Consider the following 57,671-nt stretch of genomic DNA (forward strand, 5'->3'; position numbering starts at 1 on the left):
GGAGATATCAGTTCAGTCAATGATCAGATTCAAGAACTTCAGTATGAGCTAGTTCAATCTAAACTCGATGAGTTTGATAAAAGAATTGGGGATTTTGATGTTCGGATAGCTAAAGATGAATCAATGGCTAACCGATACACTTCTGACAGCAAGGAATTCCGCAAATACACCTCTGATCAGAAAAAAGCTGTAGCAGAGCAAGCTAAAATTCAACAACAAAAAGTTAACTGGATTCAAAATGAAATAAAAACAAATAAAGCATTGAATTCTGCTCAACGTGCTCAGCTTCGAGAAGAACTTAAACAAGCCAAGCTAGATTTAATTTCTGTTCAAGACCAGGTACGTGAGCTACAGAAACAACTTGTTCAATCTAAAGTTGATGAAACACTCAAGTCAATTGAAAAGTCATCTTCTAAAACCCAAGGGAAAATTAAAGATGTCGATAACAAAATTTCAATGACTGAAGAAGATGAAGACAAGGTTAAGTACTATAGCAAACAGATAAAGCTCATTCAGCAACAACAAAAGGAAGCCAAAAAATATATCAAACAGCTTGAAGAGCAAAAGAAAGCTGCGAAAGGTTTCCCTGACATTCAGGAACAGATCACTGAAGAAATCGAAAACTGGAAAGATAAACAGAAAGATTTCAATCTTGAGCTTTATAACACCAAAAAGTCTATCAAGGATATCTATAAATCCTTAGCTGATGAAGTTGTGTCAATCTATAAAGAAATGTACGAAAAGATGCGGGATATTGAGTTAAAAGCGCATCAGAAAGCAACACAAGACTTGATTGATGAGATTGACAAAGAAGACGAAGAAGCTAAGTATCAGAAGGAATTGAAGGAGAAAAACCAAGCAATACAGGAAACAAAAAATAAGATTAATAAGCTTTCCATGGACGACTCCTCTGAGGCTAAATCGCAAGTCAAAGACCTAGAGAAACAGCTTCAAGAACAACAGGAAGCTTTGGATGAGTATATTAAAGACCGTAGCAACACAAAACGTAAAGAAGCCCTTCAGGATCAGCTTGAAAAAGACGAGGAGTCAATCAACAACAAGTACGATGACCTGGTAAATGATGAACGAGCATTCAAAAAGCTTGAAGATAAGCTCATGGATGGTAAAATCACTGATATCGCTAAACAGCTTAATGAATTCACCAAGTTTATAAACGAGAATATGAAGTCTATTGGAAAAAGTATCTCCAATAATTTGATTGATAAGCTTAAGGACGCTGCCAATGCTTTAAATACAGTTACAACTGGAAATACAACAGGTAAAAAGGTGTCATCATTTGCTTCTGGTGGATATACAGGCACAGGGCTTGGAGCAGGAAAGCTTGCATTCTTACATGACAAGGAACTTATTTTAAACAAGACAGATACTGAAAACATGCTGAAAGCTGTAAAACAAGTTCGTCAAACGTCCACTGATAACTCAGTAAAGACTGCCTCTAAATGGGGTCAACCTGGTAAAATTTCTGATGTTTTAAGTAAGAGTATTGCTCTTGTAACACCTGCTATGAACGCCGCAGTTTCTAGTCAAACAAATCTAACAAAAGGCTTAATTCCAACTCTTAAGAACTTCTCGACCCCTACTGTACCCCCTTCTACACCTCAAGGGAATACATCAAACAATCAGAACTCATTCACAATTAATGTAACAGAAGCTAGTAATGCTAAAGAGACTGCAAGCTTAGTATACAAACAATTAGCAAATGGGCTTAAAAATACTGGACTAAATTTCAACATCACATGAGTCGGCTAAGATTGCCGGCTCTATTTATATTGGGGGTGAAAAATTGATTAGGCAGAGCCAATATTTCATGTTTGATAACGTAAAGTCGATCGACTACGGTGTGGAAAACGTTAATACAGAGTCTGGATTAGTTGAGGAATCTTTTTTAGGTTCACGATCAGTTAATGAAACTTATGTAAAAGGAAGATCAGAGCCGTACACTGAAGGCGTCAAAAGAGAATCAAAACAATTCCCTTTAAACTTTTATGTTGGTGAAAATTATGATGAGAAAAAAATAAGAGCAATTAAGCGCTGGCTAGATGTCGATGATTACAAACCGTTGGCATTCAGCGAAAATTTAGACATTGTATATTATGCAATGCCTGTGGATACAAGTGATTTAGTTCATAATGCGGCAAGACATGGATATGTTCGTTTAACAATGAAATGCAACTCCCCTTATGCATACAGTCGAAACACAAGTACCCATTCCTTTGATATATCATCAGAAATGAAAATCATTGAACTCCATAATAAAGGCGATGTTGCGATTTACCCCACTGTTGAAATTCTTAAAATTGGCGATGGCGATGTGAAAATCGAGAACCTAAGTGATTATACTGACCCCTTTATTTTCAGCAATCTAAAAGACAGAGAAATGGTTAAAGTGAATGGCGTCAAAGAAATTATTGAATCGTCTTTATATGGGAATGAAAGATATGATGATTTTAATGACAATTATATTAGATTGGATTACGGAAAAAACCGATTAAAAGTGACCGGAAAATGCAAAGTGAGATTCACTTTCAGATTTAAGTATCGATAAGAAGGTGAAAAATTGATAACTATTCGCAAGGACACAGAAATAAAAAACATACGCTTATCCCTTGCTAAGCCAGACAAGACTAAAATAGCCAACATTGATGAAGTTCTGAATCCAACTGTAACTTTAAATCATGGAAGCAGCGTGCACGAACTCTCCTTCTCTATTCCGCTTAAAGCAACCTATGATGGCATAATTAAAAGAAACCATGTTGTAGATTTACTCAAACCCTGGTATTTAATTAAAACTGAATTTTACGGACTTACTGTTTGGTTTATTATTACTAAAAGAACTAAGTCACACAGTAGCGATATGGATACAATACAAGTTGAATGTAGGTCACTTCAACATGAATTAAGCAGAATGAGCGTTCTTAAATATGAGGAGACGTCTAAAAACCTGCAGGAAGTAGTTACAGACTGCTTAAAACATACAAGCTGGACGATTGGATACATAGATACTCTCTTTAACATAAAACGAAGACAGTTTGATGTATCATCGACTAACAAGCTTGATTTCTTATATTCAATTTGCGAAAAGTTCGATACAATTCCAGTCTTTGATACAGTAAAAGAAACTGTAAGCTTCTATAAAGAATCTGACATTTCCAAATACAAAGGCCTTAAACTTAACCCCCGACTGTATATGATTAGCATGGACGATTCGGATGATGCAGATGAATTAATAACAAGACTATATGCTACTGGAAAAGATGGTATCGGTATTAATTCAGTGAACCCAACTGGACAATCCTACATTGATGACTTTTCTTATTTCCTCTTCCCCTTTCAACGTGACCAACAACGAAATGTTATTTCCCAAAGTGCCTATATGCCAGATGAACTTTGTCATGCAATTCTTGATTACAATGACCTTGTTAATAACGAAGGAAATGCGTTTAATAAACTCCTCACACAAAAGAACGAAGCTGAAATTAGTTTAACCGAATTGAATAATGAGCTTTACACCCTTGACCTTGAAGTCCAAAAGCTATTAGATCGAATTGAAGTTGCGAAGAAATCTGGAGATGACACAAGTCAACTGAAAGCTCAACTCGCCATAAAGCAGAAAGCAGTAGTAGAAAAGAAAAACCAAATTGCTACGATTGAATCAACAATTTCTCAAATATCTGCTTCAATTTCCAAGCTTAAAAAAAAGCTTTCTTTTGAGAACAATTTTAGTGAAAATCAGCAAAAACTGCTCTCACGTTTCATTTCAACAACTGAATGGTCAAATGACAGCATCTATGACGAGAATGAACTTTATGATGATGCTAATGAAGAACTTGAAAGTCGCAATACACCGCCAGTGAATGTAACACTAGATATAGTGAACTTTTTTAACTGTCTTAGTGAAAAACATAACTGGGATAGGCTCAGTTTAGGAGACATAGTACGAGTTCAACAGAATGATTTAAATACCGATATTAAAGCCATACTTTCAGCAATAACAATTGATTTTGAACAATCAAATATTAGTGTCACAGTTACAAATGGAAAAAGAGTTCAATCTGATTTTGAGAAAATCATAAAGACTGTTTACAGAACAAACAAAATAAGTACTGAACTAAATAAAAGAAAGATCGAATGGGACAAAGCAACTGAAAACTTCAATATTCGAAATGACAGAATTTCAGTGCCGCCGGCCTCCCCTGCTATTGCTTCTGATGGCACTGCAATTACCCATAAGGTAAATGATAACGGGTCAGTTGATATTACCATTCAGTGGGACTATGTTGATTCCGATGAGGACAAATACAACATCGATGGATTTGAGATTTACTTGCACGGTAGTGATGACAATGAAGAGTACACATTTGGCTCAGTGCAAGCTAGCGAGAACTTACAAAATGTTAAATATGACAGACGCACAGCCACTTTTACGGGATTACCTTCAAATATGTTCTACACTATTGGTGTTCAAGCTTATCGAAGAGTTGATGCGGATATAGACATAAATCAGATTCTTCTTTCGGATATAGTTAAATCGAATCATCCTTCTGAAAACCCCTACCTCCCTTCTCCTTCTGTTGAAGTTAAAGGAAGCCTTAGTGGAAAAGTTAATGGCCTCTATACAATCTCTACAGAAACAAAGCCTGAAATCCCTGAGGCAGGAACAATTTGGATTGATCCCAAAACAAATAAACAAGAGCTTTTTAACGGCGAACAATGGATTGTCTCTTCCTCTGGCTCGGCAGACTCCTTGAACGGATACATAGCATCAACAACTAACTTTCCAAATTCTATACCTGTTCGTAATGACTCAGGTGTAATTAATGCCTCTATTGATGGGAATGCAGAATCATTAGGTGGCAGATTAGCCTCAGAATATGCTCTAGTTGAAAGCATTCCAGTCACACCCAAGTTTGCTAAAGGAACTTATATTGGTGATGGGACTACGAGCAAACTAATCCCTCTCACCTTTTCTCCAGACATGGTCAAGATTACACCTATCTCTTCTGAGGATAGCCAGTTGGTTATTGAAAGCTCTTCTGGAGGCTATGCATATCAAATAACTTCTTCTGGACTCTCTTTAATAGGAGGAGATTTAAGTTATGGTGCCTTGGGAGACAAATTATTTGTAACTGGATCTGATGCTAATTGTAGAGGAAATAAATTAAACGTCAAATATATTTGGGAAGCATACCAACAAAATTAATGGAGGTGATTAATCTGACTGATTTTGCTGAGCTATATAACGATCCGATTTTAAGCAAAAAAAGAAAAGGAACAGTTGAAGATCCCTACTTAACATATAATGAATCACTTACGGTTTACAATGGTAGAGTTCTTCTAACTGAAGTTCCCAACCGTGAATTCCGGGTCGAAGTTATTGGCGATAACAAAGAATGGCGAGAAATTGAAGATGGTGAACTTGAAAACAACTATTTTAAAGTTGATTACCTAATGGGTGTTGTATTTTTCAAGGCTACAAATGAAGGAAAATCGCTTACATTCAAATATAGTGGCGAAGGAGCCTCCTTCTTCCCTGCCTCTCGAATTTGGATTAAACGCCAAGGAAACATGGTTGTCGAAACTCTTCAGGGGCTTATTGATGAAGCCGAAGATGCAATTATTCGAATGAATGAGCGAATTGCTGAATGTGAGCGTGTTACAAAACGCTGTATTGAAATTACAAACTGGTGTAGACAAGCTACCTCTGATTATGAGTATGTTGTTGAAAACACCAGAAAAATATATCTGCCAATGGTTTATACATATAGCGATTTATTGAACACCTACCCTACCCCTCAAATAGGATGGGTTGTCACGGTTAAAGAATCAGGAATTGAGTATCGATGGGATGGCTTTGACTGGATTAATATTAGTATTTCAGATCAGTTTGATGGCTATGATGTTGTTTGCAGTTATATTGAACCTTATAACATAAGAACAATATGGCTTAGAACAAATAATGCACCAGTGAAAAAACGAGTAAAGACTTCTGTAGAGACTCCTGATGGCAGCATGATTTGGATTCGCAGAAGTTAAAGGAGGTTACATATTGAGCGATAATTTAATTCCTGTAAATACTATGGGTTACTATGATGAAGAAGCCCAAAAATGGATACCTTTAGATGCAGTAGGTTTAAAATCAAATGACAATAGATACACTGCAGATGATATTCGCAGTAAATTTGATGAATTTAAAAAGAGCACAGACACATTACGAACAGAGCTTGAAAGCATTGGTGTTAGCATTGCCAAGTTCGGTGCTAAAGGTGATGGAGTAACAGATGATACAGATGCATTTCAAAAAGCTTTAGATATAGGCGGAAAGGTAATTATCCCATCTGGAACATATCTAGTTGGTCAGCTAAAGATAAACAGCAACACTCACTTCTTTGGTCTAGGAAAAACAACAATTAAGCACAACCTATCAACCGGTTGGTCTTCCCCATTTCCACGTGCGATGATTGCAAATTCTAACTTACCTGCATATAAAAAACCAAATGATGCTACCAGAGAATATAAAACTGGCTTAAATAAAAATATAATCTTAGAGAACATAACTTTTGATGGTCAGAATCATCCAATCTACGGTATACAGATGGTCGCTGCTGATTATGTGTCCATTATAAATTGTGATGTTATCAATACATCTGGAGGTTTAGATTTCCGAGCTGTTAGAGATTCATATGTCAACTTACATTTAGATAACGTTAAAGAAGACGGCATTTCAATTTCAGATCAGAATTTTAAGCCTTTAACTGGAGAAAGAGGTATTTCTACTCGGGTACTTTTCGAAAAATGTCTAGTTGAAAACTCATGTCTTGTTAATTCTGACACTCCACCGGATGCAAACGCATATGAATTCGATGATGGCATGTCTCACATCTACCTCTTAAATTGTGGAGCTATAAATAATCATGGATCAGGATTTGAAGTTCACGTTCATACTTCAGAATATGATGTTACAGATATCCACTTCATAAACTGCTTCGCAATCAATAATACCCCATCAGCCGGTGTGACACGAACAGTTGCTGGCTTCCACCTTGGTCAAACCCCTCTCGAAAGTAAATTAGGCCGTATTTATTTTGAAAATTGCACATCAATTGGAAGTCCAAATGCTTTTGCTGGAAGCCCCGGTTCTCAAGAAGGAACTAAAGATGAAATTTTTATACATGGTGGATATTGGGAAGCCGGAAACTTTTACGAAAAAGAAGTAAGAGATATGCGTAAAACCGCTATGTTATTGAAGAAACAATTTAATAACTTTGTCATTAAAAACGCTACGATTAAAGCTCCCAAAGACGGATTTGGCATCTATACATATTTAGAAGGTAAAGATTTAACTGTTACTGGGAACAGTTTTAAAGATACCTATATAGCTGCAAGGTTAGGTCATTATGAAGGAGACGTTGTTTTTAGTGATAATCGAGTAGAACCAGGTGAACATACAACAAGCCCTTACTCTGCTTTTGTTTACGTTAATACTAAAACGGCGATCATTAAAGATAACATCCTTAGAATGAATTCAAATGATTACTCTTCTTCAATAGTTAGAATAAACGGTGTAAAACGAAGCATCATTTCGGGCAATACAATTGAAAACACAGGTGCGCTCTATAATAATGCTATTCAGGTTGATGGTGTAGGAGAAACAATAGTTGAAAAGAACATAGCAACTAATTTTGAAACAGGCGTATTTATGTCTAACGAATCTGATTCAGTGATCATAGCAAATAACAGTTTCAAAACATGTACTCGAATCACAAACAGAACAGATGCAAGTTTTTTGATTCTTGGTCAAAATGCTGGTGCTACGATAAATAACCCAGGATGGATTAACGCCCAATTAGAAAATGGTTGGCAATCTTTTAGAACCCCTCGCTACACTAAAAACGGAAACATTGTCACTATTTCGGGAGCAGTTAAATCTGGATCTGCTGGTACCGCAATATTTACTCTACCCGAAGAATATAGACCTACATATGCAGTAACATACACACAATACAATAGTGGAACATCAACCAAAAGTGTTGTTATGACAATTAACAACACAGGTACGGTTGTACTCTCTACCTCAATACCAGGAGCTAATACTGATTATGTTTTATTAGATATAACTTATACCTTAGGGTAATAAATAGAAGGTAGTCCATGATGTGGACTACTTTACTTTTAATTCCATTGGGAATATAATGTTAAATGAATAATTTGGTAATATCATAGACTGTAATACTTATTATTTAATTGAAACTTTTGGAGGAATACATAATGGCATTGAAGAGTCTACTCTCTTTTAAAAATAAACTTGAAACCAATGTCAGCAACATTGAGTCAGAAATGACCATGTACAATGAAATGATTGAAGGCATAGATGAAATCGAAACTGAAGACGGCGCTCAACAAAAAATTGATGCACATAAAAACGAAGACGGATTACATGTTACAAGTTTAGACAGAGAAAAATGGAATTCAGCATATCAAACATCTACGGAAGCAAAAGATACAATTGATCAATTAAGTTTATCTAATGCTCAATCAAGGCTCACACTTTTAAGTGCATATGATGATATTGAAGCATATCATCCAAAGGTAGTTGGTTTTAAGGAAAGATGGAATGGCTACCTTTATTGGATGGCTTTCACTCCATATCCTAAAGGAGCTCAAGCAAAAGAGAATCCTCATATTTTAGTGAGTGACGACATGATTAATTGGTCTGAACCTAACGGATTTAAGAACCCTCTTGAACCGCAGCCTAATGGAAGTGCAGATAAACAATATAATTCAGATACTCATATGGTCTATAATGACCAATTAAATAGATTAGAGGTCTATTGGCGATTTGTAGATGAAGATGCCAAAACCGTGACGATTTTTAGAAAAGTCACAACAGATGGAAAGACATGGAGTGATAAAGAGGTTGCAATTACTGGAATTAGAAGTGATCGAGACTATATAAGTCCTGCAATTATCTTTGAGGATAATAAATACAAGATGTGGTGCGTTAGTAATGGATACAAAGTAATTTACTCTGAGAGTGCTACAGGAACAGAGTGGGATGAGTTTAAGGATATTTGTATACCAATGGATATACCAATGAATCTATGGCATCTTGATGTTATCCATACAGATGTTGGGTATGAGATGGTCGTTACGGCCTTTGTAACTGGCCAAGACAGAAATACAATGACTCTTTACCATTCAGTATCGGTTGACAATGTAACATGGTCTTTGGCAAAACCTATACTTAAGCCATCTAACAAGGAATTTGCATGGGATAATCAAGGTATTTATAGAGCTTGCCTAATGAAAATGAATGGCGTGTACTTCCTTTATTACTGTGGGTCAAGCAAAAAGTGGGATCGTGGTACAGGTTTAAGCTTTGGGACAGATGTTTATAAACTAAAAGGGTTAGACAAAAACGATGTCCACATCCTACAAAATGTCAGATCCATTAATATGATTTATAATGCTTTCCTAAGGAACTATGGATTACAAATAGCAGCACTTCAGCCGGACAATTCAATTTGGAAAGCATGTTTGCGTTTCAGTGGCGCAAATGAAGTGAAATTCGTTAATGATTTTAATGAAAACATTTTAATCAATTTAGCTGTTGATGCATTGAGAACATCTAATGGAATTAAGTTCATTGGAAAATCAGCTTATTACAATTCTAATGAATTTAAAGTGTATGAACCAGGTAAGGCTAGTATTGTTGGAATCGGTGCTGCTGATTTCTTAAGACCCAAGAGAGTAAATGATCCAACAAAGTCTGGAGGTCTAGAAATATCTTCAGTTGTCTTTGAGGATAACGGGGTTTGGGATGGAACTGAACGTGAAGGTGCAATTAGATATGACAGTACCCGGAAAAAACACGTGGGGTTCGATGGTATTGAATGGCATGATCTATATTAATTTTTAAGGCACCTTCTCTAGAGGGTGTCTTATTTAATTGAGGAGGTGTTACGTTCTAGATAAAATATAGATTTTATTCAAAATACATACTTGAAAAACAGAGATAGTAAGAGCATACGTGAGATAAAGAGAGATTGGGTTAAGTCCCCTTCTCTCTTTTTTGTGCTCAAATTTAATTATTAGGAGAGATGTTTTTATGACAATTCAAGCGAGACAAATGTTGGTGCCATCAGGTAAATATTCAATTAAATGTCCTTATGCAATGTCGGCAAAGTATATTACTTTTCACAATACAGCTAATGATGCATCGGCAAATAATGAAATTACATACATGAGAAACAATAATGCTGAAGTATCTTATCACTTTGCAGTGGATGATAAAGAGGTTGTTCAAGGTATTCCAGTGAATCGAAATGCATGGCATACGGGAGATGGATCAGGTGTCAATTCCGGAAACCGTACGTCTATCGGCGTAGAGGTTTGCTACTCTAAATCTGGTGGAGAACGATACAGAAAAGCAGAAGCACTGGCAATCAAATTCATTGCACAACTACTTAAAGAACGTGGCTGGGGAGTTGAGCGAGTTAAGAAACACCAAGAGTGGTCAGGAAAATATTGTCCTCATCGTGTTTTAGATGAAGGTCGTTGGGATGAAGTTAAAAATAAAATTGCTGCCGAACTAAAAGTTCTCGGTGGCAGATCAACTGCTCCAACAAAAACATCAATCAGACCAACTACATCCTCCCCTTCCTCTTCATCAGCAGCAAGTGGTTCACTAAAATCAAAAGTTGACGGTCTTCGCTTCTATTCAAAACCATCTTGGGAAGATAAAGATGTTGTCGGCACAGTAAATAAAGGCATTGGATTTCCTACAGTTGTTGAGAAAGTTAAAGTCGGATCTGCGTACCAATACAAAGTTAAGAACTCTAAAGGCGCTACATATTACATCACTGCTTCTGACAAATATGTTGATGTTACAGGATCAGTTAAAACCTCTTCTCCTGCCCCAAAAACAACATCAACTTCTTCAAGCTCCTCATCTATTAAATCCGTGGGAAAAATCAAAATTGTTGGTGTATCAAGCGCAGCAATCGTAATGGACAAACCTGATCGAAATAGTTCTAAAAATATTGGCACAGTCAAGCTTGGAAGTACTATTTTAATTTCTGGTTCAGTTAAAGGCAAAAACAATTCCAAAGGTTACTGGGAAGTTATTTATAACGGTAAACGTGGATACATCTCAGGACAGTTTGGTTCAAAAATCTAAATATATTCAATTATCTCGGAGGGTATTTGTTGATCTAATGTATCAGTGACTATCCTCTTAATTTTAGGAGGTGATGTAATGTCACCTTTCTATATTCATTAAAGGTTGGTGACAAATGGATAACTTTGAGCAAAGCACAATTTCAAGATTAAGTGCACTAGAAGAAAAAGCAAAACACACTAATAACAAGATTGACTCTCTTGAGGAAAGAACAAATGTTATCGGTCGTATTGCTACGCTAGTTGAGCAACAAGTCGAAATTAATAAAGACTCTCAAGCACAATCAAGAGAACAGTTCAGTACTCTTAACGAAATGAGTAACAGTTTAAAAAATCTAAGCAAATCGTATGAAAAACTGGACAATCGAGTTGAAATATTGGAACGCTCTGATTCTACTCGTAAAATTGATCCCTCACAATTCACAAAAGACCTTGTATTCAAGGTGTTGCCAAGTGTAATTGCCACTATTGTCGGTGCATGGTTGCTCATACATTTTGGCCTCAAATAAAATTAACAGGAGACGATTAAATGACTAAAATCAACTGGAAAGTAAGACTTAAAAAGAAAACATTCCTTGTTGCGATTTTCTCTGCAACACTGTTATTCACACAAGCAATTGCTTCTGCATTTGGATACGACTTGACTGTATTTGGTGACGAATTGATAGAGAAATTTAATGCACTTCTAACTTTTTTATCTGCAATGGGTATCATTGTTGACCCAACAACTCAAGGTATTTCTGATAGTGAACAAGCCATGGGTTATGATTCACCGAGATAAAACCCCCTACCCTTCTCTCGATTGAGGAGGGTATTTTTTTCGTTTTTTTTAAATAAAAAATTGCAGAAAACTTTACATCCTTTTACAATTTTTTCAATGACTATGTTATGATTGTTTTCGAGGGATTTTTGAAATTTCAGAAAGAGGGGTTTGTATGAGTAAGATCGCTTCAGAAGTTGTCGCTACTACACTGAATGACTGGTACATTGCTATAAAAAAGCAAAAGGTTGATGAGTCAATAAAATATTATTCAGAGATAAAGAAACTTTTTGATGAAATGGAAGAAGATCAAGAAGTTCTTGCGTATTATAGTCTATTAGAAGAAAGACATAAAATGTTGCTGCATTCCTCACGAGGAGAACCTTTGCAAAAACACACCTATTTTACTGAAGACAATCAAAACTTCATTAAAAAAACAAATGATAAATTAGAATACAACTTTTATTTATTTGAAGCAATGTATGAGGCATACAACAAAAACTATGATCGAGCAATTAACTTATATGGATTAGCTGAGAAAAAGCTTGCAGAAATTCCGGATGAAATTGAAGCTGCTGAATTTTATTCTAAAGTCTCTTACTTATACACTCTTGTTAAACAAAGCATTGTGGCACAACACTATATAAAAAATGCAATTTCGATATATAAGCGACACCCTGATTATAAATGCAAACTTGCTACATCAACAATGATTGCAGCTGCAAACTATGCTGATATGAAACGATTTGAGGAAGCAGAGAAATATTACTTAGAAGCAATTGATATTGCAGTAGAAACAAAAGATGAATTTTTGAAAGCTCAATTATTTCACAATCTTAGTATCGTTTATTCTGATTGGAACAAACCTGATAAATGCATTGAATCACTTGAAGAAGCAATAGGAAATGAATCTTGGGTAAATTCAATTTATTATTTAAACTCTTTATTCATGATGATTAAAGAACTCTTTAAAATTGACGAAAAAATGAAAGCCATTAATTTTTACAATAAAGCACAGGAAAGACTCATATTAATGGAGAATAAAGTATACGAAGCCAAAATCAGCGTCCTGTATAACCTTTATTGTGGGGAATTAAAAAATAATTTCATCAATTGTATTAGTAATATTGAGTTTTTAAAACAGCAAAATGAACTTGAAAGTGTAGATGAATTGTCCTACATAGCTGCAAAAAGGTTTGAATCAATAGGTGCTTTTGAAGAAGCAACAAGCTTTTTCAATGCGAAAATTTGGGCTGAACAGAAAATGAACCAGGTGGAGGGAATCTTATGAAAAAACTTGTGCTTTGCGTATCTATTTTAGCTGTAATTTTAAGTGGGGTAGCTTTAACGCAATTGAGTACAGATTCACCATCTAACATCCAGGTAGCCGAAAGGCCTGTCGGAGGTTAAAAAAAAGGTTGATTAATTAGCCCTACTCAAACATTTGAGTGGGCTTTTATGTTATGATTTATGTCCACCAGTAAGGTCGGCTCTGTGAAGCGCAGTACCAGCAGATGTATAAGAAACTGCTCTCAGAATCGCTCTCGATCCATATTTACTTCTAATCCCGTCCATTACAAATCCAAGCTTTCTTCTCTTTTCATTATCCACTTCAAATAAACTCAGCTGCTGATTAACATCTTCTTCAATATTTGATAACGTAACTGAGATACTTCTCACTGTTTTACCCGAGTAAAACTTATGAAAGAGCATTAAGCAGCATCTATAAATATCCATTGTGATATTTGTGGGAAGATCAATTGTTTTTGCTCGATGAAATCCACCACCAAGCTCATCTTTACTGTAGCCAATTCCCAGGCTGATTGTTCGACCAACTTTATTATGTGTACGTGCCCTTCTTGCAACTTCCTCACAAATCTCCAGAAGAACAGCCTTAATCTCTTCTCTCTTTGTATAATCCCTCAGCAAAATCTGACTCTTACCAAAACTAATCTGCCCCTGCATCAATGGAGCTCCAATTTCTGATAAATCGATTCCATGAGCATGATAATACAACTGGTTTCCCATTATTCCGAACTTCTTTTCAAGCAGCTCTAAAGGAAATTTAGCTAACTGACCTACAGTTGATATTCCCATCCGATTAAGATTTCTTTCCATTCTCCCTCCTATCCCCCACATTTTAGACAAAGGGTAAACCTTCCAGAGTTTATTTGGCACATCTTCATATCTCCAACGTGCAATACCTCTCTTTGTTTTCTTACTCTCCAGGTCAAGTGCAAGCTTACTGAGCAACATATTGTCTCCAATGCCTACTGTGCACATCAAACCAAACTCTCTCCACATGCTGCTTTGAATTGCCTTGGCCATTTCTTCAGGATCTTCTTTTCCTGCATCTAAAAAAGATTCATCAATTGAATAGGTATGTACACATTTTTCAGGAACAAACCTGTAAAACAGCTTTGTAATCTCAGTCGAAACTCTGATGAAAAGCTTCATTTGCGGATTTACAATGTGTATTCTTGGATCTTCAGGTATCTCAAAAAGTCTCGATCCTGTTTTGATTCCAAAATCTTTTTTAAGTGCAGGAGATGCAGCTAACACTACACTTCCCTGTCTCTCCGTATTTCCTACAACAGCAAGATAGCATGTTAAAGGATTAAGCCCCATTGTTACAGCCGATACCGAAGCATAAAAGGATTTCATGTCGACACAAGTTATATTCTTTCGTGGAAATTGTGAGTAATCAATCATTGTATGTAACTCCTATGATGTTATTCATGTTGACATAAACTGTATTGTCGTTCTGGTCTTTTACGTGAAGCTTTTGTTGTTCAAAATTAATGTAATGTACTCTGCCGGTAACATTTTCAACGAATCCATTGTTAAAGAGTTTGAATTTCAACTCTTTATTAAATTCCAATGCCTCAGAGACGAGAAGATCCATCTCTTCAATTTGTTGGTCATCTAAGGATGGCTTTTCAATTTTTGATACATCAATCAAATCTTGTTTAAGCTGTGTTAAATGTTCTGGAAGCATCATTGATGTCCATTTGATTGTTCCTCGGTCTCTAAGCATATCGACTCACTCCTTTATTAATCTAATATTAACAGAACAAACGTTCTTTATTCAAGAGAAACCAGAACAAAGGTTCGGTGTAAATGTTGGAAATAAAATTAAAGGTCAATAATGATATACGTAGTATTAATAAAGGAGGGATTCTTTTCCACAAAGGAGAGTGTATTGGTGAATGAAGAAGAGGCTAATCGGATTTTTGATCTTAGTTCCTGCTTTGATTATGTCGGGTATTACTTTAATCGAATCAAACAAAAAAGCACCTGAAGAAGTTTTAGAAAGTGCTTGGGATGAATTTGGTTTATTTAGTTTTCAAATTGGAATAACAGATCCGGCAATTACAATTGGCATGGATCAAACCAAAAGTGAGGCAAAGCTCCGTGAATATTTAGAACATAATCTGTCAAGAGAAGCAAAACAAAAATATAAGATTTATGTATTCAAAGATGATATTGATAAATTGGAGAAAGAACATCGAGAGTATTTGCAAGCAAATAACCCCAATAAGTAAAACGCCCAGCACTTTATTAAGCTGGGCATTGTTTTCATTATTTAAATTGAATTTTTATAAGCATTAATTGCTTCGTTTCGCAGCAGCATATTATTTTTGTTAACCATACCTAAGTTATAAGTTTTTTTGATAATATCTAATACCTGTGAATCTAATGCAGAGAGATTGCCTCCCGGATTAAATCTTGATTTCCAATAATCTAAAGACTTATTTAGGTCAAATGAGCTTTTTTTGTTCTCAGGTTTAACTACCTCATTTTTCTCAAGTTTTTCACAGAATTTACTAAAACCAATTGATGAAGGAGTTGGGTTATTCCCTCCGTATCCTTCTGTAGCCAAACTGCAAAATGCTAAGAACTTTGGATCTTTAGTTACATCATAATTAGAAGTGCTAATCACCTGGTTCACTCTCTTTCAAAATCAATTTTTCGGCTGTAAACAAAAGTAGTGCCTGAGCTTAATGCTTTAATCTGTATAGAGTTATCTTGAAGTGCGTCCATTGGAATCTCAAAATATTTATCCCAGCCTATAACTACCTTATTCTGACCAAGAATGGCATCGGATTTATACATCCTAGCTGTACCATCATATAACAGATTTTTTCCATCTTTACCCGTGATAACTGTTAACTTTGTATACCCCATAAAACGAGCCTTAACGTGAAGTTTATCACCTTTTAAAACACTTGGAGCTTTGGTTTGACTAAAAGTGATGTTATCCCAAGCAAAATCGTTCCCGTCTGATGTAATCCCTGTAATTTGCAGATAATAAAGTGGTGTTGCTTCTGCTGCTTTGGCTTTTGTTGGATCAGTGTAAGCAAAAGCTACTACTGCTAGAAAAGCAAGCAGCACATACGTAATTCTTTTCTTCATTTCCTAAATCCTCCTTGGTACAAGTTTACATGTTAAATATCGTCATTTGAAAGGAATTGTTTAATATTTGAAATAAAAAAGAACCTGCATTTTGCAAGTTCATTCATATTGTCAATTTATTGTGAGTTTTTAACGACAAGGACATTTATGTATAGTATAATATTTCCTGTACATTAAGATTGCTCACTCAAGGGAGTCTTGCTCATCCCCTAATGAAAGGGGGTGATGCTATGTCAACATTCCAGGCATTAATGTTAATGCTTGCATTCGGGTCGTTTATAATCGCCCTGTTGACGTATATAAATAAAAAATAGACCTCCCTTGAGCCTCAGAACCTAAAGGGATAGGTCTACCAAGAAACCACATCGAGCAAGCCCTTTGATGGGCAACTTTTTGTACAGAGCCGGGGTGTTGGTAGCACCCTGGTCTTTTTATTTTATGCATTTCTTATTAAACAAATGCATTTTTTATACTTTAAAAAGTATAATCCTCATCCTAATTATAACCATATAAAAATGGTATTTGCAATACTATTGCTTTATGGTTAAAACCATTATTTTATTGGAACCCAGTACTTTATCGATGCACAAGTGATATTATCCATGATTCAGTTCAAATTCTTCTCTTGTCATCCCAAAGCAAATACCATCATAATAGGCACCTTTAGTGAAAATGATCTTTCTTAGTTGTCCCTCTTTCATGAAACCTAATTTTTCATGTAATCGTATGGATGGATTATTAAAAGAATAAACAGTTGTATTTACTTTTTGATAAGCAAGTTCCAAAAAGAAAAAGCGAAGAACCATCAAGATCATTTCTTTGGCAAATCCTTTGCCCCTATATGGCTCGAATACAGCCAAATAATAACCGAAGGTACCATTTTTCCTATCACAGTCAAAGGTTTCAATCATACCTACTATATACGGAATTCATCTTTTTCTAATTGTTCTTCTACCCATTCTCTCATGTTATTAGCTGAACGAGGAAAATGTAGCGAGTCCATATTTCGCAGAATTTCATCATCTAACGAATCAAATATAACGATATCTTCAGGTTGAATTGCTCGCAGTGTAAGATTCTCCCCTGTCCAATAAGTAACTGCCATTTTAACTTTTCCTCCAGTTATCTCCATACGTTTTCTTAACTGCTTAGTAAGTCATCATCTAATTCAATATACAGAATTCCATCATCTTCTTTATCAGCTTCAATTGGTTCATCAACTAAACTGAAGACAAACTCCTCAAACGAATTGGCAATTAAGAAAAAGTCTTTGTCGGGATGACTTAATTCATGATCCCAAAACAATATCTTTCCATTATCGATATCCATGCATATTTCATTCCCGCCTGCAGAGCTTGCTATAGGAATAATATTTCTAGGAAAGCGATCAGAATATGTATCTATTGCTTTCTGAAGACTGTTATGATCGTTCGCTAAACCATAAAAACCTTCTAACAATTGTGTATCATCGCCCTTGCCCATCCAAGGATCTTTCTCTAAAGGTTTATAGCAAACGTCATACTCAATTTCATCTGTTGTTTTTGTACTTTCTAGATAACAGCCGCCATATTCCTTCAAAAAATCCTTATAATCAGAAGGTAATTGTTTTCCTATGTTCATTTCAATTTCTTTGAGTTGTTCATTTTTATTGATTCTGGGATCTGTTTTTGCATCAATTGAAAACTCTTTCAACATTTGTTTGATATTATTGAAGCTCATATTAATCCCCTCCGCATTGCACACTTTAGCAATGAACAATTGCAATACTTTTGTTTAATTGTCTAAACTAACTTTCAATGCATCAGCTAGCATGGCGTTAAAATCATTAAATTTGTTCATCAGCGTTCCAGAGGGTTTATCAAGCTCTAAGTATTCATTCTCAATTACATCTAAACAATACCAAGCTGTATCTGAGTCACCAAAAAACAGATATTTTTTCTGCTCATCATTTTCGTGCCACTGTTCATTTGTTTCAATAAAACCATAAACTTCTTCATCATTTTCTTCTCTCAGTAATTCTTGATCCAATCCATAGATTACCAAGCCATTAAAATCTAATCCGTTTACAGTTTGAAGGAATTTTTTATATTCTAAAGGAATCTCATTTACAGGGAACTTACCTAATACTGCTTCTTCAAAGTTCCTTATTTCTTGGTCTGTAACAGGAGAATTTAATTCATCTCCATACTTTGCTTCAGTTTTTCGAATTTCCTCTAATAAATTTACCCACATAATACTGCCCCCTTATTTCTCACTTGGATATATCTCACCATTTGGAATAGGCCAATTAATCTTCTTTGTTTCCCCCGGTGTCAAACCTTTTGTTAACGAATTTTGCTCGTTAGTTATTGCTTTATGATAAGGGTCATTTTTGATCAAAATCAAGTTATCCATGTCGTTTGTGCCACCGTCATCTAGAGGAAGCTTATGGTGAACTTGATATCCTTTTGGATTCAACCCATCCTTCATTCGGGCAATATCCTTATCTGTTAAGCCAGCTTTCTTAAGTTTATTAACTTTATTGGGATCATTTGATAGACCTTTTAAGAATTGTTTTTTTATAGAACTGTTGAACTTTCTTCTAAGTTTTGCTGTTTCTTCTGGACTTCTCTTTGTGTAGCTAATTTCCTTAACTTTAACACCTTTTAAAAGAACCTGTTCACCTTTTAGTGTTCCTACAAAATCATCGCTACCAGCCGATTTATAAAGCACACTGTTCTTCTCGTCTATCGCTTCTTTCAATACTGATGTGTTTTTCACATTGTGAGTATTCTTTATATCCTGAAGGATACCTGCATACGCCAATTGATTATTATTTAATGAAATAGAATTAATGAAGGTTTTTCCTTTATCAATTCCAGTCTTTACGCTATTAGTAATTGCTTTTTCTCCAGCCCCTAAGACTTTATCGACCTTGGCTGCTCCAGTTGTAGCTAACTTACTTGACCCTTTAAGAATAGAGCCTCCACCTTTTAATCCAACAAGGCTTCCAACAGCATAAGTTATATAGTGTGCTCTCGAATAAGCATCACCATTGACCATTTTATCATTCCAGGAATCAGATAAGTCTTTCCAAATAATTTTAGCATAAGTAGGTGTTTCAATTATGGTACCAGTTATTTTTAATAGCTTCTGCTCATCAGAAAGCTGTGAAAATTCCCAAGTACCAACTGCTAAGTCTTTGGCACCAACTACCGTATCCTTAACGACATCATATGCAGCTACACTTACTCCTTTAATAATATCCCAGGTGATTTCTCCTGCTCCCTCTAGCTGCTTTGCTTGTTCAATTTGCACTGCAAGCTGCACTTGAGCTGGCTCAAGATTCTCGTATCCTACTTTCTTAGCAATCTCTAAGTATTCATCAGGATCAGACACACCGTCATTAAGTTTTTTCTTTAATTCCTTAATTTCACGTTCTTTAGCTTCTTCTTTCTTCACACTTAAATAAGACTCAGAATGCTTCTCAATATCGCCTTTTTTCTTATGTATGTCACTTTCTCTATACGCTTTGGCATTGTAGTGAATTGGTGTAGCGTTCTTCCCTTTGCCAGTTGATTCTTGCAGTTTTTTAAAATCTTGCTGAATGAATTGTTCGTTTGGTTCTGTTTCAACGTATTCTGTTTTTAAATCCTCATCAAGTTTGTTTAGCTTATCGATTGTTTTTTCACGTTTGTCATCTGCAGAAGAAAGTTTGTCTTTGAAATCTTCTGTTGAGAATATTTCAAGTGGAAGGATGTCATTGATGTCATTCAGAATGTCTTTCATTGCTTTTTTCTGTTCAGACATAATGGATTTTGATTTTGTGTAGGCGTTAGCCAACTCATGTTCTAGAAAGGATTCTTCTATGTAAGCATCAGACATCTTAGCATCTTCAAGTTTTGCAGAAACACTGCTTAGAAAAGCAATCTTCATGTCAATTAAATCAATCCATTGATCTGTAACACCGACATGATCATGATAAAATGCTTTAATGTTGTTAGCACCCTTACCTGAAAACTCGCCGTCATCTAAATTAGCTACGGACTTAAACGCTTTTTTAAGCTTCACCATTTGCGACCTTAGTTCCTTGTACTCTTTAGTTCTTTTGTCTGCTTCTGAGAGCAATGAATCAGCTTCAAATACCTTCATTTTATTCTCCTTTCGAGCCTACTCTATGTAAATTTTACCACAATAATCTATTTGAATAACAGAAAAAGACAGCCGAAAATGACCGCCTTAAACATCGTGCTACCTTGTTCTATAATAATTTTCTGCGGTATAGTAGCGCCATTCCCAAAAAGTTGCCCCATTGGATTCTATATACCGATCTAGAAATATCTCAAAGTTTAAATTTAATGGTGTATACTCTCCTAATTGTAATATAAAAAGATAGTTGGGATCACCCTTATCCAATTTATCTTTGTCGATCATCAAATGACAACCTTCTAATAAATGACCAATTGGGATGCCATTGATACCTTCAAATAAATCCTCATATTTTAGTTCCTTTTCAATCTCTTCAAGGCTAAATAAATAAAGTCCCCCACCTATATTCTCCCCATCAAAAAGAATCTGAAAAATTTTCGCACCATTATGTAGTGTCATGAACTTCTGATAATCCTTTGGAAGGCTAAGTTGGTGTTTAGCATCAAAGCTTTGGAGGTCATTCAGGGTTGCTTTGTCCTCTGAAAATGTAACAAGGAACTCCATGATATATCCTTCAGAACAAAATAATTTAATGGCCTCTTTTTCATCTAACCGTTGACTGTCTTATGAACAAAGTTAGTCAAATAAATCACCCCATATATAAATGCTATTTATAATCACGGATACATGGCAAATGAAACTTTAATAATTTAAACATTAACAATTTTATTCATAATTGAAGCAGCATTAGTAGTGAACAAAATATATGTACATTTAGTTGTTTTAATCACTACCCTGTCGGTAGAGATAAAAGGAAATCCAATCCTTACTGCGCTTTTCTCTTCTCCCCAATAGTTTGGATCAAGCAATACCTCGTTAATTAATTTCTCTGATTGGAATTTCACTTTTGAATAAATTCGCAAATTCAGGGTGGTGTTTAATCTTTATGACAACTTTCCACTGATAAATTTTTAAAAATCATCACCAAGAATGTCCTTATCATTGATTTTCAAGCTTAGCCCTAGCGATCTTCATATATTCACTGATAAATGGCGATTCCATTCTTTGTAACCCTCCCATGTGTTGGGGAAGAACTAAACTTTTTGCAAATCTAGAGTCTGTTAACCACGGTAGAGCTATTTTTTTGGTAACTCTATTATTTGAGAAATTTATAATTTCGTGGTTATCATCTACTGAATTGAAAAATTTCACTTCTCTTTCTAGTTCATTAATTTTAGACGTATTCTTATTTTTATTATAAATTTTTCTAATATAATCCTCTTTTATTCTCTGATTAAAGAACGTGTTATCATAAGAGTTTAAATAAAACAATTCATTTAAATAATCTATTTCTCGGGCTCTTTTTAATGTCAGAACACCATTTTCTGCCTCTGGAATATCATATGCTTCACTATCGTAAAAGAGTAAACAATGCTGAGAAGATATTGGAAGGAATAACTGTAGCCCTCTAGTAACAAGGCCAAAACCCCTTCCATGATAATTCCTTCCAATATAAAATGAATTGTAACGAACTAATGGATTGTCTGATGTTATGAACTTTCTTGATGTTTTCTGTAATATCAAGATAGGTTCCAAATCATAAATTAGCGGGGTACTTTCTAAAGCAATACCTATAATATTATTAGCAGGTTGATTTATCTTGATTTCAAATTGGTCTAAATCTACTTCTTTAAAATCAGGATGTCCCTTAATCATTGTTTTGATCAGTTTATCAGCTGCATTTTCTGCTGAGTCAGCACTCCGTAAATTTCTTCCCTCACTAACTAATAAAAAAGTAAGTAGATGCTCATAATCTTCTATTTCATTAACAAAGTCTAGGATACTGTTTGTGTCTATAATTTTCTTTATAATTCTCGCGGCTTTTCTTTCAATCTCTTTATCTAAAAAATCCTCAACTACTTTGTCGTCACCGTAGAAATTGTTTCTTTGACACATATCTTTAATCGAAGCATTTTGGATGTATAATGAATTCATGATATTAAATGTGCTAATTGATTTGTCAGTTTCAGAAAAATTTCTCAAATAAAATTTCGGAACATAGTGCTGTCTACTTTTTTGTCCCATACTTGCTCCTCCCATATCCCTTTACTGGACAATTTTACTCCACCTATTATTTGAATTTTAATAACTTCTTTCATTGACTCTAATATGTGAAGGTACAAACACTTAATTAAGTTCCATTTGATTTTTCAACTGTAATCTCTAGCATAAGACCATTCCCTTCTGATAACGAACCTAGTAAAATTTTAACATGCGCCAACAAAACCTAAACAGAGATGTGATTATATTAAGGAAAAATTAAATTCACAATAATTGGATACAGGATTATAATTATTGATGGTTTACCGATATAAATAGAGAACAAACATTCTAAAAGGGGAAATGAAATTGAAGAAAGTATTATTAGGTTTTGCAGCATTCACTTTGAGCTTATCGTTGGCAGCCTGCAGCTCAAATGATTCTGAAAAAGTAAGCACAGAAAAAGAAACACCACAAGCGTCTTCGGATGTAGAAAAGAAAACAGAACAAAAGGAATCTACTAAAGAAAAAACTACTCACAAGCCTAAGGAAAAAGACAAAAAGGAATTAGTCGATGTGACATTAGATAGAGCAGTTGATGGAGATACGATTAAGGTTAATTACAACGGAAATGTAGACACAGTGCGCTACTTGCTCATAGACACACCTGAGACGAAGAAACCAAATTCATGTGTTCAACCGTATGGCGAAGATGCTTCTAAGCGAAATAAAGAATTGGTCAGCAATGGTAAACTGCAGCTTGAATTTGATAAAGGTGACGGGAGAGATAAGTATGGAAGACTATTAGCTTACGTTTATGTCGATGGCAAGTCTGTTCAGGAAACATTATTGAAAGAAGGATTAGCCAGAGTAGCCTATGTATATGAGCCAAATACGAAATACATAGACCAATTTAAGAAAGACGAGCAAGAAGCAAAAACAGAGAAGCTTTCTATTTGGAGTAAGAATGGATATGTGACTGACCGAGGGTTTAATGGCTGTGTGAAAGAAAAAACCACTGCAGTTAAAAAAGCAACAACATCTAAATCGGCAGCAACACAGCCTACAACTCCAAAAACATCAAGTGAAACTTCGACTACAACTGAAAACGAAGCTTCTTCAGAGTCAACTGGAGAAACAGAAACATTTAAAAATTGTACTGAGTTAAGAAAGAAATATCCGAATGGAGTACCTAGCTCGCACCCTGCTTACCAATCGAAAATGGATAGGGATCATGACAACTATGCTTGTGAACGTTAATTGAAAGCCCTTTGTGGCTTTCTTTTTTTAATATGTAATATAAAAAACCCCTCCTCTAAATAAAGGAGAGGAATAGATTTATAGAGAACCCCAGATAGATTTACCACCTGTATGTCCAGTTTTTTCATGTATAGTTCTATTTACTAATTGCAATCTGCCTGTATTTTCATGATGGTGCCATATATACCCTCGTGGAGTTTTCCCATTTTTAATGTCTTGAATCTGATACTTATTAAATTTTTTCGCATGCTCCCAAGTATTAATTGCCTTCTTCAAAGATGCGTTTGCATTTTTAAACTGAGTACTATTTGAAGATTTAATTAGACTCATAGGGAGATTGTAATTGTATTTAGATGCGAAAACAGGAAAACCTTTAGAATTAAATTTTACACCAGTCTTAGGGTGCTTCTTTCCTGCGAGCTTACCATTTCTGACTGCAATTTTCTTTGTTGTTGACTTTAACGTCTGCTTAACTAAGAGCTTACCTCCGACACGACTAACAACAGCAATTGCAGGTGGAATTAACCAAGCCCATTGAGCATGATAAGATTCATCCTCACCTACATCATCAGTTTCTGGTTCAGTGGCGCTTTCAGTCGGAGTTACAACATTCTCTTCAAATTCACTATCAGGAACACTTTCGTCTTCAATGATTTCTTCTTGCGCTGCGTCCTCTAATAAATTTTCATCTTCATAGACTGGAGCATCTACTAAATTATTATAATACGAATCTTCCGAAACATCAGAGTAATCTTCGTATGATTCCTCTTCGTAGTTAAAGTCATCCTCATACTCTTCATACTCGGAATCAACCGGATTTTCATCTGATCCTTGAACTGACTCTGTTCCAGATTGAACCGGCTGTTCAATTGACTGTGCTTCAGCAAAGTTCGGCAATACAAAAGTTAGCAGCAGGAGCAAACTCAAAACGACACTCAAAATCTTCTGATAGCTTTTCATTAATTTCCTCTTTTCTTTAGGATTTTTAACACATTTCCATTCTAGTACAAATGATGTTAAAAATAAACAAAAAGAGGAAAATTATACTCATTTTACAAGAAGTCTTTGAGTTGATCTAATATAATCTCAGTATCTTCATTTTCAGACTTTCCTAACTCATTAACAGCTTCTTGTACGACAGCTCTTAGATTATTTGATTGTATTTGAGGTGAATATGAAGAAACAATCGACATCAAAACGTCAGCCAATTCAAAAGCCATGTCACCTTGTGCTCCTATAGAATTATCTTTAATAATGTTCAGCAACCACTTTAGGTCTTCAACACTTTGGATTGGAAAAAGAGAAAGCCTATGAATCTCCATGGGGTTCTTATTAGCCAGGAGTTTTTCGACTTCTTCCTTCTGAATAGCATCTGGATCATTTGGATCAATACTTAGAATTTCATCAAAATCTAAATTTTCGTCTTCTTGAACTTCTTCGTATTCGTGTGTATAGAGTTTAGATAAGAATTCATCAAATGAATCTGCAATCTTAAAATCATTATTAAATTCAAGATCAAAGTAATGAACAGGTGGATTTTCATTAGTTAGACGATAATCTAACGCAACCCAATTATGTCCATCCCCCTGTATTAACAATAATCTTTGTGGTAGACCCCACTCTTTTATTAGATATTCACTTTCTAAAATCCCCAGATCCTTTCCTATTCCTCTAATATGATCAACTCCAATATGGTCGTCTGCCCACGATGTTTCCTGATCTGTTGGGTATGCATTAAAATTAATCAATCCACCATTTTGTTGGATAATCAATTTTTTATATTGTTCAGGTAAAGTTAGATTTAACTCTTGTTCAACATTCTTTATTTCATCTTCACTAATGTCTTTTAACCTAAAAGGATCATATTCACTGTTCTCCCAAAACTCACTCATAGTATTACCTCCTATGCGCTATGCAATGATTCTCCAAGACTATACGCTTTTAAATTCGGAAAGTTTTATCAAAGTTGTGATGGAAAATAAAACAGACGGTGATGTTCTTCACATGAGGCTTATCTTAGAAGAAAAGCCAGAGAGTATGTGAGGGAACTCTCTGGCCTATAGTGGCTGATATACCAACTATGATACATCTATAGGATACTTTATATTTGTGATGTATTCAAGATAAGATATATTTTATTGTTTAATGACCAGTTGAGTTACGCCTGATATCTCCTGCTGCTACTAGAACCAACATTTCTAAAGAGTAAGGAAGCAATCAAAGCTAAAACAAAATAAACAACTACAAACCCGCCCCAGAAGAAAAGCGCTTCATCGAATGGAAATCCAAATAGTCTAAAAATAACCCTGTGAACAATACCGGTAATAATAATCAGGATACTTGAAGATATTGCAAAAGTAATATGTTTCATCAAGAACAACTCCTTACGAAAGATTTATTACTCTATCAGAGCAGTTAGCTATTTCTGGATCATGCGTTACACATATGATTGTTTTCCCCATTTCTTTCAACTGATGGAAAAGAGAAAGAATAATGTTCTTGTTGTACTCATCAAGGTTTCCGGTCGGTTCATCGGCCAAAATGATATCGCAGGGTTTTAGAATAATCCTGGCTATTGCTACACGCTGTTGCTCACCACCGCTCAACTGGTATACCTTTTTCTTTAAAAAGCTTTTATCTAAGCCTACCATCTCTAGAGCTTCAGATAGCTTGTTTTTGTCAAAGTCTTTTGCGTATGCTGTGGAAAGCAATAAATTCGTTAATACAGTTTCATTATCCATAAGCACATAGTTTTGAAAGATATATCCTAAATTCTCTCTCCTTAACTTCATCACCTCTTTAGATTTAGGATTTTCATAGCCTAAAATCACAACTTTACCTTCATCTGGGTAATCTAAGAGGCTGATTATATTTAGAAGAGTGGTTTTGCCAGAACCGCTCTTGCCAACAATAGAAACGAATTCATTTTCCTCTATGTGAATTGAAAAGTTAGAAAGAACTGATTTTCCATCAAAACTTTTGGATATGCTTTTAAGTTCGATCATAATCTGTCTCCTTTTAAAATCTTATTCATGTTTTTCCTGTTCAAATAAAGGCTGAGGAAATACAGAATAATCATCTCAATTCCAATGAACAATACAATCAAGCCTATTAATTCATAGATTTTATAATAAATAATAAAGCAGATTCCGATCAGACAGTTAGATACAGTCGACAATATGATTAAGCTCTTATTTCTAGCCCAGTATGAATATCCAAATATCTCTTTAAGGTAAAGTCGATACGCATTTGCACTGTAGTATGACCATATATAAGAGATAAGGAAGGCTACTGACAATATGAGTGTTATAGTTAATCCAATTAGATTCTGGATGAACTGATTTTGAATTCGTGCTATTTGGTCGCTTAATTCTTGATAGACTGATATCGCAGAACCAATCAGCTCTCTTGTATCTGTTTTATCTAAGTAAGGGATGATGTGGTCATATGCCATACCTTTTGAGGTATCAGAAAAGAATAAACTTGAGGTTGCATATGCACCTATAACTGATGAATCAACATTATCAGTGAATACAGTTGCAATTGGATCAACAATATTGTTTTTATTGTTGCCGAGCGTACTGTTATAAGTGAAGTATTCTTGATTATTTTGTGTAAATATTATATTGATTTCCAACTGATCTTTTTCCAGTGTATTTAATGGATGCTGGATTTCTTTGTTATACATATTGTCTACTTCAACCTTATCAAAGAAAAATTGATCTTTGTAAGCTTTGAGGATTTTTTCTTTATACTTAGCGTATTTTTTTGGAACAAGTAAATTCAATGTGTTTTGATCGAGAGTTAATTGTTTTTCAGTAATCGTTTTTCCGTTAACTCCTTTAATGGTGTTTACTTTTAAATAATTAGGACTGATCGTTACGCTTCTTCCCGATGGTGAATAAATTTCATTTTCTTTGGTTGTATTCAATGTATAGAAATAAACTGGAGTTTTCCCATTCATTTTCAGTATTCCATAGTTTTGAGCATCCATTATAAACGCATCTTTATGTCTTTCTAATTCATGATAAAGCTTTCGTACCTTCTCGTTTTTTTCTCTATCAATTTTTAAATCACTGTAGTTCAAACCTGTATTAGCAAAACTGGTTTTATAAACTGTTTGTGTCTTATTCCAGTAAGATTGATTGTCTAGCCGTTGTTTTAAATCGAACAAATTAGAGAGGGATGAAGCAAAAATATTAAAAAGTAGGATTGTCACAATTAACTTAAAACCCAATGACAGCCATTGAAACTTTTTAAATGGTATGCCGCCTTTTATCGTGGCGCTTATATTGCTGTTGTTATATAAAATCAAAGTAACAATAATTGTGTATATCATCATTGAGAATGTCACAATCAGTGCATTTCGCATGTACATTTTAACGTACACTGATAACCAGTCGTTTAGGTTGAATATAAAAGCCAGAATTACAATAAGAAGGGCGCCGCAAATTATAATCATAACAAGTGGTTTTAAAAACATTTTTGGGAAAGTTAACAGCGATTTGGTTTTTGAATATCCCCATAGCTTCTGTAAGAGAAGTTGCTTGCGATTCTTAATTACGAAATAAAGTATGCCAATAAATAAGATTAACATGGAAAGCAAAGCTAACAAGAGTAATGCGGTGCTGAACACAGCAGAGTCATTTAAACTGATGTTTTCTTCCATACTAACATTGCCATAGTCTGAGAATAGCTTTTTAGCTTGTTCAATTACATCTTCATCCTCGGATGAAATATAAAATCTATTTCCTAACCCTACGTTGTTTATTTGGTTTAAATTGAAGTATCTAATTTTCCATGTTGATAAAGGGAAATCAATAGTACCAATCAAATTTTCATCTGATCCATTTGCTGTTTTATTGAAATTAGATATGAACCTATCTCCTATTTTGATTGAAGGTTCATTCTTAAGGTTTGAAGCGTAGATATTTAAGGTCTTCTCGTCTAAAAAATTGTATTGAGTAATATTCACGTTTTCTTTTTTTGAAAATTCAGCTATTTTCTTAATGAAATCATCATTTTTAAAGTGTGCTTTGTTGTAATTAATAATTAAAGTTTGTTTATTAGAGAATAAAGTATAAAAAACTTGCTTATTCAAAGTATAGTGATAGCTGGATATGTTCATTGAGAGTAAAAATAGAATGAACAATATATAAATCGTTTTCTTCATTGGATAGCCTCCATAAAAAAAATCCGGTGCCTTATATTCAAGTTTTGACGGCACCGGAAGATAGATTAGAGATCTCTTTGTTATTGTCTGTTTTATTTCGTATCCCAAAAAGCCCTATTTCCCCAAAGAGTTGTATACACTGAAGCGTAGGTATACCCTTCATCTTTTTTCTTCCATTTAGATGAAAAGTACCTTTCTCCGCCAGCCGCTGCACTTGATTTGTGAGTCTTTTTAGTATGATTGTAATTGGATTTAGTTTGCCCACCTTCGAAACCATGATACCAAGTACCGCCACCCGCTTTTTCTTTAGTCAATTTCATGACTTGTATTAAATCCCTTGTTTCATCCAAGTTAACTTCTCCGTGTGTAGCCTCATCTGAAGAACTAGCAAAAACGACAGAAGATGATACTAGTAAAGTAGCTCCCAACACCATTGAAGCAAAAACCTTCTTTTTCAATATAACCTCTCCTTTTTGTTTTCACAAGAAAATATACTGCATTCTTTCTTGTCAAGTATGAGTATTACACTTAAAAAATTATGTCACTTCGTGTTGAAAAGACCTTCAATACCAACATGACGAACCACGAAAAAAACTGATTATGTTACCATATCCCCCCTTCTCAAACACCCAATATAAGGAAGTATTGGGTTTATTTGATCATACAATGACTTTTAACCTTTTTCAAGTTCAAATTCCCATGAGATTAGTAAGCGAAGACATAAGGTGATGTAAGCGTGGAAAGTTGAGAGTTAAATAACTTTTTCGCTCAAATCAGGGATAGATATGCATCATATAGTTATAGAGGAAAAGAAAAAAACCACTCTTGATTAACAGAGTGACTTTATGAATGTGTTCTATATAAAACTCTTTAAAATGTGAATTTTATTTAGAATCACCCCCTAATAACTATGTATATAAACCTTAATTTCTTTCTAATAACAAAAATATAAATTTGTTGTACAGCAATAATGAGCAGTAGAAGGATTATTACCCATACATTAATGTTCAGGTTAAGCAAAAATGTTCCGATGGCTGGGAATAATTTAGGAAACATAGCAATTAATATATCTTTGATTTCACCAATAGTAGCGATGATTAGTGATAAAATTGCGATTTGTGTTTGATCCATTATTCTTTCCTCCTATAATTCTCATTAGAATTTTATTGAGAGTTAAGTGCAACCTTACTCACAAACATTATAGATAGTTAGTTGAGATATTTAACAACGCTGTGGAAGCCTTGTTTATCCCAGAATTACTCACCCCTCTCTAATAGCCTCAATAGATAATACCGTCGACTTTTGCTAATCGCACAATACAGCGAAAAAATTTTCCGTCATTATTAGTTGCGTATAGACTTTCCAAGACGGACAACCATTCATTTGAACTTCTACCTACACTTATAAAATGGGTATAGTAACGGTCATTGACATCGAATTTAAAAATAAATTTCTCCCATCATAATATAACTGCGTAGCGACCTCCGGAATGGCACAACCTTTTCATAAATAACTGCATATAAACTTTGAAAAACGGACACTTTTCGCTGGAATTTTTTCGTCCTCACTTATAGATGCGTAAATACTACGGAAAATGGACAAAAAAATCCCCCGTCTTTAAAGACGAGGTCGGAATCATGTTAAAATTCATTTTATTTTATTATAAACTCGTTATATTCGCCAACATGTATACCGTTCTAACAAGACTTTCCACTCCTCAACTCTTATATTGATTTTTAAAGGTTAAGTGTTTAATTCCCTGATCCTTAAAAACTTGACGAATATAAGGTGGAGAATAATCGTAAGCCCGACTAATTTCCTTCAAGCTCATTTTCTTATTGAAATGTAGATCATAAAGGAAAGCAAAGTCCTTAGATCGTCTACGCTTAGACAACTCCTGAAATGAAAGCTTGTCCACATTTTGAGCTTTAAATAAATCTAAAATAATCCAATCAGAAATATTTAGTTTCTTAGAAATCTCTCCTACAGTTTTAAGCTCTTCAAAATGCATTTTCTTGATCTCATTAAATCGCTCTAAATATCGCTGCCATACGTATTCATGCTGACGTTGAGGCTGGGGGATATCAAGTTGGGAAGTAACATAAAAGTTAAAACCTTGTTCTTGACGAGCGTGTCGATCGCTTCTTTCCCAAAGTCCTTTTCTCCGCCTCTCGCCAGCGAGTAGGCTTCGTCTATAAACAAAATGCCGCCTAATGACTTTTTGATCAAATCTCTCGTTTTTTGGGCGGTGTGCCCGATATATTCCCCTACCAGATCAGCCCGCTCCGCTTCTATCAGGTGGCCTTTTGACAGGACATTCATTTCAAAGAACAGCCTGCCGATCAGCCGCGCAACCGTTGTTTTTCCTGTTCCCGGATTTCCTTTAAACATCATGTGCAGCGCTTGCTTCCCCACCTTCAAGCCTTGCTCTGCGCGTTTTTGGTTCACAAAAATCCAGGCGTATATTTCCTTGATATTGCGTTTCATTTCCTCCATCCCAACTAGTGCGCTCATCTCTTTTTCGATTTCCTTTAAAATGCCGTGCTTCGCTTCGTTTTTTTGCAATGCAGCTTGATATTCCGCCTCTGCCTCAGCATTCGTCAGCACCTGCTTTTGTCCGTTAAGAATAATGTTGATCTGTCCGTTGTTTTTATATGTCACAGCGCGCTCCAACATTTTCACCTCTCTATTCTCTCTATATGATATTCAAGCGGATGCCCTTTGTGACAAACGCCTATCATGTGTCGAAACAATTGCTTTTATAGGGAATGCTAAGGAATCTTGGGCTTTCCCGAGAAATACTTTATTTCTTATTGTATTCACGGACATGGGGTGGACAAACCAAGAGATTTTATTTTTAACAATTTTGTAAGGCACACTGGAGATATAATGATATGCCTTTGGCCTATAACCCTTATAACTATCACGTCTCTATAATTCCTTGACAGACACTTCCTATACCGCTCATTTTTAACAGCTCAAACGAATCTGTCATCGGAAGCCCTCCTGAAGCGGTGTTCAGTGTCATTTGTATACTTCTTTTGCATAACATAACGCTTTCGCATTTGAACAGGAACCGAGCCAAAACACCTGTCCATCTATGGACTGTGGTTTATTTTCCTCCTCATTCAGCCTATAAATACCGAGAGATGTCTTCAGCGACACACCTTCCTTTTTTCCTGTCAGCAGATGTAAGGAGCTATGTGCATACGTTTTATGTTTCACATGCCTGGCGCAACACCGGAGATCAGGCGGCATCAGCGAGATCATAATACTTACAAACACATGACAGGTTCACAGGTTTCATTCAGATTGAATCTGCTGTCGCTTCATGTGGAATTGTGCGCTTTCCCGAGAAATAATTTCCGCATGCGAAAGGGTTATTTCCTCATTTTACATACGAATGATAATCGTACAAGCATCTGCCGTGTTTTTTCATATCCTGTAATGAGGTGATAGAGAATGGTTAAAATTTTTATTGACCCTGGCCATGGCGGCTCTGACTCAGGCGCAACAGGGAATGGCCTTCAAGAAAAAACGTTAACCCTGCAAATCGCTTTTGCTTTGCGTACGATATTGACTAATGAGTATGAAGGCGTTTCTTTGCTGTTGAGCCGGACAAGCGACCAGTATGTCAGCTTAAGCGATCGGACAAACGCTGCAAATAACTGGGGAGCAGATTTCTTTTTGTCCATTCACATTAATGCCGGGGGAGGCACAGGTTTTGAAAGCTATATTTACCCGGGCGTGGGAGCCCCGACGACGACGTACCAATCGGCGGTTCACTCTGAAGTGATACAAGCTGTCGACTTTGCAGACCGCGGCAAAAAAACAGCGAACTTCCACGTCCTAAGGGAGTCTGCAATGCCTGCCCTATTAACTGAGAATGGGTTTATTGATACCGTTGCAGATGCAAATAAGCTGAAAACGAGCAGTTTTATTCAAAGCTTGGCGAGAGGCCATGCAAACGGATTGGAGCAAGCCTTTCATCTTAAAAAGACATCCGGCTCAGGATTATATAAGGTTCAAATCGGCGCATTTAAAGTAAAAGCGAATGCAGACTCACTCGCTAATCGTGCCGAAGCTAAAGGTTTTGACACGATTGTCCTTTTAAAGGACGGATTCTATAAAGTACAGATTGGCGCATTTTCATCCAAAGCCAATGCAGATGACCTTGCTGCCAGAGCAAATAGTGCAGGCTTCGACGCGATTGTCATTCTAGAATCATAATCAAGACACAGACGAGCGTCTCAAAAAAACCCCGGCTCCTCATTACGAGAAACCGGGGTTTTTTATACTAGAATATCAACAACAAATTGGGACCATGTTTCCAGACGGTTATAGATCTCGTCCTGTTTTAATTCAGAGACTTTCATCCATTTTCCTGCAATTTGCTCCTTTTCTTTCACTTCCACTTGTGAGCCTGGCTTTAATTGAAGCGCAGAAAGAATACCGATATGCACTTTGCCGACACTGTTTTCATCATCATTAATCAATCCCAGTGTGACAATCGCCTGTTTATCCTCTTCGTTGATTTGCAGTTCTTCCTCAAGCTCGCGATCTGTGTTCAGCTTTAAGACTTCAGCAAATGAGGCTGCTCCTTCGATGGAGTTCATATGCCCTCCAAAGCCGAGAGAAAGCTTATTGTGCAGACGTGATTCTCCTCCGCCAGCCAGCCGCTCGTAAAGGAAAACTTCATCTTCTCGCTTAATGACGACATAAGGAATTGGCTGCTTATAATCCGGATTTTCTTCTGCGTCTCCCCTTCTCATTTCACGATAGCCTGTTTCGATCTGAGCCATGATTTCTGTTACTCTGCTATCTTCACTGTTCACACCCTGAAAGGTTAAGCGTTCCTTCTTAAACACGTCATCGCGCGGGGCGACCAAAATGATTTCGTCCATCTTTCCCATGATTGCTGCGTCCTCCTCATTCATTCAAGCCGAAAAGAGCAGATATTAGATCTGCTCAGGCTGTCGAGAAAATCTCGACAGCTTTTTCGAAAAATCAATTGTGCAATAATATAGATGTTTCATTCTGAATTGAACACTAAATATCGTGTATCGGTAGATTAAAAATTAAAAAATGAGGGCTTCTTTGACACCATGTCTTTTAAGCCCCCACTTTCTCTTTAATCTGAGTAGATATTAGATCTGCTCTTTTTCATCTCCAAAATAAAAGTCATCGTCTTTGAGCGGCTCAACTGTCGCTTTTTTATAGCCGTTCCCCTTCATAGAGAAGAAGTCATGCGATTTTGTTTTTGTATTTAATCCGTTTAAAACGATCGGATTAATATCTTCTTCTTCAAAGAATGGCTCAAATCCAAGGTTCATGAGCGCTTTATTGGCATTATAGCGGATAAATTTCTTCACATCGTGTGAAAGTCCGACTTGATCGTACAAGTCCTCTGTATACTCAAGCTCATTTTCATATAACTCATTCAGAAGGTTGATCGAAAATTCGCGTAGCTCTGCTTTTTTCTCTTCTGTCTGCTTATGATAGATTTCCTGAGCAAGGAGACCCACATAAACGCCGTGGATCGCTTCATCACGAAGAATCAGGTTGATGATTTCACCGCTTTGCATCAGTTTCCCTTGTCCATAGAAATATAACGGATAATAGAAACCGCTGTAGAAAAGGAAACTTTCGAGATAGACGGAAGCAACCATCGCTTTGAACAAAGAGATTTCATCATCTTTTTGAATGGCTTTGTAAAGGCCGACGATGACTTGCGCTTTTTTCTGCAAATATTTATTTTGCTTAACCCATTCGAATACTTCATTAATCGTTTCAGTCGGTGCCAGGGTCATGAAAATATTAGAGTACGACTTCGCATGGACAGCGTTCTCCATCATCGCCATAAAGTTCAGCACCGCTTTCCGCTGGTGGCCGTCTACGTGTTCAGCCACGATCGGCATCCCCGTATTCCCCTGCTCTGTATCAAGAAGAGTCAGTCCGGCCAGTACCTTCATATAAGTGTCCTGCTCGTTTTTTCCAAGGTACTTCCATGTGAGGAGATCGCCGTTTAAAGCAATCTCTTCCGGAAGCCAGAACTGTTTCACATTTTGGTTATAGAACATTTGGGTAAAATCATCTTCATGCTTTGACCAGTTTGCTGCGTCATAAATTTTTGTCACTATAAACTCTCCTTTAATCAAACAACACAAGAAAGGCAGCTGTCTTGCCCAGTATCTTTTGTTCTTGCATAGTAAATGGTTTTTATTCCTCTGTGATGTGCATACAGATCGATTCGGTTTAAATCACGAGTCGTCATTGTATCTTTTAAGAACAACGTGAAGCTGATTCCTTGATCAATGTGCTGCTGGATTGTCCCGATCATATCGACAACCTTGAACATATCCATATCGTAGGCTTCTTTATAGAAGAACCAGTTATTAGATGCAAGCCCAGGCATTGGGTAGTACGTTTTTGAGTTGCCGTATGTTCTTTCTTCAATCCGTTCCATAATCGGCATGACAGACGCCGTGCTTGATTGAACATATGAGATAGAGCCTGTCGGCGCAATGCATAATCTGTAGCTGTGATACATGCCGTGTTCAGCCACAAATGCTTTTAGCTTTTCCCAATCCTCTGTCGTCGGGATATGCATACCTTCAAACAGAGCAGCGATTTTTTCGTATTTCGGTGAGAAATCAGTTGAAACGTACTTGTCGAAGTATTCACCTGTCGCATAGGTTGATCCTTCATATTGATCAAACGTTTCGCCCTTCTCTTTTGCGATTTCCGCAGAACGCTGGATGGAGTAAAAGTTCACCATCATAAAGAACGTGTTTGCAAAGTCGCGCGCTTCCGGGCTTTCATACGCAATGCCGTTTTGCGCAAGATAGCCGTGAAGGTTCATAGCGCCGAGACCGATTGATTTCATCGCTTTGTTCGCCCGTCTTACAGCAGGCGCATTGCGAATATCAGTCGTTTCAGACACGTGTGTTAAAGAGTCTGTCGCAAGCTTAACTGTCTTCTCGATTGATTTGTGCTCCATGACATTGAGAATGTTAAGCGAACCAAGGTTGCAGGAAATATCCAAACCGATTTCATCTTCTTCGTCATAGTCTGTATATGAAGAAACCTGAGATGCCTGAAGCACTTCAGAGCAAAGGTTAGAGAATTTCACCTTGGAGATATGGTTATTCGCATGCACTTTATTCACGTTGTCTTGGAACATGATGTATGGATAGCCTGATTCCGAACGAAGCATCGCCAGTTTCTCAAGCAATTTCCGCGGGTTGATTTTTTCCTTTTTCACCCGAGGATTGTCGACAAATTGGTCGTACATTTCGTTCATGTCCAGCTCATCCATGTGCTGGCCGTACTCTTTATAAATCGTGTGCGGATAAAATACGTAAGCCGCTTTGTCTTCGCGCGCAAGCTCGACGAACTTATCCGGAATGACAACACCGATAGAGAGCGTTTTGACGCGCACATCTTCATCCGCTGAAATCTTTTTCGTATCAAGAAAATCATTGATATCGCGGTGGAAAATGTTCAAGTACGCCGCTCCTGATCCTTGTCTTTGTCCCATTTGGTCAGCGTAGCGGAACGCGTTATCAAGAAGCTTCATGACGCCTACAACGCCTTTTGTGGCATTTTCAACATCTTTAATGGCTTCACCTTTGGCGCGAAGCTTGGACAAGTTAAGAGAAACCCCTCCGCCGAGCTTAGAAAGTTGCATGGAGATATCGATCGCTCGTGAAATGTCGTTTAAAGAATCATTGACTTCAAGCAAGAAGCAGCTCACCAGTTCACCGCGGCGTTTTCTGCCGGCGTTCAAAAATGTAGGTGTGCTCGGCTGATATTCCTGATTGATCATCAGATTCACATATTCTTTTGCTTTCTCCGTGTCACCGTTTGCGAAGAACAGCGCAACAATTGAGATTCGGTCCTCATAACGCTCGAGGATTTTTTTCTTGTCATTCGTCTTCAAAGCATAGTCATTATAGAATTTAAACGCACTCATGAAGGAAGGAAAACGAAACTTCTTAGCGTAAGCTGTCTTAAACACGTCTTTAATGTCTTCAAAAGAATACAGGCTTAAGAATTCCTCTTCGTAGTATTGGTTTTCAATCAAATAATCCAGCTTCTCTTTTAAATCGTGAAAGAACACTGTGTTTTGATTGATATAATCTACAAAATAGCTATGTACAGCCTCTTTATCCTTATCAAACTGGAATTTTCCATCTTTTTGGATCATGATTTCGTTATTTAACTGGATCCATTTTGGCACTTGATTTTGTGACAACTCTTTCTACCTCCTGAGTAAACAATTCAACGTCTTTAGATGTGCCGCTGAGTTCAAATTTGTGCAAGATCGGCACCTGATATTGTCTTGAAATGGTATCGGCGCTTTTTGCAAAGTTATCGCCCCATACTTTATTGCCGCTCGCAGCGACTCCTAATAAAAGATGGGCGTATTTTTCGAGAAATGATTGTGTTGATGCCGGTACCTGACCGAAGTTTGTCGTGTAGGTGACCAAAACAAACGGAGTGTCCAAGTGGTCAATTTCGTCCACCTTGCGTATCTGCTGAAAGCCGATTTTATTCACAAACCGCTGAACATTCCCTGTTTTCGAATCAAATATGATTTGTACCACGTTTTATCACGACCTATCAAAAAATATGAATCTCTCATCACTAACACTATATATAGTATACTATCCTCTAACAAAAACACAACATATAGATTTGTTTTTATGAAAAATTCATATTTTGATCAAATCAGGCAAATAGGCAGGCTCATTAGGGCCCAAAAAAGAGAGCAGAACGAGAATGGTCTCTCGTCCTACTCGGGGTGTCGTTTTTAAGCCGATGTATATCATAACATGAAAAAAAACTGCTTAGTAGTCTAGATTTTTTTTTCTTAAGCTATCACAGCATTTTTCACTCTCTACTGTTTCTTCTATTTCAACATCCGCACCGATTTCTTCTAATACCGCCTTCAATGCGCTGATAATTGACGCTTCTCTAATTAATTCTTTTCCGTTCACAATGATGCTTGTTCCATACTCATAGCAAGAATCATCTTCGCAGATTTCTTCCCAATGATTCACGATCACTTTATGCTTCATTTTTTCACCCTCTGTTTGATCTGTCTGTATTTAGTTTAGCGGGAAGCATTCGCTTTGTAAATTCGGATGCTTGTGAAATTTATTCAAGCTCATAATCAGAGTATTCTTTCTTCAGCTTTACCTCATTGCGGGACTCATCATACTCATAAATTTTGATATAGCCGTCCTCCATAACACCAAAATGATTATGCTCAAGAGGAAACGTGGTCGGCTGAGGCGTTTCATAACCTGAATTGCCGCTGTCTGTTTCGATGATGGTATCTTGATTCCCGCACGCCCCGAACAGCAAAAATACAGCTATCCACACAAGCGCTATCCTGATTCGTCTCAGTTCTGTCTCACTTTCAAACAAGGTTGCCGTCACCCCCGGATTCTTTTTTAATACATAATATACCATTTCAATTCACATATGTTGATCTCATAAAAAAAGACCGTGCCTTGGCATGGTCTGCTTACAAATTGTCGAATCGAAATTGGATGATGTTAAAAAACGGCTGCCGGGATTTCCCGACAGCCTTCGCATGCATTAACATGTTGATTTTTGATCTATTCGAGTTCAAGCTGGACGTTTTTTTGCGGCGCAAACGTTGAGATCGCATGTTTATATATCAGCTGCTGCTTCCCTTCTGATTCCAGCAATACGGTAAAGTTATCAAAACCTTTTACCTGGCCCCGCAACTGAAAGCCATTCAGCAAAAAAACAGTGACATACGTATTTTCTTTCCGGATTTGATTCAAAAACTGATCCTGAATATTAATCGGTTTCATGTTTCGTCCTCCTTGATTCTCTATATCATACAGTTTCGATTAAAGTTCGAGTTTTCCTGCTATATGTGTGAAAATTTCCTTTTTTTTCAGCTCCATATCAACGGGCGGTGTCATATCGAACCAGGTAACCTGCATTTTGTTGCGAAACCATGTCAGCTGGCGTTTCGCATACCGCCTTGAGTTCTGCTTTAGTTGAGCGACGGCATCAGAAAGTGTCACAAAACCATCAAAATAGGCGTATAGCTCCTTATAACCTATCGCCTGAATCGATTGACAGTCTCTCACATTCCTGTCGTAGAGGCGCTTTACTTCCGGAAGAAGACCTGCCTCCATCATCATGTCGACCCGCTGATTAATTCTTGCATACAGCGTCTCTCTATCCATCGTCAGCCCGATTAACACTGCATTGTACAGGAGTTCTCGTTTTTGCCCCTTCAAATGCTGAGACATCGTTTTTCCAGACGTATGTAAAATTTCCAGGGCGCGAATAACCCTTCTTGTATTATTGGGATGAATCGCAGCTGCTGCTTCTGGATCTGCCGCAGCAAGTTTGGCGTGAAGAAAATCAGCGCCTTCCCGCTCAGCAGCCATTTGCAGGCTCTGCCGAAACTCAGGATCGTTCGCCTCTTCCGTAAATGTATAATCGTAAAGCACAGATTGTATGTAAAGCCCTGTACCGCCGACAATCATCGGAAGCTTTCCTCTTTTTGCAATCTCAGTGATTTTGTTTCTCACTACGTTTTGATAATCTGCGGTGGAGAAAGAATCTTGGGGATCTAAAATGTCAATCAGATGATGGGGCACTCCCTCCATCTCCTGTTCGGTGATTTTAGCTGTTCCAATATCCATCCCTTTATAAACCTGCATTGAATCTCCGCTGATAATTTCAGCGTTCAAGGATTTAGCCAGCTGAATACTTAAATTTGTTTTCCCCACTGCCGTCGGTCCGACTAAAATGACAACGGGCTGCTTTGTATTATTCAATATGTATCACTCTCTTTTATCAATCTCCCCCCATTATAGCATTCATCATGTATAACCACCTATCCATTTTGCCCTTTTTTTGCATCGGTAAACATCCTTCTACCAGCCGAGCGGCTCATTGCCGACGATTTCTCTCGTCCTTCCTTTCAGGACATGCCGATGCGTTTTCTTTTCGTCATCACCAGAAGCATATACAACGCCTCCGTACTGGATCTCAATCGGTTCGTTATAGGCCAGATACGTTGCTTCTTCGATTTTATGATAATGAGTGCCGTCAGTACGAGGAATCGCAGGACCCGAGATTCCGTAATACCGGTGAAAATGACCGTTTTCAAAAGATGTAATCCCTGAAAAATAGTGTGTATGCTGATCGGTATTCGATCCGTTTGCCGGCTGTGTAAACCCTTCAATAAGATGATAATGCCCCTGTTCCCTCGTCGTTTTGGCATGATAAGTGTGTACGTGAGGCGGCGCTTTTGACCAGTCAGATGGATACAGGCCCAATATGTTCACATCCCTTCCATTCCCTCAATTCGCCCAATCAAATCCCGATAGGCTGAATACACTGCATCATCTACACTTTATGACAGGAGGAAAGAAAACATGAATGAAGTAGATCATTATTTTACTGCTGCAGATACAAGGATCATTGGAAGACCTTTCGGATTCGGAAGACCATTTGGGTTTGGAAGACCTGGATTTGGCTATGGATTTGGTTTTGGCCGGCCATTTGGCTTTTTTGGGGGACCGTTTATCGGCGGCCTTGCAGGCGGGCTTATAGGAAGCGCTTTATTTAATCCTTATTTTTATGGCGGTTATCCCTATTATCCTCCATATCCTTATTACTATTAATGAAAAAAGAGGCCTCTTAAAAAGAGGTCTCTTGTCTGTGAGTAAAATGAATCTCTTGACTGGCCGTTAGGCATGCACTACTATTTTTCTAGCTGACGATTTTATAATCTCAAAACAAATTTGAAGTGAGGAGAATTCACAATGTTGTTAGGATACATATTCCTCACGATTGCTATATGCTCAGAATCACTTGGTGCGGCTATGCTGAAGGTGTCTGACGGCTTTAAAAAGTGGAAACCCAGCGTCATGGTCATAATTGGCTACTTCATCGCCTTTTACATGCTGTCACTCACCTTAAATCACATCCCCCTGAGCCTCTCATATGCGACTTGGAGCGGTGTGGGCACGGTGCTGACAGCTGTGATCGGAGTGAAATGGTTTAAGGAAGAACTGAATGTCAAAGGGCTTATCGGCATTCTTTTATTACTATCGGGAGTCGTGCTACTTAATTGGCAGTAAAGGAGTGATCATGATGAAAGGATTGATTTACTTGGCTCTTGCCATTGTATTTGAGGTTTTCGGGAGTACCATGCTGAAGCTTTCAGAAGGATTTACACAAGCCTTGCCCATTGCCGGAGTCGTTGCTGGATTTCTTTCTGCTTTTACCTTTCTAAGCTTTTCTTTAAAAACCGTTGACTTATCTAGCGCGTATGCGACATGGTCGGGTGTTGGAACGGCGCTTACAGCCATTGTCGGATTTTTGCTTTTTGGCGAAACCATCAGTTTAAAGGGAGTGTTCGGACTCATGCTTGTCATTGCTGGCGTTGTCGTGTTAAATCAGTCGAAAGCCCCTGCTAAAGAAAAAAAAACAGACGGTCTGTGAGTGACCGTCTGATTCTTATTCACCAGCCGGTTTTACAGAGGCTTCCAGCTTCAGCTCGACATTTCCTTGAATGGCGCGTGAAATCATGCAAGACGACTCCGCCTTTTCACAAAGCTTGTGCGCCAAGGCGACATCCTCTTGTGAAGCATCCTGTTTGAGGACAACGGAGGGACGGTGAATAATTTTTTTGTATGTAAAGACTCCTTTGGTGACGTCGACAACGCCTTCTGACTCCATCTGCAGGTCTTCTTTTTCCAGCCCGCTTCTTTCCATCATCGCAGCGAGTGTAATAATGTAACAGGTCGCAGCCGCCCCGAGAAGCATTTCATCCGGGTTGGTCCCCTCTCCCGGTCCATCCATTTCTTTAGGAATGGAAATAGATGTAACCAGGTTCCCGCTTTCGATCGTACCAACGTCGTTGCGTTTACCCGGCCAGTTTGCCTTTAAATAAAAATGATGGTCTGCCATCGTCTATTTCGCCTCCTTTTATCATCCTATTTCAGTCTACTGGTCTTCTCTTCTTTTGTCTCCTGATCTGCTTGTTACGAATACTCTTTTTCAAGGACACTGTTGATCGCACGGACATAATCATAAAATTCATTGTTCTTTGTGTATTTCCTATTTTTATAATAAAAATCATCGAAAAAAGCCTCTCTCTGCTCGCGGCTAATTTCCAGCTGGATACTAAGCCCCGTTTCCCCTTTGTTGTTAATGTTATCTGCACTTAATCCGGCAAGGCCGCTTTTAGATGACGCTAACTCAGCGGAAAACCCTCTTCTCTCAAGGGCCCTTACCATCATTTTCGCTCGCTTTCGATCTGTGCCTCCAACAAGTGTATGCTTGTTCTCCCCTTTATATCCGTGAAAAGCCACAACATATTGATGCTCCTTGATTTTCTTTTCAGCCAATGGCTCGTCAAAGTTGGTGCTTGTAATGTGCAGCGTTTGGTTATCCTGTGACTTCAGCCCTTCAAACAGGTATGTAGAGTATTCATTATTGAAATACCGCACAAGCTCGCTTACTCCGCCTTCAATTCTGCCGCCGTGCGGAGACATAATTAACACTTTGCTTCCTTTTTTCTCATTATAGGAAATATCATAATCAGCCGGGCTCTCTTTCTCTGCCAAGCTGCTGAAATTTGAATATGTATCTGGCTGATCAGATGGTTCAGGTTCTAATGAGTAATGAACGTATTTCAGAAATAAGACAATGGCTAAGACTAATATGACATTTAATAGAAATCTTCTCATGTTTAACTCCTTTCATAAGAATGGCACGGTTCATTATATGAGGTTTAGCCAATAGGTTTTATCTTACCATTGTATACGCTATATCATCAGTGAAAAAGTTCCCGGTTTCAAAAAATCAATTGATTGTCACAGTTCATAGCGGTTCATTTCAAATATGAGTGAAAAAAGATTGAGAGAAAAGACAAAAAAGGTAGGAATAACCTCACTTGGCAATTACATGTATAGAGGTGTAAGGAGGGTTTTATTAGCGGCTGTCCGATTGCTGAGACGGACAGCCTTATCGGCCTGCCAAATAAAGGTCTTGTTTATTTGTTCTTACAAAGTCACAGGAGAGAATCGAATCTAACAAAAACGTTCTGATCTGTTGTTTCGAAAAACAAAAAGCTTTAATTTGCGTTTTGCTTTTCTGTCTTACAATAATTGTTCTCTTACTGATCGTTCCGTCTTTCTTCATATATATAATGCTGATTGGTATTTGGCTTTCCAAAGACCGATGTAAGAAGAAATTCATACAGCTGCTCTCCCCTTGCCAGTTTGATATAACAACATTATAATACGAACACACGTTCCGTTTCAATACCTCAATAAATGCCATGACTCCGAATCTGATTCGACAGATTCATAAAAACCAACTCTTGTCCATCTATTATAAAGGACAAACAAACTTACCAAACCTTTCCTCTGCTCATAGAGTATACAGAAAACCTTAAAATAGGAGGAAAATACATGTTTGGGTACTCTATGGTACAAATGGTGAGAGCAAATGCTCATAAGCTAGATTGGCCGTTACGGGAAAGCGTCTTGCAGCTTTACAAGCCCTTCAAATGGACTCCTTGCTTCTTGCATCCATTTTTTGAAACCAAATTGAAAAACCGAAAAAAATTGTCAGTTATTATTGAATTTGAGGAAGGCTGTCACGAGACAGGCTTTCAAATGGCTGGAGAGGTGCTGCAAAAAGAAAAACGCAGCAAGCTAAAAAAACGTTTCAACAAAATCAATTGCTGCAGCGCGGAGGTGACCCCACAAGCGTTAGATTCACTTCTTTCTGAATGCAGCGATATCCGCAAAGTGTATTTAAACCGCGAAGTCAAAGCGCTTCTAGACACGGCAACCGAAGCAGGTCACGCGAAGGAAGTCGTCAGAAACGGGCAGACCCTGACAGGAAAAGGTGTTACTGTCGCTGTTGTCGACACAGGAATCTACCCGCATCCTGATTTAGAAGGCAGGATTATCGGATTTGCGGACATGGTCAATCAAAAAACAGAGCCGTATGATGATAATGGCCATGGCACACACTGTGCAGGTGATGTAGCCAGCAGCGGAGCATCTTCTTCCGGCCAATACCGCGGACCTGCGCCCAAAGCCAATCTAATCGGCGTGAAGGTATTGAACAAGACAGGATCTGGAACGTTAGCAGATATTATCGAAGGTGTGGAGTGGTGTATTCATTACAATGAGGACAACCCGAATGAAGCGATCGATATTATCAGTATGTCGCTTGGTGGCGATGCGCTTAGATATGATAATGAACAGGAAGACCCGTTAGTCAGAGCGGTTGACGAAGCGTGGAACGCAGGGATTGTCGTCTGTGTCGCTGCCGGAAACTCCGGGCCTGATCCACAAACGATCGCAAGCCCAGGTGTGAGCGAAAAGGTGATTACTGTAGGTGCCCTTGACGATAACAATACCGCAACCAGCGATGATGATACGGTCGCATCCTTCTCAAGCCGCGGGCCGACAGTATATGGGAAAGTAAAGCCCGATATTTTAGCGCCGGGTGTTGATATCATTTCCCTTCGCTCTCCGAATTCCTATATAGATAAGCTTCAAAAGTCAAGCCGTGTAGGATCTCAGTACTTTACAATGTCAGGAACATCGATGGCAACCCCAATCTGCGCAGGTATCGCAGCTTTAATTCTTCAGCAAAACCAGGACCTTTCACCTGATGAAGTGAAAGAGCTTTTGAAAAACGGCACGGACAAATGGAAAGATGAAGACCCGAACGTTTACGGAGCGGGCGCTATTAACGCAGAACATTCCATTCCCAGCCAATAGACAGCTTCATAAAGCCGGCAAATCCCTCTGCGGAACTGCCGGCTTTATGTTTTGAATCTTTCCAATAATGAGATAAAATAATAAGAAAACGGAAGAAGGAAGTGGAAAAAATGCCATATTTTATATGCAAAACATGCGGCGCACAACATGCGCAGACTGTAAATCCGCCGACCTCTTGTCTGATTTGCGATGACGAAAGACAGTATATTCATCCGGATGGACAAGCTTGGACAACTCTTGAAAACATGCGTGAAAATGGTAACCTTCAAAACATCCTTAAAAAGGAAGAAGAGCATCTTTTCAGCATCAAAACCGAACCAGAGTTTGCAATCGGACAAACAGCACATTTGATCCAGCATGAGGGCTTCAACGCGCTATGGGATTGTATTTCATATCTTGATCAAAAGACAATTGACCAAATCAATGAATTAGGCGGAATTCAAGCCATCGCTTTGTCTCATCCGCATTATTACTCTGCTCAGGTGGAGTGGGCTGAAGCGTTTCAGGCCCCGATCTATATTCATGAAGATGACAAAGAATGGGTGACAAGGCCAAGCAATCACATTCAGTTCTGGTCAGGTGAAACGTTAAACTTGAAGCCGGGACTGGCTCTTCACCGCTTGGGCGGACACTTTAAAGGCGGTGCTGTTCTCCATTGGCGCAACGGCAATGAAGGGAAAGGCTGTCTATTGACCGGGGATATCATTGCGGTTGCGGCCGATCGGAACTGGGTCAGCTTTATGTACAGCTATCCAAATCTCATCCCCCTCCCCGCCTCCAAAGTTGAAGAAATAGCAGCCAAAGTAAAACCGCTGCAATTTAACCGGATTTATAATGCTTTTTCAAAAGTTGTCAAAGAAAATGCCGACGAAGCGGTCCAGCGTTCTGCTGTACGTTATATCAAGGCACTGAACAACAAGTTATTTCATACATAAAGGGTGAGGCGGCTCTTTTCCGTGTAAAAGATGCAGCAATTGGGAATAGTATCGTGTAGATTAAAAGGAGGAATATTGATGGCACACTCGAATACACAGCTTTCTCAATGGCTGGAATCAAAAGTCGGCCAAACACTTGATATTAGAAAAGGTGAATTGACCCATGATGAAGAGATTTCAGACTTGGATCAAATTGTTCTCCACCTTAAAAAAGTGGGGATGCGCAGCACCAATCATCCTGATGACTATGTTGCAAACGAAGAACTCGTTTTAGAAGGAGAAGGAACAACATTCACAGAAGAAGGCAACATACCGCTTCCGCAAAATGCCTATGAGATTCCTTTATTAGGTGATATTCATATTCACCAAGAAAACGAAGGATTGAAGGTTGTAACAGATCGTGCAGTCTATACAATTGATGTCCAGCACAGCTGACAGTCAATTAAATACAGCTTAGCGCCTTTGATTTTTCATTCAAAGGCGCTGCTTTACATACAATATATGTTTGTGCATGCTATACTTAGTGATTTGAACCGTTTCCTTTTACAGCTTTATTAAATTTCTTCCCTTCAGTCTCATATATTTCTTCCACGCAAATTGATTCTACATGCTGCATAATGACACGATTGATCCGTTCTTTATTCACTCGCACAGGGTCAAGCATCGCATGTAAAGCCAAGCCGTCAATCAACGCGTAAAGTCTCTCGGCTTCAATGTTTTTATCAGCACCCTGCTTCAGTAAATCGAATTCATCTAAATAGGCAATCAGTTTCCGCATGCCGCTGTAAATCCCGTCATGATTCGCATCATACATATCCTTTTTATGTCTGGCGTAGACCGTAAAAGCAAACCACACCTCCATCTCTCTAATTGTTTCTTCATTTGTCGGGACAATTTCAAGCAAAATATGCAACACTTTTTCCTTTGGAGGCAAATCCTTCATTGCAATGTCCTGAATTCGGGCCAACGCTTTTTCTTGAACGAGTTTCATTGCAAAATCAAGCAGGTCATCCTGAGTAGGGAAATAATGGCGCAGTGCACCTAATGAAAGCCCTGCTTCCTTTGCAATATTTCTGGCTGAGGCTCCCTCCATCCCCCGCTTTAAAATCACCCGCCACGTCGCTTCTGCAATTTGTTTTCTTCTTTTCTTATGGTCAACTTGTTTTGGCATGGCTTTATTGTAGCAAGAAAAAAATAAGAGAGCAATTTTTATAATACAGTTGTGTTGCAAAAACAAAGGTGATAACATATTATCTAAATAACACAACTGTATTGAAAAGAGGGGAATGGATTGAACGGTATCGCATGGATGATTGTCTTTTGCGAAATTGCGTTTTGGATTGTGATTGCTTTAGGGCTTGCTGTACGCTACCTATTCAAACAACATACATTAGGACTGCTATTCCTTGCCTTAACCCCAGTGATCGATTTGATTTTACTAGCGGCAACTGCTGCGGACCTTTACCGAGGTGCTTCAGCAACTGCAGCCCACGGGATTGCGGCTGTTTATATCGGTGTATCGATTGCTTTTGGAAAACAAATGATTCAATGGGCTGATGAAACATTTCAATATTATGTAGCAAAACAAGGGTCTAAACCGCTGAAACGCTATGGAATGAATCACGCCAAGCATTATGCGAAAGGCTGGGTCAGACATGTGCTGGCTTACCTTATTGGTGCGGGATTATTAGCAGGAATGATCTATTTTATCAATGATTCTGCCAGAACCGGGGCATTGAGCGGCATTCTTAAACTGTGGACTGTCATCATAGGCATTGACTTTCTCATTACAGCCAGCTATTTTATTTGGCCAAAAAAAGAAAAAGCTTCGAAGAATTTCAGAAGTTAATTTGATGAAAAAGAAGGTCCTTTCCGCTAGTAAAGGGCTTTTTGGTTGTTGTCAATATATGTTATACTGTTTTTCGAAATACTAGAGCCCTAAACTCTTGCTATTTTTATAGAAATTAGCTTAAGAACTTCAGATTCTAGTCGAGTAACCGTTGTATGAGTCAGCTGGTGAAGGAGTGGCATGCTTGAGCCGAAAAGAACAGAACGAGCAGTGTAAAAAGCTAAACCTGAGCTCAACATTAATCGCAATTGTATCTATCATTCTTATCGTTGCCATTGCACTCGCGGTGATCTTCGGCGGCTTTTTCTTCGGGATGAAAGGATTATTCTCCATTCTGGGCATTACTTACGATTCCAATCAAACATTGGTTTTATTTATTTTGGTCTGTTTTGCTGTCGGCTTGATCATAGATCCACTCACAAAGGTTGTCTCTATGATTCTGGCAATATCATTTTCATTGAGAAAGACTGCTCCCTTTACTTTTACACTTTACTTTGTGAGCAACTTCATCACAATCTGTTTCGCAGATTACTTTATGCAGTCTATATATATTCCAGATGTCTTTCTTTTTGTAATATCAGCATTGATGGCTTTCATTGAACTTGCCTTTGGTAACCAGCCGGAAGCGACTTAAAATCGTCTGGGATGATTCAAGCGTTTTTTGTCTTTACATCATTCCCATTGTCTAATTTTGCGAGATAATCGACAACAAAATGTAAAATGATTAGCGGAATAATAGAATCAATGATGATATATAAGCGGAAAACAAAGCCTAGCCAGTGAAGTTCTGATCACTCCCTGCTACAGCCCCTGATATGTATGAGCTCATCCAAAAGGAGTGATCAAACCAGGATGATGACCCAGTTTGAAATGGAACAAAAACACGAGAACAAACATTAAAGACCCTCTATAAATGATTTCCTCCGTTACACCGGCTGTTAAGGATACAACATTCTCATTCAATGAAACAGGCAGGATGGGCTGCGGCCGAAGCCTTTAACTCTTCCGCTCTTTCTTTGCTATATCTCGCCTTATCTTTGGGCTAAGTCTAAAACCGATGATACAATACATCACAGGGATTACATATGAAAGACTTAATCGTTGGAAAAGATAGGATGCAAGGACCGTGAGGATCTATTTGTATTGCCGGCATAGTGAATCTGACTTGAATGAATGAAAGATCAGTAAAAGCGACTAAAGCTACAATAAACAAAGCGGGAATCCATAATCCGATCATCGTACGAACATAACACTTCACTCTTTCATTTCCATTTTCACCAGTCTTGATATTTCTTTTAAACCTTTGGAAATCAAAGTATTCAAATATCGGTTCATAAATCATTAAAAATAGAATGTACCCAGAAACACATTTCCATCACGAACCACCCTCTTTTCATTTTTAAATTACTCATTTATAAAATCGGGCGACAGCCTCAAATTCTCTTCAACGCAAAACAAAACTCCCTGCTCATAAGAAACAGGAAGCAAAACAATGATGATTGAATTTAGATTCTGCATTCAAAAACAAGGATTCCTTCATTCTCAATAGTCAGTTCATCCAAAATGATAACTATCTTTGGGCTTAATGTCATGTTCTCACCTCCTTATATCCAAAATATACATTTTTTTAAATTATTTGTAAATGGTAGCTTGTTATCTGTTATTCCAAATGTGTACAAAAAAAGCATTGATCCATTCAAAGAATGTTTCAATGCTGGAAAAATATATGAGCAAAGGGTATATTCTCCTTCACCACACCCCACTACATCACGCGTTTGAACATCTTTTCCATCTCATATGTCGAATGGTGAATGATGATCGGACGGCCGTGCGGGCACGTAAACGGGTCTGATGTGCTTCGGAGGTCGTCCAGAAGCGCTTTGATTTCGTCGTTTCTGAGGTGGCGGTTTGCTTTGATGGAGCCCTTGCAGCTCATCATAATCGCCGCTTCCTCTCTCAGTTTTTTAATATCAATCTGTTTGGAATCGAGCACCTGCTGAATGATTTCTTCAATCAGCTCGGCTTCTTCTCCCTTTGGAAACCAGGCTGGGTGGCAGCGGACGATGTAGCTGTTCGATCCGAATGATTCTAAAAAGACACCGACGCTTTCGAGCTCTTGTTTGTGCTGTTCAATAATCAGCGCCTCGTTCGTGGAGTAGTGGAACGTCAGCGGCACGATCATATCCTGCACCTCAGGCTCAACCTCTCCTACTTTTTCCCGGAAGTATTCGTATTTAATACGCTCTTGTGCGGCGTGCTGGTCAATAATATACAAGCCGTTTTCGTTTTGTGCCAAAATATATGTCCCATGCATCTGGCCGATCGGATACATAATCGGAACTCGCTCAGACGTTGGCTCAGGCTGTTCTTCTTGATGGTGTTCCTGCTCAAATGCTTCAGGCTGTTCTTCTGAAACATCAGGTGCCTCAATGCTTTGTTCCTGCTCAACGATAGGAGGAGCATCAAATTGAAGAGGCGGCAGTTCTTCCTCCGTGTCAACCGGGTCTTTCACGACTGAGCTTAGCTTCATTGGTGAATAAGATGGCGTTGCTGATTTTTCCGGAACTTTTCTTTCCGCAGGCTTTTCATCAAAGGTGATGAACTGCTGCTCATTTTTGATAACAGATGCCGATTTTTTCGGGAGCTGGGCACTCGGAATCAGCTGCTGCTGTTTAAACACATCTTTAATTCCGTCACGAATTAAATCATGAAGCTCTGTTTCCTTGCTGAGACGGACCTCAAGCTTCGATGGGTGCACATTGACATCGACTAAAATTGGGTCCATCGTAATTTCTATAAAGGTAATTGGATGGCGTCCGATTGGCAAAAGCGTATGATATCCTTCATGCACCGCTTTGACGAGCGGGAAATTTTTAATGTAACGGCCGTTGATTACAGACGACATATAGTTTCTCGACGCCCGTGTAATCTCTGGGAGGGCGATATATCCCTTCACTTCAAAATCCAAAGAACTTACATGCAACGGAAGCATTTTTTTGGCGACAGCCGTGCCGTAAATCGCTGCCAGGACTTGGCGTACATCTCCGTTTCCATTCGTTTGAAGCAGGTTTTTCCCATGATGGCGCAGGCGGATCGATACCTCTGGATGGGCCAGCGCAATGCGGTTGACCACATCTGTAATATTCCCAAGCTCTGTATGAACGGTTTTCATATATTTCAAGCGGGCCGGTGTGTTAAAAAACAGGTTGGCAACGACAATTTCAGTCCCCTTTCTGCTTGAGGAACGCGATTCGGAAATGACGTTTCCTCCTTGGAGCACGAGTTTTGTACCTGCTCCTTCACCGGTGCCTGTCGTAATCTCCAGATGTGAGACTGACGCGATACTCGGCAGTGCCTCTCCCCTAAAACCAAGCGTTCTCACCCTGAATAAATCATTTTCATCTTTTATTTTACTCGTTGCGTGGCGGCGAAAAGCACGCTTGCAATCTTCCGTTTCCATTCCTTCGCCGTTATCCAACACTCGAATGGATGCAAGACCTGCTTCCTCAATATCGATTTCAATGACTGTGCTGTCAGCGTCGATCGCATTTTCCACCAATTCCTTGACGACTGAGGCGGGCCGTTCCACAACCTCGCCCGCCGCTATTTTATTTGAAAGCTCATCTGACAGCTGGATGACTTTTGCCACATTCATCACCCCGTTTTAATGTAATTTCTTTTGCAGCTTGTACATTTCATTCATCGCTTCAAGCGGCGTCATATCCAGTATATTAAGTGATTTGAAGGCATCGAGCACTTGCTTTTCTTTTTTGGAAAGCTTCGGCGCTTCAGCCGGCTTTTCCGCTTCCTCAAAAAAGGACAGCTGTGCCGGCTCTTCTTTCACCTGGGGTTGTTGCACCGGCACTTCCGGTTTGTTTCCTGAATGCTCAAGTTCTATTAAAATATCTTGAGCGCGCGAAATAAGGTCTTTCGGCAGCTCGGCAAGCTGGGCTACATGGATCCCATAGCTTTTGTCAGCCGCCCCTTCTTTCATTTGATGAAGAAAGACAACCGTACCGTTATATTCTTCAGCGCGCACATGAACATTTTTCAGCTGCGGCAGCTTGTCCTCTAGAACCGTCAGCTCGTGATAGTGCGTACTGAATAGCGTCTTGGCGCCGATGTGGTCGTGAACATATTCGATAATCGCTTGAGCCAGCGCCATGCCGTCATAAGTGGACGTTCCCCGCCCAATTTCATCAAACAGTATGAGGCTGTTTTCCGTCGCATTCACAATCGCATTTTTCGCTTCAAGCATTTCCACCATAAATGTACTTTGTCCGGAAATCAAATCATCCGCAGCGCCGATTCTCGTGAAAATTTGATCAAAAATCGGAAGCACCGCTTTCTTCGCGGGTACAAAGCAGCCGATTTGAGCCATGATGGATATGAGTGCGATTTGTCTCATATACGTGCTTTTCCCTGACATGTTTGGACCGGTAATGAGAAGCATTTGTCTGTTATCGCCCATCATACAACTGTTCGGAACGTATTCCTGGCTGTCCATGACTTTTTCAACGACCGGGTGTCTGCCGTCAATCAATTCGACTTCATCTTTTGAGAACTCCGGTTTCGTATAATGGCGATTTTCACTGATTGTCGCAAAGCATTGCAGTGCGTCAAGCTCGCTCATCTGTTTGGCAAGCTGCTGCAGCCGCGGAATATACAATTTCACTTTCTCGCGCAGCTCGGTGAACAGCTCGTACTCCAGCTCGCAGATGTTATTTTCCGCTTCTAAAATGAGCGCTTCTTTTTCTTTTAATTCAGGTGTAATGTAGCGCTCTGCATTCGTTAACGTTTGCTTCCGCTCATAGCGCCCTTCCTCAAGCAAATGCAAATTTGCTCTTGTCACTTCAATGTAATAACCAAAGACTTTATTGAAGCCGACCTTTAAAGAGCGAATGCCCGTGTATTCCCGTTCCTGCTGTTCCAGGCGGGCAATCCAGTCTTTTCCGTTTCTGCTTGCATCACGATATTCATCAAGCTTTTGATTGTATCCGTCTTTAATCAGGTTCCCTTCTTTTAACGATAAAGGAGGGTTTGCGTACAGCGCTTCTTCCAGCAATTCAAGGACATCTCCGCAAGGGTCAATCCGCTCTGCGCGTTCCTTGGCCTTGTCATGAGCCAGTGAAGCAACAAGCTGTTTGATGCCAGGCACTTGCTTCAACGATTCCTTCAGCTGAATGAGATCCCGTGCATTAACATTTCCAAATGCGACGCGGCCTGCAAGCCGTTCTAAGTCATATACTTCTTTTAACCGTTCACGAAGATCTTCCCGCTCGAAGAAATGGGACATCAAGGTTTCCACCATTTCTTGGCGCTCTTCAATTTGATTGACTCTGATGAGCGGCCGGTCAATCCACTGTTTCAGCAGCCGGCCTCCCATTGCCGTTTTTGTTTCATCCAGCAGCCACAAAAGAGATCCTTTTTTATTTTTCGAACGGATCGTTTCAGTCAGTTCCAGATTTCGCTTTGAGTACAAATCAATTTTCATCGCTTCCTCAAGCTCATACACCTGGACGGGCTGAAGATGATCGAGGCTGCGTTTTTGGGTTCTTTTCAGATACGTATATAAACGCATAAATGTTTTTGTTATATCTTCATTATTTAAGTGTTCAACGATCGTTACATGCTCGTCTGTTTCTCCATCTTCAATTGAGATCGTTGCACCGCATCGCTCTTTCAGCTGTGCGACCGTTTTGGCATCCATGCTTCCTGAAACGACGATTTCACGTGCGCCGACTGAATAAATCTCTGATATGACATCTTCAATCCGTTCAATCAAGACAGCCAAATTTTCCCCCGTTGTTAAATCAGACAGCGCCAGCCCGTATCCGTTCAAGCAGGCTGAAACAGATGCGATAAAGTTATTTTCTGATTCATGGATGCCTTTGCCGTCCATTACGGTTCCAGGCGTAATAAGCTGAACCACTTCTCGTTTCACGACGCCCTTTGCGGCTTTTGGATCTTCTGTCTGTTCGCAGATCGCCACTTTGTACCCTTTTTTAATCAGCTGCTCGATATACGCGGAAGCAGAATGATACGGCACCCCGCACATCGGTATTTTTTCGGCCGCACCGCCGTCTCTGCTCGTTAACGTAATTTCCAGCTCTTGTGACGCCTTTTTGGCGTCCTCAAAAAACATTTCGTAAAAATCACCCAGGCGAAAAAATAAAAAGGCATCCTGGTGCTCTGCCTTTATTTTTAAATATTGCTGTATCATAGGCGTATAACCGGCCATTGTTTAATCCCTCACTATGTATCAACGTTTCTATTTCCTATCCTTCATTATAACATAAACAAAAAGTGATAAAAGAATGATATATCAATATAAAAAAGAGACTTGGGGGTACTGCCTCCCCTAGTCCCTTTTTTATTCTTCAGGATCTCCCACTAAAAATTCCGGGTTGATGTCTTCCAGCTCTTCATCAAGCTCATCTTCCCAATCTTCTTCGTCATCCTCTTCCCAATCAGGATTGACCTCAACCACTACCTTTGTTTCTCCTACCACTTCCGCCAAAAACTCCCTCTCTGCCTGCACAACGATTTTATTTCCGTTCGGTGAAATGGTCACTTCAAGACAGTTAGGCTGCTGAAGGACTTTGGCAATCACTTCATGCTCATCATCTAAGTAATTGTTGTCTCTGTATCTGAGTTTAATGACATCAACGTATTTTACCCGTTCTGTGACAACCTCTGTTTTGGTGTTGTCCGCGTAAGAGTACCATACATTTATATCATAATACCCTTCAATTTCTACTGTTTTCCCGATTTTTTCTGCGTCATACTTGTGGTTAATAATCCAACCGCCCAAAATGCTGCTCGGTTTTTTCTCAGGGGAGATGGTATTGGTGCATTGGGTGAATTTTCTGCCTTTCGCTACTACCGCCTTCGTAATAATTTCCCTGTATTCAGACATTCCGGCATGCCTCCTTGTTCTTCTTCGTGTTATCTTATGCTGGGCATTTGTCTAGTGTGCATTTTTATAATTAAAATATAAAAATACAAAGTTTCTGTTCCATTGTATGCAGGCGTGCCTAGAAACTTTACTTTTAGATGTGATAAAGTTTACTCGCGGCTGAGCACAGAAAAACAGATTGAACATTTGGTACACAGATTATTTAGTTCATTTCGAGCCGCTTCAAAATAAAAAACACGGGCCTGTAAAGGCACCGTGTTTAGAGAGAACAGCTGTTATTAGAATGTTTCACCTTCGAACCGGTTTCACCTTTCAGCAGGTTGCCTCCGGTTGATGTAATGATTTCATTTGTGACTTGGTTGGAAATGGTGTGTGCAACGAGCTGCAAAAGGTCATTGACCTCCAGCTGCGAGTCTCTGAATTCCTGAATGACAGGAATCTCTTCAAGTTCTTCCTGTAGCGCGTCAATTTTTGCTTCTACTTGTTTGAGCGCTTCATGCTTTTCATAATGCTTCAGATTGACAGCCTGCTTTTGCAGGGCTTTAATCTGATTAACGATTGCAGACACTTTGTCATTCTCATTGATTTGCGCTTCAGCCCGTTTGAAAAAATCAACCTCTTCTGTTTCAGAGATCATTTTTGCAAGGTTTCGCGCTTGCTGTACAATGTCTTTTTTTGAGTAGACCGTCATCTTATTTCACCTCGATTGCTTCTCCTACCATCTCTCCGTCAAGCGACCATGTTTTCGCTTGCTGGATTTTCACACGGACGATTTTGCCGACGGCTTCCTTCGTCCCTTTGAAATTGACAAGCTTGCTTTTTTCAGTGTAGCCGGCAAGAATATCAGGGTTATTTTTGCTTTCACCCTCAACTAATACTTCGACAACCTTGCCTTCGTATTCCTTCATTTTTTTAGCAGAAATTTCTTTCACCAGTGCGTTCAGACGCTGCAGGCGTTCTTTTTTCACACGCATCGGTACATTATCTTTCATTTTGGCAGCCGGAGTGCCTTCACGCGGAGAATAAATGAACGTATAGGCGCTGTCAAACTCCACTTCGCGGTATAGAGATAGCGTTTCTTCAAACTGTTCGTCCGTTTCGTTCGGGAATCCGACGATAATGTCTGTTGTTAAAGAAGCGTTTGGCATTGCCTCTTTGATTTTTCTAACGAGCTCCATGTATCGCTCTCTGTCATATTTGCGGGCCATCAGCTTCAGAACCTCTGAGCTTCCTGATTGAACCGGCAGGTGAATGTGATCAAGCAGGTTGCCGCCTTTTGCCAGCACGTCAATGAGATGGTCGTCAAAGTCACGCGGATGACTCGTTGTAAAACGGATTCTCGGGATATCGATTTTTCTCAGTTCATCCATCAAATCACCGAGGCCGTACGTGATATCTTCAAAGTCTTTTCCGTACGCGTTTACGTTTTGGCCTAATAGTGTAATTTCCTTATAGCCTTCACTTGCGAGCCTTCTCACTTCCTGAATAATTTCTTCAGGGCGGCGGCTTCTTTCTTTTCCGCGTGTGTAAGGCACGATGCAATACGTACAGAATTTGTCACAGCCGTACATGATATTGACCCAGCCCTTAATTTTCCCATTCCGGACTTTCGGAAGGTTTTCAATCACGTCCCCTTCCTTTGACCAAACTTCTACGACCATTTCTTTTGAAAGGTATGCTTCTGACAAAAGCTCCGGCAGGCGGTGGATGTTATGCGTTCCGAAAATCATATCGACAAACGGATGTTTTTTCAAAATCCGGTTCACGACTGATTCCTCTTGGGACATACAGCCGCACACGCCTAAAATCAGATCGGGATTGTTTTTTTTCAGCGCTTTTAAGTGCCCCAGTTCACCAAACACCTTGTTCTCGGCATTTTCACGGATCGCACATGTGTTTAACAAAATGACATTGGCATCGTCAACGGAGTTTGTCGCTTCATAACCGAGCGCCATAAAAATCCCTGCCATAACCTCTGTATCATGTTCATTCATTTGGCAGCCGTACGTACGGATATAGAACTTTCGCCCGTCTCCCAATCCTTTAAATTGTTCAGAAATTGTAAAGTCATTATGATAAGTAACGGCTTCCTTGCCCCGTTTTTTCGCATCTTTTAAAGAAGGCGGAATATAAACAGCTTCAAAGTACTTGCTGTAATCCTTCACGGATTTTTTGTCCGATGGATGAACTTGTCCGCTCTCTAATTTTTGTTTTTCATTCATGTGATTATTTCTCCTTTCAAACCAAACTTCCACCCTTCAGTATAAAGGTTATTGAAGCTCTGCACAACTGGCAACCTATTATTGTACACTCGTTGAGAATAATAATCAATAAGGATTCAAAAGAGGAAGAGCATTCTCTTCCTCTTACAATAGCTGGAGCTCCTTAGCTGTCTTTTCGATGACACTAAGCGCCTGATCCAGTTCTTTTTTTGTGTGTTCAGCGGTAATGATCGTCCGAATTCTGGCTTTTCCCTTTGCTACAGTTGGAAAAACGATGCTTTGGGCAAATATGCCGCGTGAAAGGAGCTGATCAGAAAATTGCTTCGCCACAGCTTCATCACCTATTAAAATAGGAAGAATTGGTGTTTCACTCTGCGTGAGAATCAGACCCATTTTCACAAGCATAGATTTAAAATAGGCCGTATTCTCCCACAAGCGCTCCATATGCTCGGGCTCTTCCAGCAAGACATCAATCGCTTCCATACAAGCTGCGGTCACAGCTGGCGGATGGGACGTGCTGAATAAAAACGGGCGGCCTTTATGGCGCAGATAATCGATCAGTACCTTTGAACCGGCAGCATAGCCGCCGAGCACTCCGATTGCCTTGCTTAGCGTTCCGACCTGAATATGGACTCTGCCGTCCAGACCGAAGTGATTCACCGTTCCCCTGCCGTTTTCGCCAAGTACTCCGGATGCATGAGCGTCATCCACCATTACAAATGCGTCATATTTCTCAGCGAGCTCTACAATATCAGGCAAAGGGGCTATATTGCCGTCCATGGAAAATACGCCGTCTGTCACAATCAGGCGCATCCGATAGTTCATTGACTTTCTCAACACTCTCTCTAAGTCACTCATATCGACATGCTGATACACCTTTTTATCCGCCTTTGTAAGTCTGATTCCGTCAATAATAGAGGCATGGTTTAATTCATCCGAGATGACAATATCATCTTTT

General features: G+C 38.6%; 57 protein-coding genes and 5 pseudogenes (2 of these 62 only partly in view). 23 read left to right on the forward strand and 39 right to left on the reverse strand.

Annotated elements, in window-relative coordinates; all coding sequences use genetic code 11:
- From BV11031_RS09140 to phrK, 11 genes are all read left to right on the forward strand, one after another.
- Positions 1-1,761, forward strand: partial view of a phage tail tape measure protein gene (locus tag BV11031_RS09140; RefSeq protein ID WP_010328130.1) — the end only. It extends 5,118 nt beyond the left edge of the window; 1,761 of the gene's 6,879 nt are visible here — the last part of the coding sequence; its start codon lies beyond the left edge, outside the window; it ends in the stop codon at positions 1,759-1,761.
- Between the two features lie 43 nt (positions 1,762-1,804).
- Positions 1,805-2,566: a distal tail protein Dit gene (locus tag BV11031_RS09145; RefSeq protein ID WP_010328131.1), complete on the forward strand. Its 762-nt coding sequence runs from the start codon at positions 1,805-1,807 to the stop codon at positions 2,564-2,566.
- A gap of 12 nt (positions 2,567-2,578) precedes the next feature.
- Positions 2,579-5,221 carry a DUF7359 domain-containing protein gene (locus BV11031_RS09150; protein WP_010328132.1) on the forward strand — a complete coding sequence of 881 codons (2,643 nt, stop codon included), beginning with the start codon at positions 2,579-2,581 and terminating at the stop codon, positions 5,219-5,221.
- Positions 5,221-6,054: a hypothetical protein gene (locus BV11031_RS09155; protein ID WP_010328133.1), complete on the forward strand. Its 834-nt coding sequence runs from the start codon at positions 5,221-5,223 to the stop codon at positions 6,052-6,054. The genes BV11031_RS09150 and BV11031_RS09155 overlap by 1 nt, the downstream gene beginning before the upstream one ends.
- Positions 6,055-6,067: 13 nt before the next feature.
- Positions 6,068-8,152 (forward strand): glycosyl hydrolase family 28-related protein, encoded by a 2,085-nt coding sequence (locus tag BV11031_RS09160; RefSeq protein ID WP_010328134.1) that lies wholly within the window; start codon positions 6,068-6,070, stop codon positions 8,150-8,152.
- A gap of 134 nt (positions 8,153-8,286) precedes the next feature.
- The gene (locus BV11031_RS09165; protein WP_010328135.1) at positions 8,287-9,930 is read left to right on the forward strand and encodes a hypothetical protein; all 1,644 of its coding nucleotides are present in this window, start codon (positions 8,287-8,289) and stop codon (positions 9,928-9,930) included.
- Between the two features lie 196 nt (positions 9,931-10,126).
- Positions 10,127-11,197 (forward strand): peptidoglycan recognition protein family protein, encoded by a 1,071-nt coding sequence (locus BV11031_RS09170; protein ID WP_010328136.1) that lies wholly within the window; start codon positions 10,127-10,129, stop codon positions 11,195-11,197.
- Positions 11,198-11,312: 115 nt separating this feature from the next.
- Positions 11,313-11,705 (forward strand): hypothetical protein, encoded by a 393-nt coding sequence (locus tag BV11031_RS09175; protein WP_010328137.1) that lies wholly within the window; start codon positions 11,313-11,315, stop codon positions 11,703-11,705.
- A gap of 20 nt (positions 11,706-11,725) precedes the next feature.
- The gene (locus tag BV11031_RS09180; protein ID WP_010328138.1) at positions 11,726-11,977 is read left to right on the forward strand and encodes a phage holin; all 252 of its coding nucleotides are present in this window, start codon (positions 11,726-11,728) and stop codon (positions 11,975-11,977) included.
- A 154-nt stretch (positions 11,978-12,131) separates the two neighbouring features.
- Positions 12,132-13,247: a response regulator aspartate phosphatase RapK gene (gene rapK, locus BV11031_RS09185; RefSeq protein WP_010328139.1), complete on the forward strand. Its 1,116-nt coding sequence runs from the start codon at positions 12,132-12,134 to the stop codon at positions 13,245-13,247.
- Entirely contained in the window at positions 13,244-13,366 is a 123-nt protein-coding gene (gene phrK / locus BV11031_RS09190) for a phosphatase RapK inhibitor PhrK (RefSeq protein WP_004399440.1), read from the forward strand. Before rapK ends, phrK begins: the two co-directional genes overlap by 4 nt.
- A gap of 51 nt (positions 13,367-13,417) precedes the next feature.
- On the opposite strand, the gene BV11031_RS09195 is transcribed toward phrK, so the two are convergent.
- Both BV11031_RS09195 and BV11031_RS09200 read right to left on the reverse strand, forming a co-directional pair.
- Positions 13,418-14,668 carry a Y-family DNA polymerase gene (locus BV11031_RS09195; RefSeq protein WP_010328140.1) on the reverse strand — a complete coding sequence of 417 codons (1,251 nt, stop codon included), beginning with the start codon at positions 14,666-14,668 and terminating at the stop codon, positions 13,418-13,420.
- Positions 14,661-14,993 (reverse strand): YolD-like family protein, encoded by a 333-nt coding sequence (locus BV11031_RS09200; protein WP_010328141.1) that lies wholly within the window; start codon positions 14,991-14,993, stop codon positions 14,661-14,663. The genes BV11031_RS09195 and BV11031_RS09200 overlap by 8 nt, the downstream gene beginning before the upstream one ends.
- A gap of 172 nt (positions 14,994-15,165) precedes the next feature.
- Here BV11031_RS09200 and BV11031_RS09205 point away from each other — a divergent pair, with 172 nt between their 5' ends.
- Positions 15,166-15,501: a YolC/YozM family protein gene (locus BV11031_RS09205; RefSeq protein ID WP_010328142.1), complete on the forward strand. Its 336-nt coding sequence runs from the start codon at positions 15,166-15,168 to the stop codon at positions 15,499-15,501.
- Between the two features lie 41 nt (positions 15,502-15,542).
- Here BV11031_RS09205 and BV11031_RS09210 read toward each other — a convergent pair whose 3' ends face one another.
- Entirely contained in the window at positions 15,543-15,899 is a 357-nt protein-coding gene (locus BV11031_RS09210; RefSeq protein WP_010328143.1) for a hypothetical protein, read from the reverse strand.
- A gap of 5 nt (positions 15,900-15,904) precedes the next feature.
- Positions 15,905-16,372 carry a DUF4879 domain-containing protein gene (locus tag BV11031_RS09215; protein WP_010328144.1) on the reverse strand — a complete coding sequence of 156 codons (468 nt, stop codon included), beginning with the start codon at positions 16,370-16,372 and terminating at the stop codon, positions 15,905-15,907.
- 230 nt (positions 16,373-16,602) lie between these two features.
- Here BV11031_RS09215 and BV11031_RS09220 point away from each other — a divergent pair, with 230 nt between their 5' ends.
- Entirely contained in the window at positions 16,603-16,686 is an 84-nt protein-coding gene (locus tag BV11031_RS09220; protein WP_082786706.1) for a putative holin-like toxin, read from the forward strand.
- A gap of 282 nt (positions 16,687-16,968) precedes the next feature.
- Here BV11031_RS09220 and BV11031_RS09225 read toward each other — a convergent pair.
- The 7 genes and pseudogenes from BV11031_RS09225 to BV11031_RS09255 all read right to left on the reverse strand — a co-directional run bounded on the left by BV11031_RS09225 (position 16,969) and on the right by BV11031_RS09255 (position 22,585).
- A pseudogene (locus tag BV11031_RS09225) lies at positions 16,969-17,477 on the reverse strand (GNAT family N-acetyltransferase).
- A 35-nt stretch (positions 17,478-17,512) separates the two neighbouring features.
- On the reverse strand, positions 17,513-18,091 hold the full coding sequence (locus BV11031_RS09230) for an SMI1/KNR4 family protein (protein WP_010328386.1): 579 nt from the start codon (positions 18,089-18,091) through the stop codon (positions 17,513-17,515).
- Between the two features lie 54 nt (positions 18,092-18,145).
- Entirely contained in the window at positions 18,146-18,604 is a 459-nt protein-coding gene (locus tag BV11031_RS09235) for a YrhA family protein (protein WP_010328387.1), read from the reverse strand.
- 12 nt (positions 18,605-18,616) lie between these two features.
- Positions 18,617-20,503 (reverse strand): T7SS effector LXG polymorphic toxin, encoded by a 1,887-nt coding sequence (locus BV11031_RS09240; protein WP_010328388.1) that lies wholly within the window; start codon positions 20,501-20,503, stop codon positions 18,617-18,619.
- A gap of 99 nt (positions 20,504-20,602) precedes the next feature.
- Positions 20,603-21,144, reverse strand: a pseudogene (locus tag BV11031_RS09245) (SMI1/KNR4 family protein).
- A 66-nt stretch (positions 21,145-21,210) separates the two neighbouring features.
- Positions 21,211-21,387, reverse strand: a pseudogene (locus BV11031_RS22935) (SunI/YnzG family protein); the annotation flags it as partial.
- 112 nt (positions 21,388-21,499) lie between these two features.
- On the reverse strand, positions 21,500-22,585 hold the full coding sequence (locus BV11031_RS09255; protein ID WP_010328390.1) for a DUF4238 domain-containing protein: 1,086 nt from the start codon (positions 22,583-22,585) through the stop codon (positions 21,500-21,502).
- A gap of 324 nt (positions 22,586-22,909) precedes the next feature.
- Here BV11031_RS09255 and yokF point away from each other — a divergent pair, with 324 nt between their 5' ends.
- Complete coding sequence (yokF, locus tag BV11031_RS09260; RefSeq protein ID WP_026014444.1) at positions 22,910-23,800, forward strand: endonuclease YokF; 891 nt, start codon at positions 22,910-22,912, stop codon at positions 23,798-23,800.
- Between the two features lie 78 nt (positions 23,801-23,878).
- Here the strand turns inward: yokF and BV11031_RS09265 are convergent, their stop codons facing one another.
- The 9 genes and pseudogenes from BV11031_RS09265 to BV11031_RS09305 all read right to left on the reverse strand — a co-directional run.
- Positions 23,879-24,760 (reverse strand): HNH endonuclease, encoded by an 882-nt coding sequence (locus BV11031_RS09265; protein WP_010328392.1) that lies wholly within the window; start codon positions 24,758-24,760, stop codon positions 23,879-23,881.
- 92 nt (positions 24,761-24,852) lie between these two features.
- Positions 24,853-25,692 (reverse strand): SMI1/KNR4 family protein, encoded by an 840-nt coding sequence (locus BV11031_RS09270; protein ID WP_010328393.1) that lies wholly within the window; start codon positions 25,690-25,692, stop codon positions 24,853-24,855.
- 266 nt (positions 25,693-25,958) lie between these two features.
- Positions 25,959-26,171: a bacteriocin-like WGxF protein gene (locus BV11031_RS09275; RefSeq protein ID WP_010328394.1), complete on the reverse strand. Its 213-nt coding sequence runs from the start codon at positions 26,169-26,171 to the stop codon at positions 25,959-25,961.
- Between the two features lie 13 nt (positions 26,172-26,184).
- Positions 26,185-26,805 (reverse strand): ATP-binding cassette domain-containing protein, encoded by a 621-nt coding sequence (locus BV11031_RS09280; RefSeq protein ID WP_010328395.1) that lies wholly within the window; start codon positions 26,803-26,805, stop codon positions 26,185-26,187.
- Positions 26,802-28,973: a DUF1430 domain-containing protein gene (locus BV11031_RS09285; RefSeq protein ID WP_129550744.1), complete on the reverse strand. Its 2,172-nt coding sequence runs from the start codon at positions 28,971-28,973 to the stop codon at positions 26,802-26,804. Before BV11031_RS09285 ends, BV11031_RS09280 begins: the two co-directional genes overlap by 4 nt.
- A gap of 92 nt (positions 28,974-29,065) precedes the next feature.
- Positions 29,066-29,431 carry a lactococcin 972 family bacteriocin gene (locus tag BV11031_RS09290; protein ID WP_010328384.1) on the reverse strand — a complete coding sequence of 122 codons (366 nt, stop codon included), beginning with the start codon at positions 29,429-29,431 and terminating at the stop codon, positions 29,066-29,068.
- 436 nt (positions 29,432-29,867) lie between these two features.
- Complete coding sequence (locus BV11031_RS09295; RefSeq protein ID WP_010328383.1) at positions 29,868-30,104, reverse strand: hypothetical protein; 237 nt, start codon at positions 30,102-30,104, stop codon at positions 29,868-29,870.
- 586 nt (positions 30,105-30,690) lie between these two features.
- Entirely contained in the window at positions 30,691-30,984 is a 294-nt protein-coding gene (locus tag BV11031_RS09300; RefSeq protein ID WP_010328382.1) for a hypothetical protein, read from the reverse strand.
- Positions 30,985-31,091: 107 nt separating this feature from the next.
- Positions 31,092-31,649, reverse strand: a pseudogene (locus tag BV11031_RS09305) (AAA family ATPase); the annotation flags it as partial.
- A 786-nt stretch (positions 31,650-32,435) separates the two neighbouring features.
- On the opposite strand from BV11031_RS09305, the gene BV11031_RS09310 reads away from it, so the two are divergent.
- On the forward strand, positions 32,436-33,203 hold the full coding sequence (locus BV11031_RS09310; protein WP_010328379.1) for an N-acetylmuramoyl-L-alanine amidase: 768 nt from the start codon (positions 32,436-32,438) through the stop codon (positions 33,201-33,203).
- A 62-nt stretch (positions 33,204-33,265) separates the two neighbouring features.
- Here the strand turns inward: BV11031_RS09310 and BV11031_RS09315 are convergent, their stop codons facing one another.
- The 9 genes from BV11031_RS09315 to BV11031_RS09355 all read right to left on the reverse strand — a co-directional run bounded on the left by BV11031_RS09315 (position 33,266) and on the right by BV11031_RS09355 (position 40,321).
- Positions 33,266-33,886: a hypothetical protein gene (locus BV11031_RS09315; protein WP_010328378.1), complete on the reverse strand. Its 621-nt coding sequence runs from the start codon at positions 33,884-33,886 to the stop codon at positions 33,266-33,268.
- Positions 33,887-34,120: 234 nt separating this feature from the next.
- A complete protein-coding gene (gene nrdF, locus BV11031_RS09320; protein WP_010328377.1) occupies positions 34,121-35,110 on the reverse strand; it encodes a class 1b ribonucleoside-diphosphate reductase subunit beta in 990 nt (329 codons plus the stop codon).
- A 17-nt stretch (positions 35,111-35,127) separates the two neighbouring features.
- The gene (gene nrdE, locus BV11031_RS09325) at positions 35,128-37,230 is read right to left on the reverse strand and encodes a class 1b ribonucleoside-diphosphate reductase subunit alpha (protein WP_010328376.1); all 2,103 of its coding nucleotides are present in this window, start codon (positions 37,228-37,230) and stop codon (positions 35,128-35,130) included.
- Positions 37,190-37,582, reverse strand: a complete 393-nt coding sequence (gene nrdI / locus BV11031_RS09330) for a class Ib ribonucleoside-diphosphate reductase assembly flavoprotein NrdI (RefSeq protein WP_003221104.1) — start codon at positions 37,580-37,582, stop codon at positions 37,190-37,192. The genes nrdE and nrdI overlap by 41 nt, the downstream gene beginning before the upstream one ends.
- A gap of 243 nt (positions 37,583-37,825) precedes the next feature.
- A complete protein-coding gene (locus tag BV11031_RS09335; RefSeq protein ID WP_003238362.1) occupies positions 37,826-38,056 on the reverse strand; it encodes a hypothetical protein in 231 nt (76 codons plus the stop codon).
- A 79-nt stretch (positions 38,057-38,135) separates the two neighbouring features.
- The gene (locus BV11031_RS09340) at positions 38,136-38,408 is read right to left on the reverse strand and encodes a YmzC family protein (RefSeq protein ID WP_026014443.1); all 273 of its coding nucleotides are present in this window, start codon (positions 38,406-38,408) and stop codon (positions 38,136-38,138) included.
- A gap of 194 nt (positions 38,409-38,602) precedes the next feature.
- Positions 38,603-38,824 carry an RNA chaperone Hfq gene (hfq, locus tag BV11031_RS09345; RefSeq protein ID WP_003221097.1) on the reverse strand — a complete coding sequence of 74 codons (222 nt, stop codon included), beginning with the start codon at positions 38,822-38,824 and terminating at the stop codon, positions 38,603-38,605.
- 39 nt (positions 38,825-38,863) lie between these two features.
- Positions 38,864-39,808, reverse strand: a complete 945-nt coding sequence (gene miaA / locus BV11031_RS09350) for a tRNA (adenosine(37)-N6)-dimethylallyltransferase MiaA (protein WP_010328374.1) — start codon at positions 39,806-39,808, stop codon at positions 38,864-38,866.
- Between the two features lie 99 nt (positions 39,809-39,907).
- Positions 39,908-40,321, reverse strand: a complete 414-nt coding sequence (locus tag BV11031_RS09355; protein ID WP_082246291.1) for a YmaF family protein — start codon at positions 40,319-40,321, stop codon at positions 39,908-39,910.
- A gap of 90 nt (positions 40,322-40,411) precedes the next feature.
- On the opposite strand from BV11031_RS09355, the gene BV11031_RS09360 reads away from it, so the two are divergent.
- From BV11031_RS09360 to ebrB, 3 genes and pseudogenes are all read left to right on the forward strand, one after another.
- Entirely contained in the window at positions 40,412-40,660 is a 249-nt protein-coding gene (locus BV11031_RS09360; RefSeq protein ID WP_010328372.1) for a hypothetical protein, read from the forward strand.
- A gap of 141 nt (positions 40,661-40,801) precedes the next feature.
- A complete protein-coding gene (gene ebrA, locus BV11031_RS09365) occupies positions 40,802-41,119 on the forward strand; it encodes a multidrug efflux SMR transporter subunit EbrA (RefSeq protein WP_010328371.1) in 318 nt (105 codons plus the stop codon).
- Between the two features lie 13 nt (positions 41,120-41,132).
- Positions 41,133-41,487 (forward strand): annotated as a pseudogene (ebrB, locus tag BV11031_RS09370) (multidrug efflux SMR transporter subunit EbrB).
- Positions 41,488-41,498: 11 nt separating this feature from the next.
- Here ebrB and BV11031_RS09375 read toward each other — a convergent pair.
- The 3 genes from BV11031_RS09375 to BV11031_RS22940 form a co-directional block, all read right to left on the reverse strand.
- Positions 41,499-41,951: an OsmC family protein gene (locus tag BV11031_RS09375; protein WP_010328369.1), complete on the reverse strand. Its 453-nt coding sequence runs from the start codon at positions 41,949-41,951 to the stop codon at positions 41,499-41,501.
- A gap of 74 nt (positions 41,952-42,025) precedes the next feature.
- The gene (locus BV11031_RS09380; RefSeq protein WP_010328368.1) at positions 42,026-42,733 is read right to left on the reverse strand and encodes a poly-gamma-glutamate hydrolase family protein; all 708 of its coding nucleotides are present in this window, start codon (positions 42,731-42,733) and stop codon (positions 42,026-42,028) included.
- A 277-nt stretch (positions 42,734-43,010) separates the two neighbouring features.
- The gene (locus BV11031_RS22940) at positions 43,011-43,244 is read right to left on the reverse strand and encodes a hypothetical protein (RefSeq protein ID WP_010328367.1); all 234 of its coding nucleotides are present in this window, start codon (positions 43,242-43,244) and stop codon (positions 43,011-43,013) included.
- 215 nt (positions 43,245-43,459) lie between these two features.
- On the opposite strand from BV11031_RS22940, the gene BV11031_RS09390 reads away from it, so the two are divergent.
- The 3 genes from BV11031_RS09390 (at position 43,460) to ymzB (ending at position 46,158) form a co-directional block, all read left to right on the forward strand.
- Entirely contained in the window at positions 43,460-44,788 is a 1,329-nt protein-coding gene (locus BV11031_RS09390) for a serine protease AprX (protein ID WP_010328366.1), read from the forward strand.
- A 110-nt stretch (positions 44,789-44,898) separates the two neighbouring features.
- Positions 44,899-45,723: an MBL fold metallo-hydrolase gene (locus BV11031_RS09395; protein ID WP_010328365.1), complete on the forward strand. Its 825-nt coding sequence runs from the start codon at positions 44,899-44,901 to the stop codon at positions 45,721-45,723.
- A 78-nt stretch (positions 45,724-45,801) separates the two neighbouring features.
- On the forward strand, positions 45,802-46,158 hold the full coding sequence (gene ymzB, locus BV11031_RS09400; RefSeq protein ID WP_010328364.1) for a protein YmzB: 357 nt from the start codon (positions 45,802-45,804) through the stop codon (positions 46,156-46,158).
- An 85-nt stretch (positions 46,159-46,243) separates the two neighbouring features.
- Here the strand turns inward: ymzB and BV11031_RS09405 are convergent, their stop codons facing one another.
- Entirely contained in the window at positions 46,244-46,894 is a 651-nt protein-coding gene (locus BV11031_RS09405) for a TetR/AcrR family transcriptional regulator (protein ID WP_041952535.1), read from the reverse strand.
- A gap of 120 nt (positions 46,895-47,014) precedes the next feature.
- Here BV11031_RS09405 and BV11031_RS09410 point away from each other — a divergent pair, with 120 nt between their 5' ends.
- Positions 47,015-47,572: a hypothetical protein gene (locus BV11031_RS09410; RefSeq protein ID WP_010328362.1), complete on the forward strand. Its 558-nt coding sequence runs from the start codon at positions 47,015-47,017 to the stop codon at positions 47,570-47,572.
- Between the two features lie 184 nt (positions 47,573-47,756).
- Complete coding sequence (locus BV11031_RS09415; protein ID WP_010328361.1) at positions 47,757-48,206, forward strand: YrvL family regulatory protein; 450 nt, start codon at positions 47,757-47,759, stop codon at positions 48,204-48,206.
- Between the two features lie 1,128 nt (positions 48,207-49,334).
- Here BV11031_RS09415 and mutL read toward each other — a convergent pair.
- The 6 genes from mutL to BV11031_RS09450 all read right to left on the reverse strand — a co-directional run.
- Positions 49,335-51,221, reverse strand: coding sequence for a DNA mismatch repair endonuclease MutL (gene mutL / locus BV11031_RS09425; protein ID WP_129550745.1), 1,887 nt, complete (start codon positions 51,219-51,221; stop codon positions 49,335-49,337).
- 15 nt (positions 51,222-51,236) lie between these two features.
- Positions 51,237-53,813 carry a DNA mismatch repair protein MutS gene (gene mutS / locus BV11031_RS09430; protein WP_010328358.1) on the reverse strand — a complete coding sequence of 859 codons (2,577 nt, stop codon included), beginning with the start codon at positions 53,811-53,813 and terminating at the stop codon, positions 51,237-51,239.
- Positions 53,814-53,945: 132 nt separating this feature from the next.
- Positions 53,946-54,491 carry an outer spore coat protein CotE gene (gene cotE, locus BV11031_RS09435; protein WP_003231833.1) on the reverse strand — a complete coding sequence of 182 codons (546 nt, stop codon included), beginning with the start codon at positions 54,489-54,491 and terminating at the stop codon, positions 53,946-53,948.
- A gap of 259 nt (positions 54,492-54,750) precedes the next feature.
- Positions 54,751-55,182, reverse strand: a complete 432-nt coding sequence (gene ricA / locus BV11031_RS09440) for a regulatory iron-sulfur-containing complex subunit RicA (protein ID WP_010328357.1) — start codon at positions 55,180-55,182, stop codon at positions 54,751-54,753.
- A gap of 1 nt (position 55,183) precedes the next feature.
- Positions 55,184-56,713, reverse strand: a complete 1,530-nt coding sequence (miaB, locus tag BV11031_RS09445; RefSeq protein ID WP_010328356.1) for a tRNA (N6-isopentenyl adenosine(37)-C2)-methylthiotransferase MiaB — start codon at positions 56,711-56,713, stop codon at positions 55,184-55,186.
- A gap of 144 nt (positions 56,714-56,857) precedes the next feature.
- Positions 56,858-57,671: the 3' portion of a glycine C-acetyltransferase gene (locus tag BV11031_RS09450; RefSeq protein WP_010328355.1), read on the reverse strand. It continues 365 nt past the right edge of the window; 814 of the gene's 1,179 nt are visible here — the last part of the coding sequence; the start codon falls outside the window, past its right edge; the stop codon is at positions 56,858-56,860.

This window comes from Bacillus vallismortis, assembly GCF_004116955.1.
Taxonomy (GTDB): Bacteria; Bacillota; Bacilli; order Bacillales; family Bacillaceae; genus Bacillus; species Bacillus vallismortis.

Excerpts from the sequence above, each read along its gene's own strand:
- BV11031_RS09155 (WP_010328133.1), top strand. The coding sequence starts at position 5,221 with ATGGAGGTGATTAATCTGACTGATTTTGCTGAGCTATATAACGATCCG.
- BV11031_RS09165 (WP_010328135.1), top strand. The coding sequence starts at position 8,287 with ATGGCATTGAAGAGTCTACTCTCTTTTAAAAATAAACTTGAAACCAAT.
- BV11031_RS09170 (WP_010328136.1), top strand. The coding sequence starts at position 10,127 with ATGACAATTCAAGCGAGACAAATGTTGGTGCCATCAGGTAAATATTCA.
- BV11031_RS09175 (WP_010328137.1), top strand. The coding sequence starts at position 11,313 with ATGGATAACTTTGAGCAAAGCACAATTTCAAGATTAAGTGCACTAGAA.
- BV11031_RS09180 (WP_010328138.1), top strand. The coding sequence starts at position 11,726 with ATGACTAAAATCAACTGGAAAGTAAGACTTAAAAAGAAAACATTCCTT.
- rapK (WP_010328139.1), top strand. The coding sequence starts at position 12,132 with ATGAGTAAGATCGCTTCAGAAGTTGTCGCTACTACACTGAATGACTGG.
- phrK (WP_004399440.1), top strand. The coding sequence starts at position 13,244 with ATGAAAAAACTTGTGCTTTGCGTATCTATTTTAGCTGTAATTTTAAGT.
- BV11031_RS09195 (WP_010328140.1), bottom strand. The coding sequence starts at position 14,668 with ATGATTGATTACTCACAATTTCCACGAAAGAATATAACTTGTGTCGAC.
- BV11031_RS09200 (WP_010328141.1), bottom strand. The coding sequence starts at position 14,993 with ATGCTTAGAGACCGAGGAACAATCAAATGGACATCAATGATGCTTCCA.
- BV11031_RS09205 (WP_010328142.1), top strand. The coding sequence starts at position 15,166 with ATGAAGAAGAGGCTAATCGGATTTTTGATCTTAGTTCCTGCTTTGATT.
- BV11031_RS09215 (WP_010328144.1), bottom strand. The coding sequence starts at position 16,372 with ATGAAGAAAAGAATTACGTATGTGCTGCTTGCTTTTCTAGCAGTAGTA.
- BV11031_RS09220 (WP_082786706.1), top strand. The coding sequence starts at position 16,603 with ATGTCAACATTCCAGGCATTAATGTTAATGCTTGCATTCGGGTCGTTT.
- BV11031_RS09230 (WP_010328386.1), bottom strand. The coding sequence starts at position 18,091 with ATGAGCTTCAATAATATCAAACAAATGTTGAAAGAGTTTTCAATTGAT.
- BV11031_RS09235 (WP_010328387.1), bottom strand. The coding sequence starts at position 18,604 with ATGTGGGTAAATTTATTAGAGGAAATTCGAAAAACTGAAGCAAAGTAT.
- BV11031_RS09240 (WP_010328388.1), bottom strand. The coding sequence starts at position 20,503 with ATGAAGGTATTTGAAGCTGATTCATTGCTCTCAGAAGCAGACAAAAGA.
- BV11031_RS09255 (WP_010328390.1), bottom strand. The coding sequence starts at position 22,585 with ATGGGACAAAAAAGTAGACAGCACTATGTTCCGAAATTTTATTTGAGA.
- BV11031_RS09265 (WP_010328392.1), bottom strand. The coding sequence starts at position 24,760 with ATGAAAAGCTATCAGAAGATTTTGAGTGTCGTTTTGAGTTTGCTCCTG.
- BV11031_RS09270 (WP_010328393.1), bottom strand. The coding sequence starts at position 25,692 with ATGAGTGAGTTTTGGGAGAACAGTGAATATGATCCTTTTAGGTTAAAA.
- BV11031_RS09275 (WP_010328394.1), bottom strand. The coding sequence starts at position 26,171 with ATGAAACATATTACTTTTGCAATATCTTCAAGTATCCTGATTATTATT.
- BV11031_RS09280 (WP_010328395.1), bottom strand. The coding sequence starts at position 26,805 with ATGATCGAACTTAAAAGCATATCCAAAAGTTTTGATGGAAAATCAGTT.
- BV11031_RS09285 (WP_129550744.1), bottom strand. The coding sequence starts at position 28,973 with ATGAAGAAAACGATTTATATATTGTTCATTCTATTTTTACTCTCAATG.
- BV11031_RS09295 (WP_010328383.1), bottom strand. The coding sequence starts at position 30,104 with ATGGATCAAACACAAATCGCAATTTTATCACTAATCATCGCTACTATT.
- BV11031_RS09300 (WP_010328382.1), bottom strand. The coding sequence starts at position 30,984 with ATGCATTTTGAAGAGCTTAAAACTGTAGGAGAGATTTCTAAGAAACTA.
- BV11031_RS09310 (WP_010328379.1), top strand. The coding sequence starts at position 32,436 with ATGGTTAAAATTTTTATTGACCCTGGCCATGGCGGCTCTGACTCAGGC.
- BV11031_RS09315 (WP_010328378.1), bottom strand. The coding sequence starts at position 33,886 with ATGGGAAAGATGGACGAAATCATTTTGGTCGCCCCGCGCGATGACGTG.
- BV11031_RS09335 (WP_003238362.1), bottom strand. The coding sequence starts at position 38,056 with ATGAAGCATAAAGTGATCGTGAATCATTGGGAAGAAATCTGCGAAGAT.
- hfq (WP_003221097.1), bottom strand. The coding sequence starts at position 38,824 with ATGAAACCGATTAATATTCAGGATCAGTTTTTGAATCAAATCCGGAAA.
- BV11031_RS09360 (WP_010328372.1), top strand. The coding sequence starts at position 40,412 with ATGAATGAAGTAGATCATTATTTTACTGCTGCAGATACAAGGATCATT.
- ebrA (WP_010328371.1), top strand. The coding sequence starts at position 40,802 with ATGTTGTTAGGATACATATTCCTCACGATTGCTATATGCTCAGAATCA.
- BV11031_RS09375 (WP_010328369.1), bottom strand. The coding sequence starts at position 41,951 with ATGGCAGACCATCATTTTTATTTAAAGGCAAACTGGCCGGGTAAACGC.
- BV11031_RS09380 (WP_010328368.1), bottom strand. The coding sequence starts at position 42,733 with ATGAGAAGATTTCTATTAAATGTCATATTAGTCTTAGCCATTGTCTTA.
- BV11031_RS22940 (WP_010328367.1), bottom strand. The coding sequence starts at position 43,244 with ATGAATTTCTTCTTACATCGGTCTTTGGAAAGCCAAATACCAATCAGC.
- BV11031_RS09390 (WP_010328366.1), top strand. The coding sequence starts at position 43,460 with ATGTTTGGGTACTCTATGGTACAAATGGTGAGAGCAAATGCTCATAAG.
- BV11031_RS09395 (WP_010328365.1), top strand. The coding sequence starts at position 44,899 with ATGCCATATTTTATATGCAAAACATGCGGCGCACAACATGCGCAGACT.
- ymzB (WP_010328364.1), top strand. The coding sequence starts at position 45,802 with ATGGCACACTCGAATACACAGCTTTCTCAATGGCTGGAATCAAAAGTC.
- BV11031_RS09405 (WP_041952535.1), bottom strand. The coding sequence starts at position 46,894 with ATGCCAAAACAAGTTGACCATAAGAAAAGAAGAAAACAAATTGCAGAA.
- mutS (WP_010328358.1), bottom strand. The coding sequence starts at position 53,813 with ATGGCCGGTTATACGCCTATGATACAGCAATATTTAAAAATAAAGGCA.
- cotE (WP_003231833.1), bottom strand. The coding sequence starts at position 54,491 with ATGTCTGAATACAGGGAAATTATTACGAAGGCGGTAGTAGCGAAAGGC.
- ricA (WP_010328357.1), bottom strand. The coding sequence starts at position 55,182 with ATGACGGTCTACTCAAAAAAAGACATTGTACAGCAAGCGCGAAACCTT.
- miaB (WP_010328356.1), bottom strand. The coding sequence starts at position 56,713 with ATGAATGAAAAACAAAAATTAGAGAGCGGACAAGTTCATCCATCGGAC.